Origin of the sequence: Bifidobacterium sp. H6bp9 (assembly GCF_032193695.1) — a bacterium.
GTDB lineage: Bacteria > Actinomycetota > Actinomycetes > Actinomycetales > Bifidobacteriaceae > Bombiscardovia > Bombiscardovia kimbladii.
The window spans coordinates 1-57671 of sequence record NZ_JASTZY010000001.1 but is presented as its reverse complement, the minus strand read 5'-3'; the positions used below and the strand labels follow the sequence as shown (position 1 = coordinate 57671).

The following is a 57671-nucleotide window of genomic DNA, read 5'->3' as shown; positions in this document are numbered from 1 at the left end:
AATCCCTATTTGTCCCAGCCCTATCAGGGCCCCCAGGCCGTGGCCATCATCTTCGACAAGCCCAGCACGCGCACCAGAACCAGCTTCTGCGTGGGTGTGGCCCAGCTGGGCGGCTATCCCATGGTCATCGACAGCTCTGGCTCACAGCTTGGCCGTGGCGAGCCCGTGGCGGACACCGCCAAGGTGCTGACGCGGATGACGTCCACCATAGTCTGGCGCACCTTTGGCCAGGATCGGGTGGAGACCATGGCCGCCCATGCCACCGTGCCTGTCATCAACGCGCTGACCGACTCCTTCCACCCCTGCCAGGTTCTGGCCGACTTCCTGACCCTGGCCCAGCACCGGGGCGGGGTCGATGCCCTGGCTGGCATGACCATCGCCTACCTGGGCGACGCAGCCAACAACATGGCCAACTCCTACCTGCTGGGCGGAGCAGTGGCCGGCATGAACGTGCGGATTGCCGGCCCCCACGGCTTCCTGCCCGATCCAAGCCTGGTGGATCAGGCCCGGACCCTGGCTGCTGAAAACGGCGGATCCATTCTGGTCACCACGGATCCGGTCCAGGCTGTGGAGGACGCCGACTGCGTCTTCACCGACACCTGGGTCTCCATGGGCGAGGAGGACCAGTACGCCATTCGCTCCCATCCCTTCCAGCCCTATCAGGTCAACGCCGCACTTATGGCCCATGCCCGCCCGGATGCCCTCTTCCAGCATTGCCTGCCCGCCTACAGGGGCCGGGAGGTGACGGCCGAGGTCATTGACGGCCCGCAGTCCGTGGTCTGGGACGAGGCGGAAAACCGATTGCACGCCCAGAAGGCCCTGATGACCTGGCTGGTGGCCCGCTCCCGGGGCGACGAATCCCTCCTGCAGGGGGTGTGCTGATGCGTCCGACGACCAAGGTGGCCCGGCTGGATGCCATCCGCCAGGCCCTGAACCGACATCGGGTCAACTCCCAGCAGCAGCTGTCGGCCCTGCTGGCTGAGCAGGGCATCGAAGTGACCCAAGCCACCCTGAGCCGGGACCTGGACGACCTGCACGCCACCAAGCTGCGGTACGCAGACGGCAGCATGGCCTACTGGATTCCCGCCACCACCGACCAGCAGGCCATGGAGGCCGCTGCCGCCGAGGGGCCTGAGGTCGAGGGGGAGAACAAGACCGATGCCTACCTGGCCAAGATTCTGACCGGGCTGATCACCTCGGTGGCCCGGGCCCGCAACCTGCTGGTGGTCAGAACCCCGGCCGGCGCCGCCCAATATGCAGCTTCCGCCCTGGACCGCCAGCCCATCAAGGGGATTCTGGGCACCATAGCCGGGGACGACACGATTCTGATCATCGCTGCCGACGATGAGGCGGCATCATCCCGGGCCGACTGGCTCATGACCATCGTCTCCGGCCAGGAGGATGCCAGGGCCCGATGAACGCAGAAGACAGCAATTCAGCATCTGCAAGTGTGAAATCACAAGGAAAGAGGATCGCCATGACCGAAAACAATCGCATCGTGCTGGCCTACTCAGGTGGCCTGGACACCTCAGTGTCCATTCCCTACCTCAAGGAGCGCACCGGCAAGGATGTGGTGGCCGTCTCCCTGGATGTGGGCCAGGGCGGGGAGCGTCTGCAGACCATCCGCCAGCGGGCCCTGGACTGCGGGGCCGTCGAGTCAGTCGTGGTGGATGCCCGGGACGAGTTCGCCCGGGATTACTGCATGCTGGCGCTCAAGGCCAATGCCATGTACGAGGGCGTCTACCCGCTGGTGTCGGCCATCTCCAGGCCGCTGATCACCAAGCATCTGGTCCAGGCGGCCCACCAGTACGGTGCCGACACCATAGCCCACGGCTGCACCGGCAAGGGCAACGACCAGGTCCGTTTCGAGGTCTCCATCATGTCCATCGACCCCTCGCTGAAGGCCATCAGCCCCATCCGTGACCTGGGATTGATGAGGGATGTGGAGATTGCCTACGCCAAGGAGCACCGCCTGCCCATCGAGCAGACCGAGGAGAGCCCCTATTCCATCGATCAGAATGTCTGGGGGCGCGCCATCGAGACCGGTTACCTGGAGGATCCCTGGAATGGGCCCACCAAGGACGTCTATTCCTACACCGACGATCCTGCTTTCCCGCCGGTCGAGGATGAGGTGACCATCGACTTCGAGCAGGGCATCCCTGTGCGCATCGACGGCAGGGCCGTCACCCCTCTGGAGGCCATCGAGGAGATGAACCGCCGGGCCGGAGCCCAGGGGATCGGACGTGTGGATCTGATCGAGGACAGGCTGGTGGGCATCAAGTCCCGCGAGCTCTATGAGGCTCCGGGGGCCGTGGCCATGATCACCGCCCACCAGGAGTTGGAGAATTGCTGCCTGGAGCGTGAACAGCACCGGATCAAGCGCGACATCGACAAGCGCTGGGGCGAGCTGGTCTACGACGCCCAGTGGTACTCGCCTGCCGTCCGCTCCCTGAACGCCTTCATCGAGGAGACCCAGCGCTATGTCTCCGGCCGCATCCGCATGGTCATGCACGGGGGACGGGCCGTGGTCACCGGCCGGCACTCCGACAGCTCCCTCTACGATTACAGCCTGGCCACCTACGAGTCCGGCGACAGCTTCGACCAGAACGCCTCCAACGGGTTCATCGCCATCTACGGCCTGGCCGACAAGGTGGCCGCCGCACGCGACATGCGCTTCGGCAACGGCATCGCACAGGACGGACAAGAGCAGTGAGCAGCGGCGACAAGTCCATGGCCCTCTGGGGCGGGCGCTTCAGCGGCGGGCCCTCGCCGGCGCTGGTCGAGCTCAGCCGGTCCACCCAGTTCGACTGGCGGTTGGCCGATGACGACCTGGCCGGTTCCCGGGCCCACGCCCGTGCCCTCAACCGTGCTGGTCTGCTGGACGATGATGAGCTGGCACGCATGGAGCAGGCCCTGGATGAGCTTCAAGACCAGGTGGATTCCGGCGCCTTCGCCCCTGAGCGTGGCGATGAGGACGAGGCCACGGCCCTGGAGCGTGGTCTGATCGACATAGCGGGGGACCAGCTGGGCGGCAAGTTGCGGGCCGGGCGCTCGCGCAACGATCAGATCGCCACCCTGATTCGGATCTGGCTGCGCCGCCACGCCCGGGTGCTGGCCAAGGATCTGCTGCGCACGGCTCAGGCTCTGATGGATCAGGCCCGGGCGGCGGGGAACACGGTCATGCCTGGCCGCACCCACATGCAGCACGCCCAGCCTGTCCTGCTGGCCCACCAGCTCATGGCCCATGTCTGGCCACTGATCCGTGACCTGGAACGCCTGAGGGACTGGGACCAGCGTGCCGATGCCAGTCCATACGGATCGGGCGCGCTCGCGGGCACCACCCTGGGTCTGGACCCCCTGCCAGTGGCCCAGGATCTGGGCTTTAGCCGGGTCTGCGCCAACTCCATCGACGGGACTGCCGCCAGGGATGTGGTGGCTGAGTTCGCCTTCGTCGCCGCCATGATCGGCGTGGACCTGTCCAGGCTGGCCGAAGAGATCATCATCTGGAACACCCAGGAGTTCGCCTTCGTCCGCCTGGACGACGGCTACTCGACCGGTTCATCCATCATGCCCCAGAAGAAGAATCCCGATGTGGCTGAGCTGGCTCGCGGCAAGGCCGGTCGACTGGTCGGGGATCTGGCAGGCCTATTGACCACCCTCAAGGGGCTGCCGACGGCCTATGCGCGCGACCTGCAGGAGGACAAGGAGGCGGTCTTCGACCAGGTGGACACCCTGGAGGTCCTGTTGCCCGCCTTTGCCGGCATGGTCGCCACCTTGACCTTCAACAAGGATCGCCTGGAGGAGCAGGCTCCCACAGGCTTCGCCCTGGCCACCGACCTGGCCGAGTGGCTGGTCAGGCAGGGGGTGCCCTTCCGACATGCCCATGAACTCTCCGGCGCCTGCGTCAAGCTGGCCGAGGGCCGTGGTTGCGAGCTGGCCGACCTGGAAGATGCCGATTTCGCCAGGGTCTTCGCTGACTGGGTGCCCGCCGATCGGGCTCCTGAGGTCCGCTCGGTCCTGACCGCCGGGGGAGCCGTGCGCGCTCGCCGGGGCCAGGGGGGCACCGCACCGGAGAGGGTCAAGGAGCAGATGGACCAGGCTGCACACGCGCTGGAGGAGCTGAAGGCCTTCGCCGACTCACAGTCTGACGGGCCTGCCTACCGTCCTCCCAGGTGAAGTTTCTGGTCTCCGCCGGACCGGTGGCCGCGTTAGAATGCCCAACGGCAATTCTTCAAGAGGAAGAGTAAACGGCGAAAGGCGGCGGCGATCATGAATCCGGTGGCACTGGTCCAGGCTTGGTGGGCCAAACAGCACATCACTCTGGCCAAGGAGCCGCCCGGTTCCCGCCAGGGGTTGTGCTCGCCTCCGGACCAAGGCCGCGACCTGGAGCCGCTGACCATGCTGGTGGTGGGCGACTCCATGGCGGTCGGCTGCGGGGTGAAGGACCAGAGCCAGGGTTTCGTCCCCGATATAGCCGCCTGCCTGGCCGCCCGGCTGGGGCGTCCGGTATCCTGGTCGACCAAGGGGCGGCTGGGGGCCACCATCCGCAGGGTGCGCTACCGGTTCCTGCCCGCCCTGCAGGACCATCCTGATCTGCTGGTTCTGTGTGCAGGATCCAACGACATCATGGCCAACCGCACCGATGAGCAGTGGCGGGATGACCTGGCTGCCAGCATCGAGCTGGCCCAAAACAAGGGCCGTCAGGTGCTGGTCCTCAGCTCCGGTCAGCTCTATCGGGATCCTGCCCTGGGCCGGGCGCTCAGGGCCGAGGTGGAGCGTCGGATAGCCCGCCAGACTCAGACCAGTCGTCAGGTCTGTCAAGATGCCTCGGTGCCCTTCGTGGATGCCACCCGCGACGACGTTGGCACCGATCGACCCGACTTCTGGGGCATTGACCACTTCCATCCGGGGGTCGAGGGTTACCGGCGCATGGCCGCCTGCGTGGTCGACCACATTCCCCAAGACCTGATCAATCAGTTGTCTGTGTCTGCGCGTTCCTGAATTTGATACGGTAGTCGCTCCGCCCTGGCCAAAGCAGTCGGGGGTCAATCGCCAATCCGCAGTGGTCGATTCACCGTGATTAATCTGGTCTCGTCCCCTGGGGATTCTGGTTTTGTGCGGCCTTGTCTGCGGCGTTCCGGGGCTCTGTCGTGTCGGTATCTGTTGCAAGAATAGTAGGGTTTAGCATACATTCATCCAAATATTCGATAGGGAGTAGCCTCTCATGTCGCAGGTCACCGATTTCAGGCAGGCGGGTTTCGACTCGCTTTTCGACGAACTCAAGTGGCGCGGTCTCATTGCCCAGTGCACGGACGAGTCCGAGCTCAGGAAGGTGCTGGCCGACCCTTCGGTGACCTATTATTGCGGATTCGACCCCACAGCTCCCTCGCTGCACGTGGGCAATCTGGTCCAGCTGCTCAACATGCGCCACCTGCAGGCGGCCGGTCTGCATCCCATCGCCGTTGTGGGCGGGGCCACCGGGCTTATCGGCGACCCTCGGCAGTCGGGGGAGCGCACCCTGAATCCCAAGCAGACCGTGGCTGAGTGGACCGAGCGCCTGCGTGGCCAGATCGGGCGCTTCCTGGATACCGAAGGTGAAAATCCAGTCCGGTTCGTCAATAATTATGAGTGGACCGGCTCTATGAGCACCATCGACTTCCTGCGCGATGTGGGCAAGAACTTCCGCATGGGCACCATGCTGGCCAAGGACACGGTGGCCCGCCGCCTGGACTCCGACGAGGGCATCTCCTTTACCGAGTTCAGCTACCAGGTGCTCCAGGGCAATGACTTTCTGGAGCTCTTCGACCGCTACGGATGCAGTCTGCAGCTGGGCGGCAGCGACCAGTGGGGGAACCTGACCAGCGGGCTGGACCTGATCCGCAAGGTGCGCAATGCCTCTGTCAACGTGATGACCAGCCCGTTGATCACCGACTCCCAGGGCAAGAAGTTCGGCAAGTCCGAGGGCAACGCGGTCTGGCTGGATCCCACCATGTTCAGCCCCTACCGCTTCTACCAGTTCTGGTTCAACCAGCCCGATGACCAGGTGGTCAAGCTGCTGAAGACCTTCACCTTCCTGCCCAAGGCCGAGATTGAGCGTCTGGAGGAGCGGACCGCCCAGGATCCGGGCGCCCGCGAGGCCCAGAAGGTTCTGGCCTGGCAGGTGACCTCCTATGTGCACGGCGAGCATGCCGCCCAGGGGGCCATCGATGCCTCGGGCGCCCTCTTCGGCCGCGGCAAGACCTTGGAGGAGCTGGACGAGGATGTGCTGGATTCCGCACTGGACGGCCTCAAGGTCGATGATGGTCAAGGCGGGCGAGCCCTGCCCGCGGCCAGCGAGGGCCAGCGTCTGGTAGAAGCCGGGGTTGCGGCCGGGCTCTTCCGTTCGGTCTCCGAGGCGCGCAAGACTGTGGCATCGGGCGGTTTCTACCTGAATAACCAGCGGGTCGAGGATCCGGATCAGGTTTTGGAGAACAAGGACTTTCTGCATGGGCGCTTCGCCCTGGTTCGCAGAGGAAAGAAGGCCCTGGGCGCACTTGAGCGTCGGGCCGGCAAGTAGGAACGCAGGAATTAAGGACACTGATGGCAGAAGAACACAATCATTCCCGGGGCGATCGCGGACGGGGCCGGGGCGGTTCGCGCCCAGGAGGCTTTCGGTCGGGCGGCCATCGCTCTTCGGGCTTCCACAAGGGCGGTTCGCGCTCGGGCGGATACCGCTCCGGAGGCTATCGTTCGGGAGGTCACCGCTCCGGCAACTTCCACAACCATGACGGCGAGGGCGGCGAAGAGCGTCGTTCCGAGGGCAGGAATGGACAGCGGCCTTTCCGCGGGCGCGGGCACGACCGGTTCGACCGCGACCATCGTGGATACAGGCATGACCGTCAGGATGGCCACGGCGGCTTCCGCAGGGATTCCGACCAGGATCGCCACGGCCGTCGACAGGATGGCGACCGTCCACGTCGTGATTTCCATGCCAATGGGCATGGCGGATACGGGCATCGTGATCATGACAACGACCGCGGTAGGTCGGGGTATGGCGATCGTCGTTCCGGTCGCGGCTACCAGCGGCATGACCGTGACCGTGATCGTGGTCAGGGCTTCCGCGGGGACCGCCGTCGGGGTGACGACCGGAGGTTTGATCGTCGGCAGAATGAGCGGTCCGGCGGGGATCGCCCGTGGAACAACCGCTCGCGGGATGACCGTCCACGTCAGGACCGTTCACATGGAGACCGTCCCTATGGCAACCGCTCCTACGGCGACCGTTCCCGTGATGACCATCGTCAAGGCGGCTATCGGGGCGACCGCTACCAGGGCCAGCGTGGCCGCGATGACCGTCGCCATGACGACCGCCGCGGGACCTATCAGCGTGACCGCCAGAATGGCTATGACCGCGGTCGCCGCAACTCAGACGGGACCATCTCCTATCCCTCGCAGAACCCCTATACGGATCGTCGGCCTGGCGAGCCCAAGATGCCCAAGGGCCTGGAATGGTCCATGCTCTCCAAGGATGACCGTCTGCGCCTGCGCGGGCTGAGCAAGGAGCATGCCGAGAACATCGGTTTGCACATCCTGGCCGCCTACGCGCTGGAGGAGACCGATCCCCAGGGGGCCCTTGCTCATGCCAAGTGGGCTGCCCGGCAGGCCTCGCGGATCGATCTCGCTCGTGAGACGCTGGCCCTGGTGGCCTATCGTCAGGGCGACTACAAGCTGGCCTTGAAGGAGTTCCGCACTGCCCACCGCATGAACGGATATTCTGATTACCTGCCCTTCATCGCCGACTGCGAGCGTGGTCTGGGTAATCCTCGTAAGGCCATTGAGGAGGCTACCTCCGAAGAAGGCAGCCAGCTGCAAGGCGAGTCCAAGGCGGAGATGTTCCTGGTCTATGCCGGAGCCTTGGGCGATCTGGGCCTGTGGGACAAGGCCATCGAGACCGTTCAGGCCCTGGCCAAGGCCCGTGGGCTCAGCGGCGACTACCGGATGCGTGCCGTGCAGGCCGAGCAGAACTTCCTCGAACAGGCTGGTCGCAGCCAGGAGGCTCTGGAGCTGGAACCTCTGCTGGATCGGCTGGAGGCGGAGTATGCCGACGAGGATGAGGACGAGGATGGTCAGAAGGACGGACAATCCGAGGAAATCCTGATCGACTACGACCTGGAGCACCTGGATTCGGCCATGATGGAGGATCTCTCCATCGACCCGGATGGCGGCGAGGAGGACTCGGATGAGGCTGAAGCTGAGACTGAGGCCGCCGAGTCTGATGTCACCGATGCATCCGATCAGGGTGCCGATGACAGCAAGGTTGAGGAATCCCCTGAATCAGCAGCTTCGGACGATTCAGCGGACTCAGCTGGCACAAGTGGCTCATCTAAGTCGACTGACTCATCTGATTCGGCTGATGCATCCGACGCAGTTGATTCAACTGGTTCGTCCGACTCAGCTTGTTCATCCGAAATACCGGTATCCGAAATGCCGGAATCCGGAATGCAGAAATCGTCAGACGCTGTGGAGCAATACGGGGAAGAGCCCTCTCGCCTTGATGGGCAAACTTCGGACGATGGCTCTCAAAGCGACCAGAGCAGTGACGAAACTGACACGGCTGTCGCCGATAAATCCGCTGCTGACAACGGCGACGCGGCTGTCCTGAATGCAGGATCCGAGGCAGACACTTTCGACCATGAAAACGAACAGACCAATGATGAGCAGGTCAAGGAGTCCGATACGTCTGATGAAAACAGGGCTGAATCGTGACCGTCTTCCTCAAAGGAACTGATGACGCTCCGGCAAAGACCTACCGTCTGGCCCTGCTGGACCTGGACGGGGTGGTCTACCGGGGCGCTGACCCTGTCGAGCATGCGGCCGAGGGCATCGACCGCGCTCAGACGCTCGGCATGCGCATGGCCTACACCACCAACAATGCATCCCGGTTTCCCCACGTAGTGGCCGATCAGCTGCGCGGGTTCGGTCTGACCCTGGACGATGGCCAGGTCATCACCTCGGCCGTTGTCGCCGCACGAATGCTGCGCCGACACCTGCAGGAGGGCGCTAGGGTGCTGGTCATCGGATCCGATCATCTACGTGATCAGATCCGCCTCAACAAAATGGTGCCGGTAGGCAAGGCTGCAGATAAGCCAGAGGCCGTCATTCAGGCCTGGTATCCCGAGCTGAGCTGGCAGGACCTGGCCCAGGCCTCCTTTGCCATCGAAGGCGGTGCACGCTACTTCACTACCAACAAGGATCAGACCCTGCCCCGCGAAGGTGGCATGGCGCCCGGGAATGGGGCCATGCTCCAAGCGGTGATTCTGGCTACTGGCAAGCAACCGGAGGACTCAGCCGGGAAGCCGGAATCGGCCATGTACGACGAGGCTCGGCAGCTCTTGGCCGGCGACCAGAAGATCTTGGACATTGACCAATGCCTGCCCGTGGGCGATCGTCTGGACACCGACATCGAGGCAGCCAACCGGGGCGGGTACGACTCCATGCTCGTCCTGACGGGTGTGGCCCGAACACCCGCCATTCTGACTGCGCCGGCCAAATGGCGGCCGACCTATCTGGCTGAAGACCTGCGTGGCCTCACTGCGCCGCAACCCCAGCCCAGTAAGGAGGCCGACCAGACCTGGCACTGCGGAGGCCAAACCGCAAAGGTGGATGACGACGGGCATGTCATTTTGCGTGCTCTTGAGGCAGGAGGCAATCCCCTTTCTGATTTGGATGCTGTGCGAGCCTGCGCCTGTGCGCTCTGGGAGTACCAGGATCGTGGTGGAGACATGGACGCGCTGGATCTGCCCGCCTTCGTCGTAGGGGCATAGCGGCCATGTCGGAAGAGGTCAAGCCCGGACAGCTGGGAGCGAGTGGACCATCCCAGGAATCCAATCACTACGGGCTACCTGAGCAGTCCGGCCAGAATGAGCAGTCTGTAGAGTCTGAGCCTTCTGGACGGTCCTCACAGGCAGATGATGAGGATACGACTGCGTCAGCTCCTGAGGAGCCCATGGACAAGCAAGCCATGGCCCCTCTTTTGAAGCGTTTCCCTGAATTAGCGGAATTGGATGATCTGGATGATGCCCAACAGGTTGAGCTGCTCGGCAAGGTGCTGACCGGGCTCCAGCAGGACCTGAACCGGGAGGGCAAGTGAACGATGAGGACACAGTCGTCAGCGCTGGGGACGGTCGTCGAAGGACTGTGGCCCACACCCGCGACCGGCTTGACCGTATCCTGCCTGCACAGGGGCTGACGGATTCGCGTGCCAGAGCCCAGGCGCTGATTCGTCAGGGCCGGGTTACGGTCAACGATCATCTGGCATCAAAGCCTGCTCAGAGCGTCCAGCCAGGCGATGTGATTCTTCTGGATCCGGGCGATGACTATGCCTCCCGGGGAGCGCTGAAGCTGGAGGGCGCCCTGACGACTTTTGCGGCGCAGGGGATGCCAGATCCGCGTGACAGGCTCTGCCTGGATATCGGGGCCTCCACGGGCGGTTTCACTGATGTTCTGCTCAGGCATGGTGCAAAGAGAGTTATCGCCCTCGATGTGGGCCACGGGCAGTTGCTTGAACGGATTGCCTCTGATCCTAGGGTGGTTGACATGAGCGGTGTCAACATACGCGAAGTCCAGCCGGGCGACCTGCCGTATCGTCCGGAATATGTGGTTTCGGATGTGTCTTTCATCTCGCTGACCTATGTCATTCCTGTCCTCCCCGCCTTGTTGGTGCCTGCTGCCAACTGTCTGCTGCTGGTCAAGCCCCAGTTCGAGGTCGGACGCAGCCTGCTGGGCCATCATGGCATTGTGACTGACGAGGACCGAAGGCAGGAAGCGTTGGAGCGGGTCTTGGCCTGTGCACGTGAGCATGGATTCGTTGTTCGTGCTACCATGCCATCGCCCATAACGGGAGCCCATGGCAATGTGGAATATCTGCTCTGGCTGTCTTGGCCGCAGTCGGTCTGAAGCCTGCGGTTTCCCGCTTCCCGCGCGACACACCAGACTGGACAGAATCCACAATTGCGATAATATAAATGAGTTGTCAAAAACGAGTTCCTCGTCAAGATGACATGCGCCAGTAGCCCAACGGATTAGAGCAGCTGACTACGGATCAGCAGGTTGCAGGTTCGAATCCTGTCTGGCGCACGAGCTAGTGATGGTTCTAAGGCTGATGGCCTTGGAGCCTTTTTGCTTTTAAAGACAGGCACATCGTATATGCAATGTCCGAGTTATACGCCATAAGATCTGTCTGAGAGTGTTTGTTAGGTATCAGGAAAGTAGGGCTTTAGTCGTTAGTAAGTGCCTGCTTTGCCCGAGAATCAAGAAGACGTCGATATGCCCTGTTTGAAGGCAGTCGTGAAGAAGAACAGTACTGTCAGCGCAGGTCGTATCCACTGGCTGCGCACGTAGTGCGGAGCCTAGAAAAGCCTCGGCTAAAATTGGTGGGCTGCCAATTTGAGAAGTGACTTGGACTGGTTATTCTCTAAGCAGGAGCCCGAGGACGGCCCGAGCGGGGACAAGCCCATCTTGTGACCTGCTCATGGACCGTATCGCCGCCCCCAAGGTTCCAGTGTGTAACGGCGTCGTCAGGGTATCGCTAAGGTTATGTATGCGTCAGGCGCGGCCAGGTACGCTCATACGCTGCTGCCTGCCCCATATCAGCATGAACCTCATCGCCTTGACCGGTAAGCGACTACGGATGAAGGTCGGCAGGCAGCTGTGGCGCATCGTTGTCACCCTGAACCGGGTGAAGACTGATGAGGACTTGAGGTAATAATTGGTCGCTTACAACGACTAGGAATGCAAAGGCACGAATGGCTTGAGAGGCAAAGCACATTTAACGACGAGATTGAGGCTGATATGCCCATCAACGATTCGTAAAAGCCAGAAAACTGTTGAATAAGAGCATCATGGAAGGCGCCATGGACACCTTTTTCTCCATGGTTGACCAGTGCGAGGACCTGATACTTACGATCAACAAACTACTTGAAGCTTGAAATAAACAACTACACCATGCTCCTCAATCACAACGGCTTAAGACTGGAACGACGATATGGCCGATCTGCTGGTGTGCCATCAGCAGACCTAAGACCCCCGAGAATCTTCCACTCATCCATTTTCACAATCAGACAAGTTTTGCAACAATCTTTAGAAACCACCCACCATGCCAAAATGTACGGGTGATCGGGATCATCAGTGACGGTGCAATGTACTTCTCGCAAACATTTGCTACTGATCTTCTCTCACAGCCATAAGTCTTATACCGTTATCAAATCTTATGGGGTATGGAAGTAACGTAGGTGTAGTCGTTTCATAAGGTCAGGAAGGAAATTATGGGGAGACTGCCGTATTTAGCTCAGCTCAAAGATGTTTATTCATTTGGAAGAACAACTACAGCTCGTTCGACATTGCCTATCCTGATAAGAAGAATTATCTTGCAGTCGAATCAAACAATCACTTTTATTAAAATGCCCGGAGAGGAAGATACGGACCTAGGTGGATACGATGGTCAAGTGCGTGCTGGGCAAGGAAACGCATTTGTTCCATCGGGGTACAGTGTGTGGGAATTCGGCACATCTCGTGGTATCAAAGCTAAAGCCAATTCTGACTATAACAAGCGTACAAAAAACCCATTAGGCATAAACCAATCCGAAACCACCTTCGTCTTTGTTACCTTGGGGAGATGGGCGGATGCGCAGGCTTGGGCTCGCGGGAAAAGCAAAGAGGGAAAATGGAAAGAAGTCCGTGTATATACGGCCGATGACATATTAACAGCGCTTGAGGAAACTCCAGCGGTATATTTGTGGTTTTCAGAAATGTGCGGGAAATCGGTTCATGGATTATCCAGTCTGGAAACTTGGTGGAATGACTACCGAAAACCGTGTGATAATCTACTTACTTCTGAGCTTGTCTTGTGTAATCGATCTAATGAAAGAAGTCTTCTTAAGAAGAAACTAAATGACAGCAAGCCGAATCAAATAATAATACGGTCTGTGACGATTGAAGATTGTCTTGCATTCGTGGCGGCGACTTTGCTTTCTGAGAAGCAAGGAATGCTGTCTAAAGCGGTGGTCGTTAGTGAGGCAAGCGCACTAGAGTATTTAAGACAAGTGTCAGAACGTCTAATTGTGCTTTTGTCAGATGCTGCTCTAGTAAGAGAAGCTCAACTACTTACCGGACACCATATAGTTATTGGTATAAATAAAGTGCAGCAAGTCGCACCAACAATCAATTTGCCTGACATCTCGTATGAAAAAGCCGTCAACTATTTCAAAACAAAAAGTATACCGGATGAAAAACAAGCGGAGTATGCGCGTGCGGCACATAAAAGCATACCATTGCTGCGTAATAAAATTGCTTTAACACCTCTTCCAGATGAGCTCTTACCGAATTCAAATTCTCCTCATGTAAATCAACTAGTTAGACGAGCATGGATGCTTGGGCGGTGGGATGGTGCAATAAAAGGAGACGCAGACGTTGTTGCCCGTTTTGTGATAGACCCCAGCGATGAAGAGTTAACTGCTGCGCTACTTAAAGACGCTAATAGTGCTAATCCCGTTTTTTCAATGTTTGGAAGTGTGCGTGCAGTTATTTCCCCCGTTGAGAGTGCTGAACGCTTTTTGCAAGCGATAACAAGATCCGATTTGGATGCCTTTCGAGAGGTAGTTTGTTCTGTACTGGAAGAAGCAAATCCTGCCCTTGTTCTTCCAGAAGATCAGCGATGGGGGGCGAAAATTTATGGAAAGGGGAGGAAAGAATCTGACGATCTTAGAAAGGGAATTAGTACTACACTTGCCTTGCTAGGTTCCTCGAGTGTGACTGTAAGCGATTTCCCTTCTCTGTCTTTTTCGGATTGGGCGGCCAAAGTTGTTTCAGATATTCTGCGTTTCGCAAATGATGATTGCACCGGGGACATATGGATTTCGATAAATGATGTTTTGTCGGAAATTGCTGAGGCAGCACCCGAAGAGTTTCTGGATGAATTGCAAAGAGCAATAAGTCCAAGCGGTGTATTCATGGATAAATTATTCCACGAATCATCTAATTGGTTGGCACCTACCAGCCCGCATGTACAAGTGCTTTGGGCTTTGGAACGTCTGGCAATGATTCCCGATTATTTTGGGAGAGCTATGTGGTTACTTGCGTTACTAGCTGATCGCGATCCAGGCGGGAAACTTGCTAATCGGCCGTTAAACTCTCTCGCTACTATTCTGCGTGTATGGTATCCTCAAACAGCTGCATTATCAGATGAAAGGCATTCGTTCGTTCAAAAAGTCTGCAGAAAACTACCTGAGGTTGGTAAATCACTAGTTATTGCTCTCATTCCTAGGGCAGGGGAAAGCACTTCAACAATTACCCCGTTTGAATTTAGACAATCTGCTTCACCAAGTAAGCCGACCGATAATCAAATCGTTGATGATATTAACGTATATCTTGACTGTGCTATTGACCTTGCTGAAAGTGATCCATCAATCTGGATCAAGATTATCTCTAAGTTGCCTTATTTGTCTCAAAAGAGCAGAAATACTGTTTTGAATAAGCTTAGTCTAGCTAAGTTGAAACCAACCGATACACGTGATGCGATATGGTTGGAGTTTTATAAACTTATCGGGGAATATCAGTCTTCAGCAAATGTGTCATCGTCTTTATCTCTCGAAGATATCAAATATTTCAAATCGGTCATGAAAGAGCTAGCACCAGTAGATCCTGTTGTTCAAGTAGCCCCGCTATTTACTTACGACTGGTTGGTTTACGTCTTGGACAATAATAATCAGTCGATTGATAGAAAGCATCTTCTAGGAAAAGCCAGAAATGATGCAATTAGTAATGTCTTTGAGGAAGGTGGTCTGGAGAGCGTATTGCGACTTGCCAAAAGAGTTGAATGCCCTTGGATCGTTGGAGATGCGTTTGCTTGCCTCGGCCTACAGATACACGACCATGCGATTGCAAGACTCTTAGAAAGCGAGTTTTCCAAAGTATGTTATTTTGCGAGTTCAGCTTTGTATAGGCTAACTAATGGTAAATTAAGCAATCTACTGGAGATAATGCATAGTGATAGTTTGTCCAACACGGTGAAAGCTCGCTTGCTCTTGCTCTCTGATGAATTCGATGAAGTATGGACATCTCTTGATAGTTATGATAAAGAAGTGGAGATGATATATTGGCTAGAGTTTCCAATTAATCACTTAGGAACCGATTTCATGTTAGCCAATGAAGCAGCAAAACAGCTTGCGAGTCATGGACGAATCGTGGACGCTCTCAAATTGCTTGCGTTATATTGTGATGCTAGTGCTGTTGAAGTTGATTCGGGCTTAGCGGCTGATCTTATGGAAAAGTTGCTGATATGCCATGATCGTGAAAGTGAGACATTATCTAGTTATGAAATAGAAGTGCTGATAAAACTCCTCCAAGATAGTGACAGTGTAGAACGTACTCGTCTTGAGAAACTTGAATGGGCCTATTTGCGAGCAATTAATGATGGACGTGTGTGCTTATTGTTACACCGAAAACTCGCTGATAACCCGCGCTATTTTGCTGACATAATCTCTCTCGTCTACCCAGAAACTGCTAATGTTGGAAAACAGCCGAATGTTCCGAAAGAACAGTCGGAAAATGCTTGGCTTCTGCTAAATACTTGGAGAACGATTCCAGGAGCGGTCAATGAGTCAAATGAGATCGTCGAAGAACAACTCAGAGCCTGGATTCAAGAAGCGCAAAAGATATTGTGTTCGCGTAACCTAATTAAACAAGGAAACTACTATATCGGGAAAGTACTGGCTCACGCTCCTGCTGATGATGACGGAACATGGCCATGTAAATCAGTATGTAATGTAATAGAAGACTTTCAGTCCACATTTTTAGATAAAGGTTTCAGTACTGAATTGTTCAATAAAAGAGAGGCATTTTTTCGTGGTTTAGAAGAAGGCGGGAAACAAGAGTACGAGCTTGAAGATGAACTCCAAAAATGTGCTGACAGAATTAACGTTCAATGGCCGAAGGTGGCTGCGCTGCTGACAAGACAAGCGAGAAAATATCACTCGATGGGATTAAATGAAGATGAGCAAGCTAAAAGGTATAAGGAGGGTATAGATTATTGAGTCCGGTGCTCTGGACTGCGGATAATGTGGTTTTGCATTTGGTGGTTAAGCAGTAAAACTGGTAATAGTCCTACTCCTTGGCGTTTTGAGTGGTAAATATACGGCCTGAAGGTTTTTATTTTGTTCTTGTTCGGTGTATTCCATACAAGTAATGTGCCTGTGCCTTTTGCCATTCAAAAGAGTAAAGAATAAATCGACTAGTGTGTAGAAGCGTATCAAGCAGCGGCCATACTGCCGCTTTTCACTATGCCTAGCTTGCATGCGGCATGTAGTACACGGTTAGGTAATTGAGGTGAGTGAAGGAGAGGCTGGATCATTGCGGGAGGCCAATAGGATCCAGAAATATTTGATACCCACACCTAGGTGTGGGTTAGAAAAGCTGTGATCTGATCTCACCAACTTTACTGGTCGAAGACCTTTTCTATCGCGTATTCCACATCTTTAGATGACTTAGAGTTGCGGAATAAGACAGTATGCAAACAAGGTGGGCAAAGACCAAATGAACAGCATTTGAAGTAATCACAAAGACATGCGGCAACGGCATGAGCCTGATTAATGACTCTAAACAAGTCGCCTTTACGATGCAGGGAGGGAAAGTTTTTTGATATTTCGGATACGCGGGCCGATCCATTGAATACGAATCTTGTTCCACAGTGGTTTTCATGTGGTTTGTCGTCATTGTTTAACCGGTTTTATGCCCTAGTCGAGTTGGGGCGTGCTGATTACCGTGATGAGAATCTTGAGGCAAATTTGCGAGTTTTACAGTATTAGATGACGTATTTCAAAAAAATACATCTATTCCGACTGCTTAGAAGAATGTAAGAGAAAACGACAGACAGTTAAAATCACTGTAAAAGATAAATCGAACCATCCCCGTCCATTTCAAAAAGATTCCAAAATAGTGTGCATAAGGTAATTGCTGTTTTAGACTAATTGAACATTATGTCGCTTTATCTGAAACCTGCTGTCTGACTGCGAACGCATTCTTGGGTAGATTTTTGATGGTGAAGGAACAAGTACTGGCTTTTCCTATTTATCTTCAATGAAGAATATGTCCCATCGCTGCCTAGTGTCCATGTACCGGCAAGTACTATCTTGCTATCTTGATTGTGAAAAATCGTGTCTTTGAATTGGCTATAGATTCTGTAGTCAGGTACTCTAATATTCAACTTATATGGATGTGTTGTTGCAGTTTTCAAAAATATCTTGTGCCCTTCATTCTCAAAAAACCATGGTTTTTTGACAGCTTCCACAAGCATCTGTCCGCTTGGGCCATTTGAATGCATGTCTTCGCTGCGCTCGTCAAATAGTATTTCACCAAACTTGGAATTGTTGAATTCCTCATTAGGAAGGTGTTGCTTGCAAAGTGTATAAAGCTCTCGCACAGTTGTTGGCTGTCTGCACGATATGTTGCTGGTTGCTTGTATACCAATGCGTCTATCTTCCGTTTGCCTTGATGGACGATAAGGAACTCTTGTTTCTATTTTTAATATAGCTTTTTTATAGTCGAACTCAGGTTCAACATACAGCTCAGCAATCGTAGCATCGCCTGAACTGTAAGGGCAGTATTCAATATGCCGGTGCAGTTTTCGATTTGCTGCAAAGTATCCATTTCTATTGCCATCTGTTTGGCATATGTAGAGATAGGCATCACAGCGCGGATTTGGGCAAAAGTATCGTATATTGTGATCCTCAACCAAGGCTTGCAGAACACTTATATACTGAGTCCTGTCTGAATCCAGATAGGCATGATCAACCATTTGATCTCCTTTAGCTGGTTGTAGCACTCTCTACACTGACGGCGTGTGGGGTCACTTCTAGCCAAACTTGCTCTTACAATTTTATCACCGTGCTGTCTACTGGTACTTGTGTTTAAAATGCAGGACTGTAATCAATAAAAGGCAACTGCGAATCTGTATATGCGTGGGATAGGTCCGAGCTGAGCTGGGTTTATATTTGAACTGTTATATGGTAGTTGCTGTCAAAGCCGATTGAGTAGCGACCCGTCCGTTTAGACCTTGGAAAAGTGGTAGATTCGGATTCCATTGTCGAGGACGTCAACAGACGCGATTGCGATCCACAACCTTTGTTTTTTGCACCAGTTTCTAACCCTACAGTAGAAGATATTTTGAGTTAGGCTACAGCTAAATTCGGTTTCTGCTACCCGTGAGTTAAGTGCGGTAACTTATAGGGTCTTAACTTGTGTATATGGAGCAGACGGCTGCGACGTGGTGAGATTCGTGCCGTTGGGTTCTTTCCTTCTTGTGAGGAAAGAACCCAACCTACATACATATCAAGAATGTCAAAGGTTAGTCTGTTTGAAGATCTCTCAACAGCGAATCGGTGTCGGTGATGGTGATGAGCGGTGTAAACAGGACCATCGTATCGAGTGCTAGCTTGTGGTTTTCCGGCGTGGATCCGGCGCATGCATCTGCTGCCAATCGAACGGCAATGCCTTGGTCTGCAGCCGCCAAGGCGGTCTGCAACACACAGGCATTGGTGGCGACACCGCACAGGGCTATCTTCTGGGATCCTTTTATTGCCGCCTGCAATTCCGGCCCCCACTTGTCGAAAGTGCTGAGCGAGACAATTGGATGCCCCTTGGCGAGCTCGGCGGTCTCTGGCGTGAGGTCATACATGGGATCGTCGGAGGGGACCTGAAATTCCGGCCATTCTTCATGTATTCCACCCATGCGCCTTTTGGCGGCTGCGGGGCAATGTATCTGGTGTAAGCAACGCGGTCGCCGTATGCCTGAGCGAGGCGGGTGTAGTTCTTGTCTGTCTGATAGTAGGCCCCGTCGGAGCAGGCCCAACGGGACCACTCATTGTGGGTGAATGCCTCCTGGCGGTCAATCACCACCAGCCATTCATCATTGTTGATCATGATAATTTCCTTTCCTGTTGTGGAGTATGGAGCGTATCCCTCTGCACCCCTTACGGTTTCAGTCGATGCTCTCCTGACGACGGATATCGCCCTTCTGAAAGAGCAGCGTTCCGAGAAATCCGACAGCCTGGGCTGTGATGACTCCCATGTTGGTTGCTGCCCAGGTCGGAAACAGGTAGATGATCCCTGTTCGTGTGATGAGTACATGGGTGGCAGAAGCAGGGAAGATGACCTGCGATTCTGTATTTTGTAAGTGCTGTACTTATCCTCGTGCAAGTGATGGTTATCTGGAACCGTGGGTGGTAGGTACGCCCACCGTCCAAAGTGTGCTTTGGATGCGCTATAACGGCGAAGTCTGTTTCTGTGTGCTTCCCACATGCTTACGTCATAAGTCGTGCCTCCATGGCGCTTGTGCTTTGAAGAGAAGCAATATGCAATCCTCTAAATTAGAAGCTTCAGGTCTTCATGTTTTACGGATTTGCCGGGGGGGGGTGATGGTGTTCGGGGAAATCCGCCAACGACATCTATTTCTTTTCTGAAAGGTCTAACCAAAGAACCAGATTCCGGCCACTCATCTGAGGTCTTGTCTGATGTGGACTCGAGGTGTTGGCAGGTAACCTCTTCCGTTTTTGTAAAGGACACTGAGCGGGGCATGGTCTTGGTTATAGCAAAGAAGACAGATGGATACCGGTGATTACTGCTGTAGAGAATGTGTCGCGGAAAGGGAACCATGAGCATGCTCATGAGCAGTCGTATGTTGGCCCAGACCAGCAGTGCCTAGCGCCACTAGCTGGTCTTCCGTCGGCGTTGTCTCTCGGCATATGCTCCTTTTTTTTTCATTGCAGTTCTTTCGTTCTTGTCTTGGCTTTGGTGTGGATAGTTCGAGCGGTGATGGACATGTTTCGGCGTCCGAGTCAGGCCCTTTATATCTGACGCTGTTCCCAGACCGGCCTGCTGGGCCCTCTCTAACGATGAGGTCGCCTGCAACGGCCACTGCCGTAAGCAGCAAAGCCGTGGTCCAATAGTCCACGCGCTTGATGTTCTGCATGAATGCGCATGGAGCTAGGAAGGAGAAAGACACGGTGAACATGATCGGGAATGAGACTGCTCTCCCGAGCATGCTAAGGATCAACTTCTTGTTTGCGGAGGTTCGTGAATCGCCGCGATTTCCGGTATCGTTCTGGTTTATCATTGCTTCCGTCTGACTGTCGGATCGTTGCACATCCACATCATGCGTGGCGCTGCAGCATGCTGTCGGCCCCTTTGGAATGTGTTTCAACATACCATGGAACATCAACGGTGAAAAGGGTTTGGCTTTGTAGTACTTGCGAATGGCTGATAGGGGAGTGAGACAGTAGTTCTGATGCATGTGCTTCCTAGCTTCTCGTATCTTCTTTGGCGGTGTTGCTTGGATACAGGACGGTTGGTTCGGAGCATGTCAAGTATCAGCCTATTTGCTGATACTGGTTGATGGTGACAGTGTGTGTCTTTTATATATATCCTCTGTCCTGCCGCTACACGCAGCATGGGTCGGCCGGGGCCGCTGTTCCAGCTGCCTGGCCTTCGCGATTACGGAAGTATCGATTGATGCGAGCCTAATTAACGCGGTTGCACTGCACGCGCCAAGCGATCGGTGTAACCCCGGTTTCCCTGGTGAAAGCCGCGCTGAATGAGCTGGGGCGCATGTATCCGACCTGCCGGCCAATCCAGGCAACGTCCTCCTCGGTGGACGAGAGAAAATGACGGGCCTGGTCCATTCTTTGCTCTCTGATGTACCTGGCCAGACTTGTGCCGGTCTCACGCTTGAATGCCAGGCATAGACGTGTGCGTCCCACATACAGGGATTGGGCTATCCGATCAATGGAGAGGTCGCCGCCCAAGTGGGATCGGATGTGGGCTTTGACCTGCTGGGCCAGGTCGCGGTCGTGTGACGGTTCGTGGCTCTGTACAAGGGCGGAGAAAGCCTGGGCCAGCATGGCCATGAGGAGGTCGATGTGTGCTTTTATGAGGAACTCCGTCTGGCCCGGCCTTCCTGGGGACAACTTTGACAGGGCGGTTGAAGCGGCCAGTGCAATATCGGATGGCCAGGGTTGGCAGAAGGCGTCAAAGAGTCCCTTGACCTGGCCGGGCCATTGGTTTTCCAGCTCCATGAAATAGTCGGGGAGGATGCAGATGCTCCGGGTCCGCGAGCGAGAGCCTGCCGGTATGCGGTTGGTGACCGATCCCGCCTGCTGGATTAGGGAGACCATATTGCCCTCCTGCTTTGTACATGGCTGCAACCCATAAGGAGCGGGGTTGGCTGCCGGGCTTTCATCCAGGGTCAGGCAGGCATAGTCGGTCATGGCGTACTCGTTAAAGTTCATTTCGCGCAGGAAGGTGATGTCGTGCCATATGACCAGGCAATGAGGACCTGCCGGATTGGCTTGGAATCTTCCCTGGCAGATATCGCCATCGACCTGCCCTTCCAATCCTCCCGATCGGTGATGGAGTTCCATGCCGAGTTGCTCCACCTGGGGGCGATACAGGGTCTGTATCTCGCGGGACTCGGAACGTATCGTGTGGTCTGTCATGGCTCACCTGCTTTCATCCTGCCGGCTTTCACAGCAATCTCGGCGGACTTTCGTTTTCGTTCGCACCTTTTACGGATTCATCCGTCGCTCTGTGACGGTCTTCCAGCCGTTGGCTTCTCAGATTACGTTCGATGGCAGCGAACGACAAGAGTTTTGGATGAACCTGGAGGAAAGAGATGACCACAGATCAGGCGGATTCGAGAAGCAAACCGGATCCTGTAGAAGGTAAAGCACAGGGCGGGGGAGATGCGCCTAATCGTGAGAGGTCGCATGGGCGTAGTTCCCTCAGGCGGCTGCTTGATTTCGCCGGCCCTCGTAAGGTGTTCTCCTATCTCGGCTGTGGTCTGTCCGCCCTCTCCACGATTGCTGGCCTTGGACCCTACATCTGCATATGGCTGGCAGTAAAAGACCTCCTCGCCGTAGCGCCGAAGTGGTCCCAGGCCACGGGAATCGCCATATACGGATGGGCTGGATTCGGGTTTGCGGCGGCTTCCGTCGTTCTGTACTGTGCAGGGCTGCTGATGACGCATCTGGCGGCTTTCCGGAGCGCATCCAACATGCGCAAAGCGGCCATAGGCCACCTGCTGAGCCTTCCCTTGGGGTATTTCGACCTCCATGCCTCCGGCGAGCTGCGTCGCACCATTGATGGCTCGGCGGGCGATACCGAGAATCTGCTCGCCCATATCCTCCCCGACGCGGCTGGATCCTTCGCCATGATTCTGGGCATGCCGGTACTGATGCTGGTTTTCGATTGGCGTATGGGCCTGGCCTGTCTCTTCCCCATTCTGATTGCCCTGGTCTGCATCCGTGCCATGATGAACGATCAGGGACAGTCCTTTATGACGGAATACCAGGATGCGCTGGTGCGGATGTCGAAGACCGGGACAGAATATGTCCGCGGTATTCCGGTCGTCAAGGTCTTCCAACAGACGGTGTACTCCTTCAAGGCGTTCCATGAGGCCATCGAGCATTACAGCCGAATAGCCAGGAACTATGCCATGCAAATCTGCCACCTGCCCCAGACCATTCAGATGACGGCCCTGAACGGGACCGTGATCTTCCTGATTCCTGTGGCCATCCTGCTGGCTTCGGGGCAGAGTGACTTCACCTCTTTTGTGGCCGATTTCGCCTTCTACGCCGTCTTCTCGGGCATGGTCCCCACGGCCATGACCCGTCTGCAGTTCTCCAGTGAGTCCTTCAGCAAGGCCGACGATGCCTTGGACAGGATTGCCGGCGTGCTCAGCAGTGATCCTCTGACGGTAGCTGACGAACCGGAACGCCCGAAGTCAGCAGATGCTTCCCTGGAACAGGCGTCATATACCTATCCAGGTGCTGATCTCCCGGCACTGGATCGGATTGACTTCAAGGTGCCGGAGGGTGGAATGGTCGCTCTGGTCGGTCCCTCGGGAGGCGGCAAATCGACCTGTGCCAGTCTGTTGCCACGTTTTTGGGATGTGGATTCGGGCAGGGTCGCTGTGGGTGGCATTGATGTCAGATCCATCGATCCACATGATCTGATGGGGCAGGTCGCCTTTGTCTTCCAGACCAACAGGCTCTTTTCGACCACCCTCCTGGAGAACGTTCGCGCAGCCAGACCGGACGCCGCTCCTGAGCAGGTTATGGAGGCATTGAGAGCGGCCCAATGCATGGACATCGTTGACAAGCTTCCCGAGGGGCTGGATACTATGCTCGGCTCAGGTGGAACCTACCTTTCCGGGGGAGAGGTCCAGCGTGTGGCCCTGGCCAGGGCAATCCTCAAGGAGTCTCCCATTGTGGTCCTGGATGAGGCGACTGCTTTTGCCGATCCCGAGAATGAATTCTTGATACAGAAGGCGCTGACCAAATTGACACGCGGCGAAGGGGGCCGACGGCGAACCGTTCTCATGATCGCCCACCGTCTATCGACTGTGGCTCATGTCGATCGAATCCTGGTATTGGATGGGGGCCACCTGGTGGAGCAGGGCACTCATCGCCAGCTTCTTGATGCGCAGGGTACCTATGCCCGTATCTGGTCTGATTATGAACGGGCGGTCTCCTGGAAGGTCGACAACTCTCCGAAGGCTGCCGCCGGAACGGGTCAAAATCCCGCAGGCCCCATTGCGGGTGAGAAGCACGTCGTTCCCGGTGTCGGGCCATTCGCTACGGACTCGTCTACCGGCGATTCCGACATCCAGAGGAAAGGAGGTGAGGCATAAGTGTTCGCCTCATTCAAGAAGAAGTACGCCCTGTCCGACCGAGGCATGAAGATCGTGGTTTTGGGAACGCTGTGGACCACACTGACCAATCTGATCATCATGGCGGGAACGGCCTCCCTTCTGCTGGTCATGAACGCTTTTGTTGAGCACCTGACGGCAGGGGCGCCTCTGCCGGAAGTCCTGCCCTATCTGGCCGGTCTCCTGGTCTTTGCGCTTATTCTCTTCGGCACCTCCTGGTTCCAGTACAGTTATTCCTACGGTGCGGTCTTCAGCCAGACCGGAACCCAGCGGATCGACCTGGCCGAGAGACTGCGCAAACTGCCTCTCTCATTTTTCGGGCGGCGTGACCTGGCTGATCTGACCGATACAATTCTGGGTGACGTGGCCACCATGGAACATGCCTACGCCCATGCGCTGAGCCAGCTCTATGGCGCAGTCGTTTCATCCGTCCTGATATTCCTGTCGCTTCTGCCCATCAATTGGGCACTTGATTTGGCTGCATTCTGGAGCGTGCCGGTGGCCTTCGCCATCATCTTTGCCACTCGACGATTCGTTGAAGCTTCGTCACGGCGTACGAGGCAAGCCCAGATTCGGGTCAGTGACGGCATTCAGGAGGCGCTTGACTGCGTTCGGGAGATTCACGCCACCAACCAGGAAGAGAGGTATCTGGAAAGGCTCTCCTCGACCATCGATGACACCGAAGCCACTACGGTCCGAACCGAGATGACCAATGGCCTTATATTGAACTCCGCCATGGTGGTTTTGAGGTTGGGTGTGGCAACGACCTTCCTGGTGGCTGCCGGATTGATCATCCAGGGCAGGATCGACTTCATGGTCATGTTCCTATTCCTCCTGATGGTCTCACGGATTTACTCGCCCTTTGATCAAGCGCTGATGCTGGTTTCGGAGCTCTTCCAATCCCAGGGCTCGGCCCGGCGGATTCGCTCCATCAACGAGGAACCTGTAGCCGAGGGGAGTACGGAATTTCATCCCGATGGGCACGATATCGTCTTCGACCACGTTGCCTTCTCCTATCCCGGCCTTGCTGGTAAGGCGGCAGGTGAGCCGGTTCTTGAAGATGTTGGTTTCACTGCCAAGGAGGGGGAGATTACGGCCCTGGTGGGCCCCTCGGGGTCCGGGAAATCGACCTGCGCTCGATTGGCGGCTCGCTTCTGGGATGCCGCTTCAGGTTCCATCACCGTGGGAGGGGTGGATGTGAGCCAAGTGGATCCGGAGGTTCTCCTGCGGGACTATGCCGTTGTTTTCCAGGACGTGATGCTCTTTGACGACACGGTCATGGGCAATATTCGGATGGGGCGGTGCGGTGCCAGTGACGAGGAGGTGTTGGCTGCGGCCAGGGCCGCCAACTGTGACCAGTTTGTATTGCGCCTGCCACAGGGGTACCAGACGATGATTGGTGAAAACGGCTCCAGACTTTCCGGAGGTGAACGGCAGCGAATCTCCATTGCCAGAGCCATTCTCAAGGACGCCCCGATCGTTTTGCTAGACGAGGCCACCGCCTCGCTGGATGTGGAGAACGAGACGCAGGTGCAGGAAGCCCTGTCACAATTGCTGGTGGGGAAGACCGTCATGGTCATAGCCCACCGGATGCGCACTGTCGAACAGGCCGACAAGATTGTCGTTCTTGACCATGGGCGTGTGGTCGAGCAGGGTTCTCCGCAGAAGCTTATGGCCGCAAATGGTGAGTTCGCACGGATGGTTCGCTTGCAGGGGGAGAGCGCAGAGTGGTCCTTGTAGAAAGAGCCTGGATCGGCTGCATGGAGGAGCCAGGAAATCAGGTTCGTTCTGCAGGAATCAAGGCTCATCAGCTCCTTGAGCATCGTGGGCAACATCAAAGCTGTCCCTGCTCCAGGCAGGGACGCCAGGCAAGGGGCATTCGGGAAGATTCGGCCAGGTGGTGGACTCTCTGGGCATTGGGTCTATACTTGGCAAAACCGCTTAAATGCTCCGGTGGGAGAAAAGCAGAAACAGTTTTCGCGCGGGCCGTCATTATGAATTCCGAGGCTGTTCTTGCTGATGAGCCCGCAGCCGCTCTCGATTCAGCGAACAGGTCGAGGATCATCGCTCTGCTCCTTGGCCTGAACTGCGATTCGGAATCCACAATCGTCAGCGTTACGCACGACGCCTCACTGAATGACCAACATGATCGAATCATCAAACTGCACCGAAAGGCCTAGAACATGGGTTTCTGGATTATGGTATTCGCGGCTTTGCTTGGCTTGGCGCTGATTGTTCGGGGATTCGTATTGGGCAAGAAGGACAAGCGCTGGTTCGTGCTGTGCATATTGGGCGCAGCAAGCCTGGCGTTAGCCGTTTGGCTTGCTATATGAGCACCCGGTGAAACAATGCCGGCCGCCAACATCGGGTGAGGATGAGTACAGATCGCTGTCGGGTGGGACTGAGTGTGCCCGGTATGCGGCTGGACGTACTGCGCATGGGGGAAACCTGATAGGTTCAAGCAACTTGTAGTTCTGCTTGGGGTGCTTCGTGGGAGGGATCGATTCTTCCCAGTATAAAAAGAGTCTGACATGGCCTCTTCCATCTGTAGAAGTCGGATAACGGTTCTCGTTGCGGCAAAAGCAACGCCCAGCAACCTGCGAGACACATTGTTTCCGCTCGGGGAACTCCGGCATTTGAGATTCAGGCATTTGAGCAAATCGCTTGCTGAAGCCATGGATGAGGAAACCAGGTTCTGGGAGATAGTGTTTTGTTTTGCTAGAGAGGCTGCGGGGGGGGGGCTGCAGATGTCTTATTAGGGGAACCGCAGAGATTCCGTATTGCCGATGGCTGATCGAATTAATAAGTGAGTTTTTCTTCTTTCTATGAATGTGTGGCAGATACTGGTGGTTCGCTCGATTTGTCAATGCGTTGAGTTACCTTTCCCTCTTTAGATTTGTGGACAGGTACTTGAACATTAGGTCATAACTGCTAGTGGCTCTGATGCTGATATATTTCAATCACCGTTGGTGGTAGTCTTTTCGAAGAGTGTCTGGCAGGTTTGGCCGCTCAATGCAATGAAACTTTAACGAACCGCTGTACCTACCATAAAGGGTGGCACCAATGAATGCTGCTATAGAACTTGGCAATCTAGTTAAAGAGTATGAAACGCCGGCAGGGGTTATCAAGGCGCTGGATCACCTTGATCTAATTGTCCCTGAAGGGGGCATCTTTGGTCTGTTGGGCCCTAACGGTGCTGGAAAATCAACAACGCTCGAAATAGCTGTCGGCTTGAGAAAACCGACTTCCGGATCTGTCAGCATATTTGGCAGGAATCCGCAGACTGATTCGCAGTGGATTCATCAGCGGGTGAGTATTCAACCCCAGGAGTCCACTATCTTTCCCCAGGAAAGAGTGGGCGAGATACTGTCATTTTGGGCCAGTCTTTATGATCACCCGCGCGATGTGGATCAAGTCGCAAAATGGATGGGTTTGGACGAATTGCTGCTCCGCAAAGTAGCGAAATTATCAGGTGGACAAAAACAGCGCCTGAATGTCGGTTTATCCATCATCGGGCGGACGAAATTAGCCATACTTGACGAACCTTCCACTGGTCTTGATGTAATGGCTCGAGACGACCTTTGGAAGGTGCTTAGGTTTCTGGCTGATGAAGGTACGACGATTGTCTTATCGACACATGATCTAGATGAAGCGCGAGTTCTGTGCCATGAAGTAGCGGTGATAGATCATGGTCGGTCTGTAGCCCAAGGCAGCCCGGAGGAACTCATCAGGAAGCATGCCAAGGGGACGTTAATATCCTGCCAAGTAACGCCAGATGGAATATCGGACCTTGTGAGCGTGCTTCGAACTTTTGGCGAACCGGAAGTCGTTGATAAGACAACCATCTCAATACGTGCCGACGATACGGATCCTGTTATTGCTGTGCTGTCGAGCAATCCTGCGGTTTCCCAATTACGTATGAACGAACCAAGCCTTTATGATGCCTTCGTGAAATTGACCGGGCATGATTTTGAATAATTGATGATACTCATTTTTGTTAGGACTCCAGATGATAGAAAAAAGGCACCTTCGCCCCTTGTTGGCGCTGCAGACTCGTGAACTAATTAGGAACACTTCGTACTTTATTTTTGTCATAATTTTCCCTTTTGCCATGGCGGGAATATTCCTTCTCATGTCCGAGATGATGAAAGGACAGGCTGATGCTCCGGACTTCAGCCCATTCGTTATGCCCATGGCGCTCTTTCTGGCAGTGACCGGTACAGCTTTGACCATGACCGCAGGTCCTTTGGCAGAGGTCAGGCAATCAGGTGCTCTCCGGGTACTTTCAACAACACCGATTCGAAAAGCAGACTATTTGATGACGTATCTGGCTGTAAGGCTCATTATGGCGACCGTGCAGATCCTTGTCATAGTAGGCGCTTCGGTATTGCTGAATCTGCTTCCGTTTAGGGATGTAGGTCGAGTTTTTGTCGTGTCCATATTGGGCCTGGTCATGTTCCTTGCCTTGGGATATTTAATGGGTGGCTGGCTTTCGTCACCGCAGTTGGCAACCAACTTGGGAGCTCTCGTGCAACTGTTGGCGTTGTTTTTGAGTGGCCTGGCCATACCCTTCGCCATCCTTCCGGATTGGTTGACGAATGTTATCAGATGGATTCCGTCGACTCTCTTTGGAGATCTCATTTTCTGGGCATCAAAAAACCCTCTGCAGCAAACGGGCGCTACGCTTTCAACCTCCATCGTGCTTGCTGTTACTGCAGTACTTGTATTTTTGGCGGTTCGTGGTTTCAAATGGGATGTGGAGTGAGTTTGGAACCCGAAGTGTCATTGATTAAACATATTTGAAAGTTGAAATATTCAAGCAAGTTGTAAGTAATTCGTGCCACCAGCCATAGGACGGTTGGAGGGCCAAACTCGGTTTTTCTCTTGGTTGTTTGTCCATGTCTGGGACTGCAACACCATACTCTGTTGGTCTGATTCAGCCCGTCCATGCTACCCTCAGCTCCTGCGGTTATTTCTCCTGATATGAATCTGGTCTTGCCGTCAGCCGGGCGGCGGGGCAGCTATCATGAGAGCCGGAACAGGATCGAGCGGGTCCTTCGGATCGGGGCCCGATGAAGGAATGCGTACATGGCGGATATGGTTGACAATCACAATGACGACGAAGGCCCGGACCTGGGCAGGACCTACCACAGCGGTCCGGTCATTATGCGCGGGCCCATGATTCCCGAGGCGGACGCCAATGCTGGTTTGCTCTCATCGGGCGGTGATACGGACTGGCTGCATATGGACCCCTGGCGGGTGCTGCGCATCCAGGCTGAGTTCGTCGACGGGTTCGGCGCGCTGGCGGAGTTGGGACCGGCTGCTGCAATCTTTGGATCAGCCCGGACCGGCCGTGATGATCCTAACTACGCTGCTGCGCGCAAGATGGGCGGCGACCTGGCCGAGGCCGGCATGGCGGTCATCACCGGGGGAGGGCCTGGCATCATGGAGGCGGCCAACAAGGGCGCTGCTGAGGTCGGCGGCAAGTCCGTCGGTCTGGGCATCGAATTGCCCATGGAGCAGGGGTTGAACCGCTGGGTGAATCTGGGCATCACCTTCCGCTACTTCTTCGTACGCAAGATGATGTTCATGAAATACTCCTCGGGCATCATCGTCTGCCCTGGCGGGTTCGGCACCCTGGACGAGATGTTCGAGGTGCTGACCCTGGTCCAAACCCATAAGGCGCCCAGCATGCCCATAGTCCTCTTCGACAGGGCCTACTGGCAGGGTCTCTTCGATTGGATCTCAGACACGGTGAGGCAGCGGGGCATGATCTCTGATCTGGACCCCGATCTGGTCATCCGCACTGATGATCCCGATGAGGCTGTCCAGACTATCCTGCGTCAACGTGCCTGAAAATTAGGCGAGCGGCGGTCAGCGGGCGCGGGTGGCCATGATCATGCCCGTGCCGATGGGCAGCAGGCAGGATTCCCAGGCGTTGTCTTTGCTCATGGCCTCCATGATGGTGCGCAAGGTGGTCGTTTTGGCGGATCTATTGGCCGGGTTGAGCACGCCGCCCTTGTCCGGTTCCTTCAGCAGATCGAAGGCATCCGTGAAGATCAGCTGTCCCCGGTCCTTGAGCAGGCGCGGGGCCTGGTCCATAACCTGCTGGTAGTTGTCCCCATTGCCTGAGACGACGATAAGGTCGTAGTCGCTGGGGTTGAGCCTTGGGAAGTAGGTTCGGGCAGCCGCGTTGACCGCCCGCAGCCTCATGCCTGGATGGACTTTCTCCATGCCCGCGAAAATTTTCTTGACCAGCGAGGTGCCTTGGGCCGTGGAGTCGACGGCGGTGAACTGGCCGTGGCCGTGCAGGCCCGTCATCAGGCGCAGGGCTTCGACCACGGAGCCGTTGCCGACCAGGATGATGGAAGCCGGAGCGTTCCGGCCAGCCAAAAACTGCAGGAAGGCGCCTTGAGACCGGGAACATTGGGCGAATCCGGCCTCCGAAGCCTTGTCTCGCAAGGTCTGCAACTTGTCGGATTCGACGTTCAGAGCGCTTGCCTCGGCGAATTCCCATCCTCTGGCGATGTTGTTGTACGAGGTTTTGTCCATGCTAACCATGGTAACGACTAGAGGGCACAAGCCTGTCGCCGGCTCTTGCTGACCTGTGTGCGCAGGAGTCTGACTACTCCTTGACGGCTTCGACCAGCTTCCACATCTCTTCGCCCACGTCGATCCCTCTGGGGCAGGGTCGGGTGCAGGCCCGTATGGACTGGCATGCCTGGATTCCGTCCACCTGGTCGATGGCCTCAAGTCGTTCCTGGCGATGGCTGTCGCGCGAATCGTTGATGAATCGAGCTGCTGCGATCATGGCTGCCGGGCCGGCAAAGGCCTCACCGCCCGCATAAATAGGGCAGGCGCCCTGGCATAGCCCGCAGGCGATGCAGGTGCTGAGCAGTTCATACCGGGCCAGCTCTTCCGGGGTTTGCCGGTATTCCGACGATGGCTTTGTGTCGGCCGCCTTTGCCTGGGCCGTTTGGTTGCTATCAGCCGAGGAATCATCATGGAGCAGATACGGCTTGAAGCGTTGAATCTGCTCAAACATGGCATCGGTGTCCACTATCAGGTCCCTGAGCGGGGTGAAGCCGGGAAGCGGCCGGATCTCCACTGCTGAAGATTCTGCAATGTTTGAAGTTTTTGTAAGGTGCGTGGCATCTATAAGGCCTGTAGTTTCTGAAAGTTCTGCAGGGCCTGCTGTGCCTACAGGATCCGTAGCCGAGAAGTCTGAGGCCGTTGAGTCTGAGACCGAATCCGGATGCGATGCCGACGGGGGTATGGCCGTTTTGGGTGTCGCTGTGCCGGTGCGACGGAAGGCTTGAGACGGTTGGACCTGCGGAGTTCCATTAACTACACCGGGTGAGGCGTAGGCGTTCGGCATGGTCTTGGATGCAGACAGGCAGTCGGCGATGGTAGCTGTGCAGAGCAGATCCGGGCGGCCGTTGATGAGCACGGCATCCGACCCACACATGCCATGGCCACAGGAGTACCGGAAGTTCAGTGTGGGATCCACCTCCCGCTTGATCTGCAGAAGGGCATCCAGAACGGTGCGCTGTGGTGCGATTCGAATCGTGTACTCCTGCGTCCAACGACGTCCGCGGGCCCGTCGGCTGCCTGTTGTGGCGAAAGGATTGCTATTGGCGAATGGGTTGGTTCGTGCCGGACGCTCTGATTGAGGTCGTGGGGTAAACCGGGCTATTCGGAAGGTCACCGGGCGGGGATCGCGGTCCGATGCGGATGCCTTGGATCCGTCTGATTCCGTGGACTGTGATGTCACGGTTGCTCCTGTCCTTGTTCGGGAAACGGCCCGATGCCCACTGATATGCGCGGACTCCATCCTAATCCCTGCCTGACCTGGATAGGTGTCGAGCGGTTGCCTGTCTGAACAGATTGGGCTCAGAGTCCATCATCAGAGCCCATCAGTAGTTGCGGCCCTTGGGAGGCATGTCGACGATATGAACGGGCTGCCAGGAGACGTTTTCCTTGGCATCGATCATGGTGTGAGCCAGGTAGTGTTCGTCATCGCGCTGCGGATAATCGCTCCGGTACAGGGCGCCGCGGGACTCCTGACGCTGCAGGCTGGCGTTCAGGACGGCCCGGGCCAAGGTCAGCAGGTTTCCCACCTCCATGATGGCGGTCACCTCCTGGTTGAGCACTGCTGTCCCACTGTGCGCACGCAGCTGTTTGGCATCAGCATCCAGGTGATCCAGGCCGCGCAAACCCCTTTCGATGCTGCTCTGATCGCATCGGACGGCAACGGTCTCCTCCATCAGCCGTCCCAGTCGGCCCATCAGTGCGTAAGGGTTGTTCAGGCTGGCCTCGTCACCGGTATCGGGTTCTTCGCCTTGGTTGTCGGCCAATGCTGGTTCCGAGGGCTCGGCGTTGCTTGCGCCAGCCAGCAACTCGTCCATGAAGGCCTGACGCTTCTGCAGGGCTTGTGCCAGCGGAGACGTGTCGGTCATGTCGTTTGGCTTGTCGGCATTGGACATGGCGGCGGCGATGGTCTGTCCGGTTCTGGTGCCGAAGAGGCAGGCGTCCAGCAGGGAGTTGCCGCCCAGTCGGTTGGCCCCGTGAACGCTGACACAGGAGCACTCCCCGGCGGCGAACAGTCCGTCGACGACTCGACGGCGGCCATCCTGCCAGCGATAAACACGGCCGCGATCCGTGATGGGGATGCCTCCCATGGTGTAGTGGGCGGTGGGTTTGACCGGAACCATATCCACAGTGGGATCCAGGTGGGCGTAGCGATGGATGGTCTCGGTGACCTGGGGGAGCAGGGCGGTCATGCGCTGGCCGTCAATGCCGGTCATGTCCAGCCAGACGCAATCATGAGGCCCGTCCGGGTCCGATGGATCGGCCACCCCGCGACCTGCATCAATTTCGGCCATGATGGAACGGCTGACCACATCCCTGGCGGCCAGGTCGCCGTGTCCCGGCGCGTAGTCCTGCATGAAAGCCTTGCCCTGACTGTTCCTGAGCACGCCGCCTTCTGCGCGGGAGGCTTCTGAAAGAAGAATGCCGGTGTGGCCCAGGCCGGTGGGATGGAATTGGATGAACTCCACATCCTCCAGCTGCAGGCCGGCCTGCAGGGTGAGCGCCATGCCGTCACCGGTCAAATCCCAGGAGTTGGAGGTCGTATGGAAGAGTCGGCCGGCTCCGCCCGTGCACAGGACGATATTGTCGGCTTGGATGGCCTGCAGTTTGCCGGCGTGGGTGTCCAGGACGATCAGTCCTCGGGCATGGCCGCCGGATTTCTCATCAGTGGGCGGGTCAACGACCAGATCAGTCACATACCATTCCTCGGCGAACTCGACTCCCAGGTGCAGGCACTGCTGCCAAAGGGCGTGAAGGATCTGGTGGCCGATGCGATCTGCTGCATAGGCGGCTCTCCGGACTGGGTGGCCGCCATAATCAGCGGTATGGCCGCCGAACTTCCGCTGGGCGATGTGTCCGTCTTCAGTCCTTGAGAAGGCCACTCCGTCATGCTCCAGCTGGATGACGATGCTCGGGGCCTGCTCGGCCAGAATCCGCACGGCATCCTGGTCAGCCAGCCAGTCGCTGCCCTTGATGGTGTCGTAGTAGTGCCAATGCCAGTCGTCTTTTTCCTGGTTGCCCAGACTGGCCGCGATGCCGCCCTCTGCTGAGCCGGTGTGGGATCGCAGGGGCTGCAGCTTGGAGACGACCAGTACCTTTGGCGACGAGCCGTTCCTGTTTCCGTCGCTCTCCAGAGCCCTGTACAGTCCCAGGGCGGTTGACAACCCGGCCGCTCCGGCTCCGACGATGACGGCATCATAGCGGCTTCTGACCTTCTGCGGATTCATACCATTGATACTGTCACAACCCGTTGATTGTGGTGGCCCTTCCAGTCCATGTCTGCTTACGAGGGCAGAATGGGTCTTATGACCGAACTTTCCTTCTCCCAGCAGGTGTATCAGGTCGTCAGGCGGATCCCTCGCGGCAAGGTAGCCACCTACGGTCAGGTCGCCTCCCTGACTGGCCATCCGCGCAACGCCAGGTTCGTGGGTTATGCGCTTCATGACAATCCTGAACCTGGGGTGATTCCCTGTCATCGCGTGGTCTTCCGCGATGGTTCTCTGGCCCCGGGATTCGCTTTTGGCGGGCCTGAACGCCAGCGTCAGCTGCTGGAGGATGAAGGCGTTCATTTTGTTCCTCCCCGCAGCGATGAATCGGCTGGTGCGGACGGCTGGGTGGTGGATTTGGATCGCTGTCGCTGGAAGGCCTGATTCTTCTGGACTTCAGCTACCACGCATCCGCCCTTCAGGTTGATCAGACCACGAATCTCCAGGGAACCCAGCAGCTGCATCAGATGCCTGACTGAGAGTTCATGTCCCCGATTGGCCAGCTCAGTGCGAAGCTGTCCCATCATGGGCGGACCGCCCCTGAGCTGGCAGGTACGGATAGCCGCCAGCACGGTTGCCTCCTCCTTGGTTAGACGATCGTCGTTGGCTTTTTCGTGTTCGTGGGCCATGCCTGGATTTGATGGCGGGGTTGAAGGATGCTCTTTGTGCTGAGAGTGGATCGAAAGCCTGCCTTTATTAGTGCCGGATTGTTTGAGCGTGATCGGGAGCGGCTGATTGCCGTGAGTGGTTTGAATAGGATGATCACAGTCAAGCGGCGGTACGTGCTGCGTGGGCTGCATACTTCCTTGATGCTCATGATCTTCGGTGGTTTTGACTGAACCGTCGGTCCCTTGTCGAACAGGCTCGTCAGGGTGGATAGGTCCATGGGCGGGATGGCAGATGTCTTGGATGTCGGATGCCGACAGGAGCAACTCCGCCTTGCCCTCATGGATGAGCCGGTTGCAGCCGGTGTTTTCCGGCTGGTCGATTCTGCCGGGGGCAGCCAGCACGCGACGGCCCAATTCCACACCCCAGTTGGCGGTGTTCAGGGCGCCGGATCGGTGACGGGCCTGTGCCACCACGATGTCGGAGGCCAGGGCGGCGATGATCCGGTTGCGCAGCAGGAACCGACGCGCCTCAGGGATGGTGCCAGGCGGCAGCTCGCTGATCAGCGCGCCGCCATCTGCCTCGATGTTTTCGAACAGACGGCTGTTGCGTTTGGGACCTATATGCAGCAGGCCTCCAGCAAAAACGGCGACCGTGCGTCCGCCGCCAGCGGCCAAGGCTCCCCAGTGGGCGGCGGCATCCGTACCCATGGCCCCGCCGGAGACGACCAGGTGGCCTTGGCCGGCAGCCTGTCTGGCTATTTGATGGGCGATGGACCGGCCATACTCGTCACAGGCTCTGGATCCGACAACGGCCAAGGGGTGGTCACAGCAGATCAGTGCTTCAGGATTGCCTCGTCCCCACAGGCAGAGGGGAGGGGCCCAGTCGGAGCGGCGTGCCAGGTCGTCAACCTGACCTGGCCAGCAGGGGTCGCCTGGGGTCATCACCCAGAATTGGCCTCCACCAGTCATCATGGTCCGCACCTGGTCGGTGTCCATGGCCAGCAGGGGCGTCAGACGTCTTCGCCAGGAGCTGCTGATCTTGTGGAACCGGGTGAGATCCTCAGGGCTCGTTTGCCGTCCCCACCGAGCCGTCCCCTTAAGAAAGCGTTCGTCCAGTTTGGAGCGTGCTGCTTCGTGAGGGTCCTTGCCATCCGACTGGTTCGGCGCTCCCAGCTCGATCAGGTTTCGGCACAGGTCGGCTGCCTGGTCCGAGCCCAGCAGGCAGGCGATCATGAAGGCATCGGGGCCATCTGCCGCCAAGGTCAGCACAGCTCTGGCAAGCCAGTCGCTCTCGACCATGGTCATCGGTCGCGGTCGGCCGGCAGGCATGGTCTTTATCAAGGGTTTGGACATCTCAGACGGCCCTTGTCCTGAGCAGGATGCCGGTGGTCACGTCGTCCGCACCCGGGCTGGTCCGCCCGTCCAGGTCTGCCAGAGTCCAAGCCAGGCGCATGGTCCTGTCGGCACCTCGCAGACTGATCCGTTGCCTGCGCAGAGCCTGATCCACGACCGAACGGGCCTTGGCTGATGTATTCCGGCGCAGCCATTCGCCGCTGATCTGGGCGTTGCAGGTCCAGCCTTCCTTGTGGAAACGCTCTTTTGCTGTCTGACGGGCGCGGGTCACACGCTGGCGGATCCGGGCGCTGTGCTGGCGTGGACGGTGGTCGCCGAATCCCGGATCGGTCACCGGGGGGACTGTGGTCTGGATGTCGATGCGGTCCATGATGGGTCCTGACAGCCTGTTCCAGTAGCGGAGGCGCTCGCGGGGCGTGCAGGTGCAGCGCTCACCAGTGCCGTATCCGTACCCGCAGGGGCAGGGATTGGCAGCCATGACCAGTTGGAAACGAGCCGGGAAGGTGGTGCTGCCCTTGGCGCGGGACAGGAAGATTCGCCCGATCTCCAGGGGCTCGCGCAGGGATTGGATCACCCTTGGGGAGAATTCCGGGGCTTCATCCATGAAGAGGACGCCGCGGTGGGCACGGGTGATGGCTCCAGGGGTGGCCAGTCCGGAACCGCCACCAACCATGGCCGCCATGGAGATCGTATGATGAGGAGCCTCGAAGGGCGGCACATCGGAGATCCCATACTGGCTCAGCGTGCCGCACAAAGATCGGATGGAGGCCACCTCCAGTTGTTGAACAGCATCCAGGGCGGGCATGATGCTGGGAAGCCGTGCAGCCAGCATGCTTTTGCCGGCTCCTGGAGGACCGACCATGAGCATGTGGTGACCGCCGGCTGCAGCCACCATCATGGCCCACTTGGTCTCCTCCTGGCCGATCACATCAGCCATGTCCGGCTTGGGCGGAGACGGGTCGGCATTGGCGGGTGAGTTGTCTTCATGGCCTGAGTTCCTGGGGTGCACACTCGCTATGGCGGTCGACTTGTCAGAGTCCCGGCGAGTGTCTGCTTCGGGGACGACAATCCTGCTTTGCCCACCCAAGGCCTGGATGAGCTGGCCCAGGTGGCGCAGTCCCACGACCTCGATATCGGGAACCAGACGGGCCTCATCAAGGTTGTCTGCAGGGACGAAAGCATGCGTGATTCCCTGAGCTCTGGCCTGAGTGAGAATGGGGAGCAGACCGTTGATGGGCAGAATAGTGCCGTCCAGGTTGAGTTCGCCCAGGATGACGGTATGGTCCAGGCCCTCCGCCGGCAGCGCTCCGCCGGCTTCCAGAACACTGGTCGCGATGGCCAGATCGTGTGAGGAGCCATGCTTGGGTTTTGAAGCAGGGGACATGTTGACGGTGACCCTGGTCTGCGGCCACCGGAATCCGCAGGCCGAGCAGGCGGATTTGACCCGTTCCCGCGACTCCGACAAGGAGGCATCCGGCAGACCGATGATGGAGAAGTAGGGCAGCCCTGGGGAGATGAAGGACTGCACGTGGATGAGAAAGGCCTTGAGGCCTATAAGTCCCACGGATTCGGCGGATCCGAGACGCATCAGAAGGCCTCCCTGGTGTGTCTGAGGAAGACCGATCCCGGATTCCAGCCGCCCCTGCCCGAACGGTTGGATCCCCTGACGGCCTCGGCGGATGCCTGACAGGAAGCCGGGGGATGGGAGCCCTCGGAATGCATGCTTCTGCCAGGGTCGGACTTGACTGACAGGCTGATGACATCAAAACGGGTGCCGCGATGCCGTGCGTTGGGATCTCGGTCGTGGCTGATCAGCCATTGGACAGCTGCTCGACGCAGATGGGTCTGTTTGCGCGGGCCGACTGCCTGTTCCGGGGACCCGAACCGACCGGTGCGTCTGGTCTTGACCTCTACGAAGACCAGAGTCGCCTCAGGATCCAGGGCGATAATGTCCAGCTCGCCGAATCTGCTTCTCCAATTCCGGGCCAGGATTCTCCAGTTTCGTTGTCTCAGCCACTGGCAGGCGTAGTCTTCGCCCAAACGTCCGAGCTCTCGGCTGCTTACGCCTTTGGCTCTGATCTGTCGCTCAACATCTGCCAGCTCCATGTCGCAAGATTCATGGCTGCTCGTAGCTGATGCGGTATTTCCATGTTGCATTATTTTCGCGTTGCTGGCCGAGCCTATGGAATCAGGCAGAGCGCTTATGGGCTGTGTGACCGATGGGTCTGCGAACATAGCGTCGGCATCGGTTCTGTCGTCCTTGTCGTTGAAGACTGTGCGGAGATTGGTTGGTCTAGTCAGTGCTTGTGTATCCATGTTTCTAGGAGACCACTGGAAGGAAGGCGGCGACTAGTAGAACCGGGCATGTGGTCGAATGAACCTGCGCACGCACGAAAGTGGATGAACGAGTGGATTGACCATGCAGACGCTGTACCTATTGCGCTTATCTCTGCATCAGGCAGAGGCGGCAGAGGCAAAAGAAGAAAAGCATTGAAAGAGAGTTGAAAACAGAGAAGGGGGAAAGTGAAAACCAAGGAAACAGAAACCATGGAAGCGGAGACTGGCAGCCCAAGAGAAGGAGATCAAGAGAGATGCGGGGCAACAGGCCAATAAAGGAGTCGGCTAACACGACAAGAAGAGCCTGTGATGGTCTTCGTTGCCGCCATGCACCCGGATGAGGGAAGCAGGGATTCAAGGAGACCAGGAGGTGCAACCGATGGTTTCTCGAGAAGCACCATCCGGTCTCCTATTCCTCAATTGCCTTATGGTCTATATGGCTGATTGGTCAGGTAGTGATTGGATTTCTGATCGACAAAGATGCTTGGTTTGAAGCGAGCTAGGTGGATGTGACGCAACCCCCGGGAAACCACGTCACCATCCATCTAGCGCCTAGTGGGCTGGTTAAGGGGGATCAGGCCGCGGTGACCACATTCATGTCGGCACGGGTGATGGCCTGGTCGAAGTCCTTGGTGCCCTTGAAGACCTCCTGGGTCCAGGGGTTGATGTGCTGACGGCGCGCACGGACCAGGATGTAGCCCAGTGCGAGCACGTTGGCGGCCAGGGAGAGGATGGAGACCGTCAGGTTGACCCCGGCCTTGTTGACCGACTGGGTTGAGAAGACCGAGTAGTCTTGGAACATGGGCAGTACCTGAGCGAACATGCACCAGATGGCCAGGGTGTTGGCCCGGTTCTGGATCCAGCCTCCTTTGTTCCAGAGGAAGTTGGCGAAGGTGGGTGCCAGGAGGAGGGCCAGGCCGCAGTACCAGGCATGGTTGGGCAGGCAGTTGTAGGTGTAGCAGAAGTTCCACAAGTCATAGGAGATGATGAAGACCCAGGTCATGTCGGGCCAGAGCATGTCGCGACGGTCCTTGGAGGCATAGATGCCGAAGATTCCGGTCATGCAGAAGATGTTGATCAGGCCCGCCACCCCATTGAAGATGTTGTGCCAACCGCCCATCAAGGTGATGCCCTCAGTGGACACCCAGGTTCCGCCCCATCCGCGCAAGGCGGATTCGAAGTCGGAGACCACAGCGATCAGGATGTTGATGGCGACGATGATGAAAGGGAAGCACTTGAACCAGTGGGACTTGCCGATCTTGCCCCATCCGTACTTGAGGGCCATGAAGCCGATGCATCCGGCGGTGGCGGCATAGAGCTTGGCATAGTGGAACCAGCTGGTCATATGGACGTAGGTCGGGTTATGCAGCGCCCAATCGGCCCCGAAGGCCGCCGATACGTAGATGGTCAGGAAGTATGCGGTCAGAGCAGCGGGAATGGCCAGGAAGCAGATGATGCCTCCTGTCTTGCTCCGCCTGGCGACCTCGTTGAGACCGATCAGGCATGCGAAGACAAGAATCCAGCCCAACCATTGGTAGGGGGCGTTGGCTCCGTAGACTTGGAACAACATGACGATGTCCTTTCTTCTTTTCTCTGTCAGGTGTTCATTGGTTTGGTTCTTGGCAGCGGATGTCGGGAAGGACGCCGTCGCCTTACAGGTAGGGCTCCAAGTGGAGCGTTTGGGCGGCCATGTGGATGAAAGTTTCGTCGCTGGTGTCCGGCTGCACCCTAAGGAGGGTGATGAACCCGGAAATCAGGACGATCAGCATTTCGCGCACATGGTCGATGGGCAATTGATCCTGGTGGTGCCTGGCGAAGTCCTGAACTGCTGTTTGGCAGAAGTAGTCGGCTATGGCTTTGGAGACCTGGTCCACGAATCGCGTGTAGAGCCCTCCGTTGCCGGAGTGAATCATCTGTTGTCGGAGCGGGCTGTTGTCGGCGATGATCGACCGGGCCACATGTACGACGGTCTCCAGTGCTCCCTTGACGTCGCCGGGTGTCCGCACCCTGTTCCATTCCTCCATCCGGGCCAGGACCTGGTTGACGGACTTGTCCACCATGGCTTGGGCCAGCGTCTCCTTGTCGGGGAAGTAGTGGTAGAAGAGGGATCTGGTCATTCCCACCTGCTTGGCGATGTCCTTGATGGTGATGTGGGAGAATCCCTTATTCCTGCAGATATCGATCACAGCCTGGACGATTTCGTCGCTTTTTCTGGACCTCTTGTGCGAGCGTCGCGGTGCGAAAGCTGACGCGTCTTCTGTAGCTGATGCCTGCATGGTTACTTCCCGTCCTTCCGGAGTTTGCCGACCCAGGAACTGAACTTTGACACTATGTCAACATTGACGACTCAAGTATAAAACCAACTTTGACAAAGTGTCAATTTCGTCTAGGCGCCTATCTGTAGGCAGCTACCATGTTTAACCTCATGTGGAGAGGAAGGGGATATGAGAAGACCCCGAAGCGGAGAATGCTCCGGGGTCCCATAGAGGCCTGTGGTCAGTTAATCTGTGATGCTATGACCTGAGGTACGGGTGACCGCCTTACCGAACCAATCCGGTCATCTGTCCCAGATCCAGCTCGAAGCTGACACCGCGCTGCTGATAGTCGGGCTGATTGCGTGTGTGCTGCATGGCTGAGCGGACGAATTCGCCGGCGATCCGGGCGGCATCGGCCAGGCCTCGTCCTGCAAAGAGCGCCCCGCAGAGGCTGGATGCAAAGGCGTCGCCGGTTCCGTGGATCATGAAGGGCAGCTTGTCGTGGACCAGCTCGGTGCGCTCGCTGACTCCGCCATGATCTGCCGAGGCCACGAAGTTGCGCAGCTTGCCGTCCTTCCGGTCGATGCCCTTGATGATGACGTTTTTCGCGCCCATGTCCAGCAGGCGGCCCAGACGCTGACCGACCTGGGCATCGTCAAGGTTTTGGCCTTCATAGTCGATGCCGGTCAGCAGGCTGACCTCGGTCAAGTTGGGCATGAGCAGGTCGGCCCCATCGACCAGATTGGTCACGGCCCGGCACATTTCCTCGGTGTAGGTGGGGTACATGGATCCGCCGTCGCCCATGACCGGGTCGACCAGCCGCAGGGCCTTGGGGTATTCCCGATACATGCGCTGAATGATGTCGACCTGCTCGGCGCTGCCCAGGAACCCGCTGTAGATCCCGTCCAGTTCGACGCCCTCCTTCTGCCAGGCATCCAGGTATCCCGGCAGCATCTCGGTGGTGTCATGGAAGGTGTAGTCCTTGAACATGGTATGCGCGCTGAACAGGGCTGTGGGCACCGGGCAAACGTCGCATCCGGCTGCCGAAAGGATGGGGATGGCGGCCGTCAGCGAGCACTTGCCATACCCGCACATGTCATGCACAGCGGCGACTCGGGGAATGTACTTGCTGTCGCGCTGGTAGAGCCTGTTCTGATCGTCCGTCTGTCCGGCCATCTTTGAACTCCTTCATGCCTGCTGAGGCTGTTCGCAGCGGAGCCTTCTCCGTCGCTTACTCGACTCTACAGCGGAGGGGTTAAACGGGCACCGCCGCGTGTGCAATGGCGAGATGAAAAAGGCCAGTTTTCAACCTTTTGGAAGCTGTTATAAAAAAGGACGATACCGAAAAGTCCCTTCTGGCTTGAACAGGTGGGCTTGTGCCGCTTATGGTCACATTCAAGAACATGGACGAGGACGCACGTCACCAACAGATAGGAATCGACATGACCGACCAGAACCCGCACAAGTACCATTTCGAGACGCTTCAGCTCCACGTGGGCCAGGAGCAGGCCGACCCCGCCACTGATTCCCGGGCCGTGCCCATCTACGCCACCACCAGCTACGTCTTCCACGACTTCGACCACGCCGAGGCCCGGTTTGCGCTGAAGGACCCGGGCAACATCTACGGCCGGCTGACCAACTCCACCCAGGGGGTCTTCGAGGACAGGATCGCCGCCCTGGAGAACGGCACCGCAGGCTTGGCCGTGGCCTCGGGAGCGGCAGCCGTGGAGTATGCCTTCCGGAACATCACCCAGACCGGGGACCATATTGTGTCCTCCAAGAACATCTACGGCGGCACCTTCAACCTCCTCAAGCACACCCTGCCCCGCGATGGTGTAGAGACCACCTTTGTGGACCCTTCGGACCCGTCCAACTTCGAATCGGCCATCCAGGAGAACACCAAGCTGGTCTTCTTCGAGACCTTCGGCAACCCCAACGCCGACCTGCCCGACTTCGAGGCCATCTCCAAGATCGCCCATGACCACAACCTGCCGGTGATCGTCGACAACACCTTCGCCACTCCTTACCTCTTCCGCCCGCTGGAGCACGGGGCTGACATCGTCGTGGAATCGGCCACCAAGTTCATCGGCGGCCATGGCACCACCCTGGGCGGGGTCGTCGTGGAAGGCGGCAAGTTCGACTGGGCGGCAGTGCCCGGCAAGTTCCCCACCCTGACCGAGCCTGACCCCAGCTACCACGGCCTGCGCTTCTACCAGGATCTGGGCGCTGCGGCCTTCGTCACCCGCATTCGCGCCATCCTCCTGCGCGACACCGGCGCCGTCATCTCGCCCTTTGCGGCCTTCCTCCTCCTGCAGGGGACCGAGACACTCTCGCTGAGGGTTGAGCGCCACGTCGAGAACGCCTTGAAGGTGGTGGATTACCTGCAGACCGTGCCGGAGGTGGAGTCGGTCAGCCACCCGGCCATCGAGGGCCGTCCCGACCACGAGCTCTACAAGCGCTACTTCCCCAACGGCGCTGGCTCCATCTTCACCTTCGATCTGAAGGGCGGCAAGGATGCGGCCAGGGTCTTCATCAACAACCTGCATCTCTTCTCCCTTCTGGCCAACGTGGCTGATGTGAAGTCGCTGGCCATCCACCCGGCATCGACCACCCACTCCCAGGAGACGCCGGAGGAGCTGGAGGATCAGGCCATCCATCCCGGTACCATCAGGCTCTCCATCGGCACAGAGAACATCGAGGACATTCTGGACGACCTCAAGGGTGCCTTCCAGTCATTGAAGGAGTCCGGACTGGCCAAGTAGCCGGCAATCACACTTCCTTCCTGGTCCCGTATACGCGTGATACATGACCGAGAAGGCGAAGAAGCAGAAGGTGCCTGTCGAAACCTCATTACGTTTCGATGGGCGCCTTTGCATATGCCTCCCCTTCCTTCTCCAGTGGCAGACAGCACCTGACCAGTGAGGCGGCAATATTGCGGTAGGTAAGATGGAGGCATGAAACATGGAGCAAAGACGAGGGCGTCTTCCGATCCGTCGTCCGGTGCGGGGAAACCGAGGCAAATAGCTCAGGTGGCCATCAAGGCCAAGGGACTGACCAAGGACTATGGCAGTGGGGAGAACCTGGTCCATGCCCTGCGGGGCGTTGATGTCGAATTCGAACAGGGCAGGTTCACGGTCATCATGGGTCCCTCCGGGTCGGGCAAGTCCACCCTCATGCATACCTTGGCCGGCTTGGACACCGTTACCTCCGGACACGTCTACCTGAACGGGACCGATGCCGCCGGTGTGAAGGGCAGGCGGGCCCGTCGTCAAGGAGGGCGGAGGGGAGTGGTGGACCTGACCAAGCTCAACGACAATCAGCTGACACTCTTGAGGCGCCAGAGTCTGGGCTTCATCTTCCAGAGTTTCAACCTCCTGCCCATGTTTACGGCCAAGCAGAACATCCTCATGCCTCTGATCCTGGATGGGGCCAAGCCAGACACAGCCTGGTTGGATGTTCTGGCCAAGACCCTGGGCCTGGAGGATAGGCTGAGCCACCGGCCCAGCGAGCTTTCGGGTGGTCAGCAGCAGCGTGTGGCCATCGCCAGGGCCCTCATCACCAAGCCTTCCATTGTCTTTGCAGACGAACCCACCGGAAACCTGGACACGGCCTCTTCGACCGAGGTGCTCAGCTTCCTTCGGGATTCGGTCCGCGAGCTGGGGCAGACCATCATCATGGTCACTCATGATGTCTTTGCGGCCTCATTTGCCGACCGGGCTTTGGTATTTGCGGATGGGCGGATCGTGGCAGACCAGGACAGACCAACTGTGGATTCCATGAACTCCCTGCTCTCCGAGGAAGTCATGGCCTCCGCAGCTACAGCTGGCTCAGCTGCTCATCGCTGAGGGGAATGCTCATGTGGTTCGTCGCCAGAAAAATGATGCGGCATGACCTGGGCATGATGGTTCCCGCGGGCATCGCCATTGTCGTCGGGACACTGTTTATTGCCATGACCTTCCTTTTCGGCAACACCATGGACGTTTCCATGCGGCGGATGGTCTCATCCGATGCTGCACAGGCCAACTACGCCATCATCCCCGCGGAGGGCAGCCATCCCGATCAGAAGAGAGTGAAGGACTTCAAAACCGAGGAGCTGGCAAAAGTCCCAGGAGTTCACGCAGTCAGATCAGACACCCAGCTCATGGCGGATGTCCGCGCCGGCAAAATCAAGAGCGAGGGTGTGATCGCCATTCCTATGGCGGATTCATCGCTGATGCCGGTCGGTCTTGCCAAGGGATACTGGCCCAGTGCCGACGACCAAGTGGTCCTACCCGGGCCGACTGTGTCCAGGCTCAGGCTCTCCCTGGGCGACAAGGTGAATCTGAACCTGTCGCCTAACATGCTGTATATTTCCGAGGACCATGGGTCGAAAAATCAGGCCAGTGCCGACCAGGTGGCGGGCAGGTTCATATCGAAGCCCCTGACCTTGTCGGGCGTCAGTTCGAACCGGGGCAACGAAGGCGGCGAGTTTGGCGAGTCGGGCGGTGCAATCGTGCTGACCCCCAAGACCATAGATGCCTTTATGGCTACAGCAGGCCTTGGCAACATGGGTAATCTGTATGCCCAAAATGCATACTTGAATGTTGCCGGGCAGGGCAGCGACCTCGATGGGACTCTGGCCTCTCTGCGCAAGCTCATGCCTTCGGGCTATTCCCTTGAGGACCGTCACACTATGGAGGACCGGCTGGTCAAGACCGCACTCGGCGGTTCCCAAAACCCCGTGACCACCTTCCTTCTGGTATTCGGCACGCTGGCCATGTTCGTGGCTGCCACCGTTATAGCCAACACTTTCCAGGTCATGGTCGCTCGGCAACGTCGCTACCTGGCCCTCCTGAGGATGATTGGCGCCAATAAGAGCCAGGTCAGGGCCAGCGTCCTGATGCGTTCCATTATCCTGGGCGCTGTAGCCTCCCTGATCGGGGTCGGCGCCGCCATCGGCATCATGGCCATTCTGGGTGTAGCCAAAGCTCATACGAGTTCCCTCTACTTCCAATTGAAGCTGACTCCGGCAGTCTTCCTGGTGCCTCTTGTTTTCGGCATCGTCGTTACGGTTTTGGCCTCCCTGGGCTCCTCATGGGCCGCCACCAGGGTCAGTCCTTTGGAGGCGCTGAGGCCTGCCGATCTTCTGGAGAACAAGCGGACGAGCAGGATGCGTCTGTTTGTCAGCGTGGTCATGATTCTGTTGGGCATCACCATGACGGTCTGGTCTCTATGGCAGGTCAGGCTCAGTGTCACGGCAGACAAGGCCAGCAAGGCATCCGGAGATGGGCCGAACATTGTTGCCGCGATGGCTGTCATCGGCATTGTTCTTGCCTTCCTAGGTATCCTTTTCAGTGCCAATCGTTGGATTCCTTTCATGCTCAAGGGAGTCGGGTCCCTGGTTTCGCGGATCGGGCCCTCGTCCACAATCGCCGTGGCTAACATTGCGCGGAATCATTCCCGTGTGGCGGCAACAGGTACCGCTCTTCTGATCGGCGTAACGCTGGTTGCCACCCTGACTACAGGCGCCGCCAGCGCCAAGCAGACCATGGCCGACATGATGGATGAGCACTACTCGGTCGATCTGCAGATCAGCGCCGATGGCCTGGATGCCAAGGCTCTGAACGCCATTCGACGGATCGACGGGGTCGCACAGGCCGAACTGGTGCCCCAGTATGCTGCCATGGTCAAATCAGGCGGCGAGAATGGTGCGGGGATGACTATTTTCGCCCTGGATTCAAACAAGATCGATCGCCTCCTGAATGCCAAGGTCGGCAAGGATCTTTCCGGACAGGATGCCCTTCTGCTTCCAGAAAGCCGCATGGACAAACAGAAGGATTTTCATGACGGAGGGAATCTGGGGCTCAATATTCTCAACCCGATTCAAGGCGACGCTCATGGGGGATCCGCATCGGTGGCTCAAAGACTTTTCGTGACCAGTGTCTATGCGCCCTTCCAGGGGATTGATGCCAGTAATTTCTATGGTCTGACTGACTCATCCTCGCTCAATGGCGTTCAGCCTCAGACCGTGCAGATCTGGGCCAAGGTCGATGGTTCACCAACAGTCTCAGCATTCATTGACAAGGTGAAAGACGCGCTTTCTGGTTATTCGGCTGTTTCCGTCAAGGGTGGTCTGGCTGAAAAACAGCAGTGGGATCGGACCATCGACAGCCTGTTCATGATCATCCTGGCTCTCTTGGCGGTTGCAGTGGCCATCGCCCTGATTGGCGTGGCCAACACGCTTTCCCTCTCGGTGCTGGAACGCCGGCGAGAGTCCGCCACCCTGCGGGCCATCGGGATGACCCGCAAGCAGATCAGACGGTCCCTGGCTGTGGAATCAGGGCTGATAGCCATGGGGTCGTCCTTGTCTGGCATGGTCCTGGGCCTGCTCTTCGGCTGGGTTGCAGCCTATGAGATCTTCTCCTCGTTGGGGACTGTGGCTTTCCCCATTCCCTGGTCCACTGGTCTGGTGATTCTGCTGGTGGCGCTCGTAGCCGCGATCTTGGCAAGCGTTCTGCCTGCAAGACGCGTCAACCGGACTCCGCCGGTCGTGGCTCTTGCAGAGGAATGACGGCAAGCCAACCTTCATTCTGGCATGCCTTGGTCGGCGCCGGGAATGAATGACTCATTCTGCCAGGTGATGTTTTCCTTGACCCTGCTTGGGTGTTCCTGTAGTCAATCACGGGAATCTAGGCAACTGTTTCAATCCCTTGGTCCTATGGTTGCATGTCTTGTGACTCGTGTCTTTTGTGTTGAGCAAGATGCTTGACATGATTTGCTTCATCTCCGCAAATGTCCATTCCCGCAGCCCCGCGTTGAGTTGGATGGTGTCAGCCTAACAGGAGGACTTCTTCAGCGCACTCATCCGTAAGGATGATTATCTTCATCGCTCCCAGGGAGCATATCGCGGCAGCTAATAGCCGCATAGGGTCGGAAGCTGACGGGAGAAAGGTTTCCTCGCGGATAAGGAGCACCATGCAGAACAAAGCGGATACTTCGTCTTCACAAGGGTTGATCGACAGAGCAGGTCCAGGCATCGTGGGTCAGCCGGCCGTCAGCGCCAGGCAGCTGACCAAGGATTATGGGCAAGGATCTAACGCCGTCCATGCCCTGCGCGGAATTGACGTGAATTTCGAGCGTGGCCGGTTCACCGCCATCATGGGTCCTTCAGGTTCGGGCAAGTCAACGCTCATGCACGTTCTGGCTGGTCTGGATACTGTCACCTCAGGCCATGTCTATATGGCCGCTGATCTTCTGCATTCGAAGAGCGGAGATCGTCACCATCCATCGATTGATCAGGCCGGCCGAGTCGACCTGACACGAATGGACGACCGTCAGCTGACCCTTATCAGGAGACGGCATCTGGGATTCATCTTCCAGAGCTTCAACCTATTGCCTATGTTCACTGCCAAACAGAACATCCTCATGCCGCTGGTACTGGACGATGTTCGGCCCGACACCTCATGGATGGAGCAGCTGGTAGAGACTCTGGGATTGTCGGAGAGGTTGGACCATCGGCCCAGCGAGCTCTCGGGTGGCCAGCAGCAGCGTGTGGCCATTGCCAGGGCCCTCATCACCAAGCCTTCAATCGTCTTTGCGGACGAGCCTACGGGAAACCTGGACACGGTTTCCTCGACCGAGGTGCTCAGCTTCCTTCGGGATTCGGTCCGCGAGCTGGGGCAGACCGTCATCATGGTCACTCATGATGCCTATGCCGCATCCTATGCCGACCGTGCGCTGGTCTTTGCAGACGGACAGATCGTTGCGGACCGACAGGATCCGACGGTGAAGGCCATGAATGACCTTCTGTCTGAACAAGTGTCGGCTGGCACTGCTGGCGATTCCCAGGTACGGGACTAGGGGGTGCACTGTGTGGCGGATAACCCGTACGATGATGAAGCGCGATGCACGTATGATGATGCCGGCTGGCCTGGCCATCGTGATCGGCGCCCTCTTTATGTGTCTGACGCTCCTTTTTGGCAACGTGGCGAATGCCTCCATGCGTCGTGAGATTAGCCTGGATGCCGGTCGAGCCAACTATGCTGTGACCTCCAGAAAGGATCAGGACAAGCCAATCCTGTTCGACAAGTTTGACAGCAAAGGACTGTCGAAATTGCAGGGGGTTCGTGGTCTGCGCCCTGATGTCAGCCTCATGATGGATATGGAAGCAAACGGTCAGTCCAGCAAGGGGATTCTTGCCATTGCGGGTGCCAGGCAGGAACTCATGCCTGTTGATCTGGACCGGGGGCAATGGCCGGATTCAGATGATCAGGTTGTGTTGCCGCATTCCGTTTCCGACAGGCTCCGTGTGGGTCTGGGCGATAAGGTGCGCCTTCATCTGTCCCCGATGATGCTGCCAGGTAGTGATAGCGATAGTGCTCAGGATTCTTCGAGTACAGAACGCCTTGTCGATCAGGGCACTGTGGACTTGACCGTCTCAGGCATCAGCGCGAGCCGTGGCGGACAGTACGACGACTTCGGCGGAGCTGTGGTGCTGACGGGTTCTCGGATTGATCGCCTGCTGACTATGGCGGGAATGGTTGGACCTGAGTCTCCCTCTGTGGAAAACATCTATCTGCTGGTTGACGGCCAAGGCAAGGAACTCCAAAACACTCTGCAAAACATCAGTCGATACGTTCCCGATGGATACCGGGTGGAGGACCGTGGTGCCATGGAGGACAGACTGCTCAGTGAGCAGACGGGCAATGGTGTGGACTTCATGACCGTCTTCCTCATGACTTTCGGTGTGCTGGCCATGGTGGTTGCTGCCTTGGTGATTGCCAACACCTTCCAGATCATGGTGGCCCGACAGCGCAGGTATCTGGCCCTGCTGAGGATTATTGGTGCTGATCGACGGCAAATCAGGGTAAGTGTGCTGCAACAGGCTTTGCTCCTTGGCGTCATATCGTCCTTTATTGGCATCCTGCTGGCCATGGGATTGATGGGCCTTGCCGGTTGCTTTGGTTTGCATTCGGGCACAATGAAGCTTGAACTCTTGCTTACCCCTGCTGCCCTCCTGGTTCCGTTTGCGCTCGGTGTTTTGGCAACCTTGGTGGCTGCCTTTGGGTCTACTCGTACGGCTATCAGGGTCAGACCGCTTGAAGCCCTGCAGCCAGTGGATCATCAGGACCCAGGCAGCAGGAAGCGGGCCGGTTTACGAATCAGTATCCTGCTGGCTGCCGTTGGTCTGGCATTGGTGATCTGGTCCTCTTGGCGCGTCACCGAGCTAGTCAGGACAAACTCTGGCAATACAGTCCAGGCCAGTAATCAGCAGGAACTCTTGCTAGGTCTCGCGGTATTGGGTGTTTTGCTGATTTTTCTGGGTGCGTTGATAGGGGCTCGTCGATGGATTCCGGCTCTGCTGCGTTGCCTGGGTAGACTTGTGTCCAAGATTGGACCATCTTGCAGGGTCGGAGTGGCGAATATCGCTCGAAATCCCTCACGAGTCGCTGCCACAGGTGTTGCTCTGCTGATTGGCGTAACTCTGGTCTCCACTTTGGCTACGGGTGCGGTAACCGCTAAACGTACTTTGTTCAAGGATATTGATCAGCGTTATTCCGTGGATATTGAAATATCTGGTCAGGGGCTGAACAAGAGAAATGTGCGGGCCATTGAGCGTGTCGAAGGTGTTGCAGATGCAGAGCTGGTGCAGCGATTTAATGCTAAGGTCGAGTCAGGAGGCCCCTCACAAGCTTCCATGACTGTCTATGCCTTGGATGCTTCACGGATCAGGCGAGTGCTTCATGCCGATCTGGGTCCAGGTATGCAAAGGTCGGATGCGCTACTGGTGTCGACCAGAACGATTTCCAAGCATTCCGGTTACCGGGATGGAAGTCAGCTGAAGTTGTCGATAGCTGATCCTCAGGCGGACGACGAACGTGAAAAGGAGGCAGATGCAAGAAGAACATTGACCGGGGTCTTCGCCGGATTCGGAGGGCTGGATAACAGTGGCGTCTATGCAATCACGGACTCCCGGAATGTCGCTGGGATTGACACCAAGACGCATGAAATCTGGATTAGGACGCAGGGAGATCGCGATGCTGCACTGCTCTTGGATGACATACGTCAGGCTGTAGGAGAGCATGACGACATGGCTATGAGCGGAGGGCTGACGCAAAAGAGGCGATGGGGCGAAACAATCGATACCTTGTTGGCGATCATGGTGGCACTGCTGGGCGTTGCTGTGATTATCGCACTGATAGGGGTTTCCAACACTTTGATGATGTCGGTGCTGGAACGCCGTCGTGAGACTGCCACGCTCAGGGCAATCGGCATGAGCAGCGTCCAGGTTCGTCGATCCTTGGGAGTCGAGGCCTGCATGATAGCCCTGGGAGCCAGTCTGGCTGGAATCGTTCTAGGAACGCTCTTCGGATGGATAGGAGCCTACCAGGTCTTTGTGCCCTTAGGATCCGTGACCTTCACCGTGCCATGGTCGACTTTTGCGCTGATACTGCCAGTGGCCTTGCTGGCTGCGGTGGCAGCCAGTGTGCTGCCAGCCAGGGAGGCAGTCAAGGTTTCACCCATTGAGGCTCTTAGTGACGATTGATGCTGCATGACGTCCAGGTTCATACCAGATGGTTTTCGTAAGCGAAGACCACCGCCTGGACGCGGTCCCGGGCATTGATCTTCTTGAGAATGTGAGTGACATGGGTTTTCACCGTGGGCAGTGAGATCCCCAGATTGTCGGCTATCTCCTGGTTGCTCAGACCTTGGGCTATGTGAATCAGGACCTGCAGCTCGCGATCAGTGAGCAGGTCCACTTCGGGATCGCGGTAGGTCGATCCCGATGGCATGGACCCGGCCGCAGGCACGTCATGGGCCATGTGTTCGATCAGGCGTTTTGTAGCCGAAGGAGCGATGATCGCATTGCCCCGGTGAACTGTACGGATGGAGGACAGGAGGGTTTCAGGCTCGGTATCCTTGAGCAGAAATCCTGATGCACCGGCTTTTATGGCAGCCATGACGTATTCGTCAAGATCAAAGGTGGTCAGCACAATGACCCTGGGCTCCGGACGGTCGGGTGACAAAGCAGTGATCAGGCGGGTGGCTGTCAAACCATCCATGCCGCGCATGCGGACATCCATGAGGATCACGTCAGGACGCAGGCGTGAGGCCAGATCCACTGCTTGCTCGCCGTCCGCGCCTTGGCCAACCACGGTCATGTCATCCTGGGAGCCGATGACCATGGCAAAACCGGCTCGGACCAGATCCTGGTCGTCCACGACGGCAACGCTGATGGGTTCGGTCCGTTCCATGAGAGCCTGCTTCTTTCCGCTAGATGATGGCCAGCGCCACCATCCGATTTTATCTGAGTTGAGTGTTGCTGGGAATTATGACTGGGAATTACGACCGGTTTCAATTTCTAATCAATGTAATCGCTGCCTGGTTGATTGTTGACTGAGTAAATGTTGACTGAAATGTTGACTGAACAACTGTCGTCGGAGCGACTGTTAAATAGTGGAGTGGCGCTCGTCAGCTATCGTTGCCTGTAGTGGGCTAATCTTCGGGTGTATGACTTATAGAGTGCTCATTTTTCTGTATGTTCGTCTTAGGAGGTGCTCCTCATCAGGAACGCCTATGTCAGGAGTTCGATTGCTCTGATTGGTCCGATTGGGCATGCTCTGGCTCCTTATCCTGTTGTGATTGTTGCGAATGGTTGTCGAGCTGATCATCGAGATCTACTGGCAGGGGTTTGGCTGGATGAAGAGCCGGCAAAGGTATGGTCTTGTGTGTGGGTTCGACCATCTGGTTCCTGCATGAATCGAGGCTCGTGTCTTGGGAATCGGCGGTGTCAATGTTTGAACGCAAATCGGTTCTGGAACTGTGACGCAGGATAGTGAGCAGTTGTCGCATGCGAGCTAGGGCCTGGCGTCCTTGAGTTGCAATGTCGCCGAAGGCTTGCGCTACCTGCTCTGGGGAAGGGTTCACCCCCTTGACTTGATAATGGTTCAACTCGGAGATGGCTTTGGTAGTGGATGCAATGACTGTATTCAGGGTTGCAGCCACTTCTACCTGCATGGTAGAGCCAATGAGTTCGCGCTCTTGATTGGCTGCCAGAGCCTGGCTTTCCTGCAGGGTCTGGTTTAGCGCGCGCTCGCGTTCCTGCTGGAGAAGCAGGACCGAACCACGAGTGCGTCGGCGTGAGGCAATCAGAATGGTCAGCAGGCAGATCAAGGCCGGTGTGGCCATCACTATAAAAAGCGCTAAATGGGATGCAGAAAAAGAGGCTTCTGCCGGTCCTTCTGTCATGTAAGACAGAATGGCGGGACGCCCTTGGTTATTGGCTGCACATCTGACAGCCCACAAAACCATATCCGTGATGACCGCGAACGGAACCCAGCGCCTGGTGGAGTTTTTACCGTAAACCATTGCTGAATAGACGGCAATTGGGGACAAGACTGCAGCTTCCGGCAGCCAGGGCGAGAAGAGCAGTAGCAGGGCGGCGACAGCAGCCACTATGGCGGCGCAAATGCCTGGACGGACCCTGCGCACAATCAGAGGCAAAGCGATAGCTAGTGTGGCAATGATTCTTGCTGGCCGGCCTGGATCATATTGGGGAGTGACAGGTGCTATGGCAAGAGCTGGGCCTGGATTTTCTACCAATACGACTCCGATTACCAGACCCAGGTCGGCCGTCAATGGATGGCGTTGGAACCAAACGAAGAGCGTGGAGACAATAGAACGCAAGGACCATTGCATTTGTCGGTTGGCATGTATTCCTGCTTCAGGGTCGGGTTTTGGCGCAGAAGCAAAAGGAATCCGCGCCTGGAGGTGGTAACCGCCTTCTGGCTTGGGATCAGCTTGAAGGCTGCCTCCCAGGGAAGTCAGTCGTTCGCGCATTCCCAAAAGGCCGAAACCTGAATGCTCAGGTCGGTCCATCTGCGGCGGAGAATCTGAATTGGTAGTGGCATGATTGAGCGGGTGGTCGTCAATGGTGAGGCACAGACCGTCTGTGAGCCACTGTTCTTCAATCAGCACATTCGAAGCAGGAGCGGCATGCTTGCGAACATTGGTCAAGGCTTCTTGAAGGACCCGATAAGCTGTTATGGCGCGGCTTCGATCCAACTTTTCTGGGTGGGGTCGGCCTTCGAGGCGTAGGTTGAATTGAGATTCTGGCTGAGCAAGTTGGGCGGCATCTATCAAGTTTGTCCATGATCCGTAGCTGGTCGGCGGATTGTCTGAAGAGGTGGCGACCGAGGGCCAAATACACGCATCGTCGGCCGTATCAACGTTGGCCTTGGCAGTATTAGCAGCTGAAGTCTCTTTGCTTGTGTGAAGATAGTCGCTGGCTTGACTTGGCTGAGTGCGATCCGTACCGGCTGGATCCGGATCATGAGCGTTCGCGGATTGACGAGGGGAATTCGTTTGGGCAGTTGCTTGAGATTGGTCAAGGATATGGATGTCGGCAGGATCCGTTGGTGGTGGGGAAGACGGGAGCTGGCCGGAAGGAGAATCCGATGTTTTTTGGCTGGTTGCGGCCGCTGGGTTGGTCGGTGATTTGAGTTTGCCGAAGAGAGAGCTCAGCTCGCGTAGGGCTCGACGGCTCTCTTGATCGATGGTGCGCATGGTCTTGAGGGCAAGGCTCGTATTGGCAGTGGCTGCGTATCTGCCGGCATCGGCCTGCACGATGACGATGGACAGTGTGTGGGCGACGACATCGTGCATGTCACGCGCTATGCGGGCCCGCTCAGCACTGGCGGACAGGGCGGCGCTCTGTTCTGCCTGCAGGGCCAGGGCGTGATTGCGTTGACGAGCCTCGTCAAGGGCATCTCGCCTGGTCCGCGTCCAGTAGGCTGTGACGATGGCTACGAGCAGTAAAAGCCCTTCGATCAGAAAATTCGATAGGAAGGTGGTCGCCAGTTCTCTGAATGAGATCGGCCACATTGAGGTGCGATCCGGCTGTGCTCTGCCCGGAGGCAGAAACCCCAAATCGACCAATGTGAAGATAAGGCAGGATAAGGGCGTCATGACCCAGGCCAAGGTCAGGTAGAGTCGACGCAAGGATGGGCGTCCATAGAGCAGACATGAATAGACCATAACCAGGCAGACTGCATCGGCGGGCATGATGGCTGGCCCCAACAAAAGCTGAGCCAGAGCCACAGCAGCGAAGAGCCAGGCTGCCAGGTCGGGGAATCGACGACGGATAACGACAGGAGCTATGAGCAGGACCGTCCACATCAGGATTAGGTTTTCCTGCAAGGGGATCAGGGCCCCATCTTTGAGATTGGCGGTGGAGCTACTCGATAGAAGCAACAGAAGGATGGCGAAGAGAGCGTCAGTCAGCAGCATTCGATTATTGGACCTGGTGATTGGTCGCTGCGCTGTTCGACTGACTGTGCTCATGGAATCAACACTATTCGGGGGCGGAGGGAGGTGCCATCAGTCCGAAGGATGATGTGGTCAAATGTGGGCCCAGGCTGTCCGAAAGTGGATAAGTCGGAGCAGCCGCGATCGGGAGTGGATGCTGAATGGCGAGTCGGAGGATGGCGAGTTGGAAGATAGTGAGCCGGAAGATGGCGGCTTTGCAGATGGCGATTGCCGTTTATCGGTCTGGCCGCTTTGGCTTTGGAGGCCTAGTACCGTTCCTTGCCGTGGTGCTGTACATGCATTCTTACGTACATGCATTCTTACATGGAATGGCTTTCTGCATAGCATGCACGGCCGAGACGTATGCGTACCCCAATGCACGTCCCAACCCTTGGAGGGCTTTAACTGGCAACAAGCTCGGATTCCGTGCTTGGATTCAGCAGGCAGTAAGAGCAGATCGCAGACTTGCGCTCAGTCGGCAATGGGTATGGGTTCCATATGGATTCCACATTTGTGCTCAACCGGCAACCGGCAACCGGCAATTGGCAACCGGCAACAAGTATGCACCCCCATATTCATCCATTCAGCCTGTATTCCACAGATACCAGTCAGGCCGACGAATCGTCGTGCATTCCGCAACGGTTCGTCGGCCTGGCAACGCAGGGGAGGGCACCCAGCCTCAGGAGAAACGCAGCCGAATCTGCTCGGCCGTGCCGTAGGAGGCCTGCGCCCCCTGCCCGGTGGCAGCGTAGGCGGAGACATAGGAGGCCAGCTGGGCGGCCTGCACCAGGGTCATGTCGGAGGCCAGGCCGGCCAGCACGGTGCCCATGAAGGCGTCCCCGCAGCCGGTGGTGTCCACGGCGTCCACATGCACGGCGTGAATCCGGTAGGTCCGGCCCTGGTCCAGCACCATGGACCCCTCGCCGCCCAGGGTGACGATGGCCCGGTGGAAGCCGAAGTCCTGCATGGTCTGGTTGATCCGGTCCCAGTCGGCCCCCAGCCAGTCGCCGTCCTCGGGCTCGTCGATGCCCAGCAGTTGGGCCATCTCATGCTCGTTGACCAGGATCAGGTCGGAGTTGGCGATCAGGTCGGCGGGCAGGTCGGCGCGGAAGGGGGAGTCGTTGAGCAGCACGGTCATGCCGGCCTCGTGACCCATGCGCGCGACCTCGGTGACCGTCTCGATGGGGCTCTCCAGGCACAGGCCCAGCACCTTGGCCGAGGTCAGGGCCTGGCGGGAGCGGTGGGCGTAGTCCACATCCACCTTGCCATTGGAGCCGGGGGAGTAGACGATGGTGTTCTCGCCGCGCGCATCCACGGTGATGACTGTAGTTCCGCTGGCTCCCGGCACGGTCATCACATGGGAGACGTCCACCCCGGCGTTGCCCAGCTGCCCCAGCAGGAAGTCGGCGTTGGAGTCGGATCCCACGGCCCCGAAGAGCCGGACCTGGGCGCCGATGCGGGCCGCGGTCGCCGCCTGGTTGGCCGACTTGCCCCCGGGCAGCACCTGCAGGGGACCGCCGTTGATGGTCTCGCCGGGCTTGGGCAGCCGGTCGGTGTTGACGGTGTAGTCCGCATTCATGGACCCGACCACCGAGATGGATCCCGTGATGGCATCCAGTCCCTTGAGCACCTGGTCGGGTGCCGCCGCCATATCTTGAATCATGTTTCTCCGTTCCTTGATGAGCTTGTCCGCCTTGATGATCACGCTGTGACAGGTTCAGGGATCCTGGCCGGTGTGCGCGGGCGGGCGACCCACCGAAGCGCAGTGGCGGTAGCTGGTCTGCAGCCGGACCGACCGCACGGGCGAGCCCGCCATCAGAGCCAGGAGCATGTCCACGCAGCGGGTCCCCATGGTGTCGATCTGCTGGGAGATGGTCGACACTGCCGGGGTCAGGATGCGGAAGACGGGCAGGTCGTCGAAGGTGACCATGGACAGGTCCTCGCCGATGCCGATTCCTCGGGACTGGGCCGTTTTGATGGCGCGTATGGCATCCAGGGAGGATCCGAAGAGCACGCCGGTGATGCCCTGCCGGGCCCAGAGGTCGATCATGTCGGGGTCGAAGGTGCCGGGCTCTACCTGGTCGGCCAGGGGGTCGTCCATGCCCTCGATGCCTGCCAGCAGGTTCCGGTAGACGTTCAGGCGTTCGCGGAAGGTGGCCGATTCCTTGAGGGGCCCGGGCACCAGGGTGATGCGCCGGTGGCCCTGGGCGTGCAGATCCTCAAGGGCCTGCCTCAGGCCGGGCTCGGGGTCGGCGTCCACGCAGGGGATGGCCCGCCCGTCGCGTCCGGCGGCACCCTCGGCGGCACGGTCCACGCAGACCAGGGGCAGTCCGCGTCTGGTCAGCTCCTCCAGGGTGTGCGAGGAACGCGGCCCGGGCACGATGATGGCTCCGTCGATGTGCTGGCCCAGCAGGTTGCGCACCTGGGCCCGGTCCTCGCCGGGGTCGCCCTGGGTGGAGGTGCAGATCAGGGTCTGGAAGCCGTGGTTGAGCAGCTGGCCCTGGATCAGATAGGCCAGATCCGCGAAGTAGGAGTTGCGGATGTCGGGGATGAGCAGGCCGATGGTGCGCGAGTGGGCGGAGTGCATGGACCGGGCCCGGGAGTCCGGCACATAGTGCAGGTCGTGGATGACCTGGTTGATGCGCTGTCGTGTGGCGGGGGAGATGCGCCCGGAGTCGTTGAGGGCTCGGGAGACCGTCGATACGGAGACTCCGGCCCGTTGGGCCACATCCCTGATCGTCGCGTACGCCATCATGGCCTTTCGTCGAAGTGGTCGGCCGCCGGACCGGACTGCCGACCTTGGCGGTTGCCTGACCGCCGCCATGGGCAGGCGAACGGTTCTGACAGCCTTCAGTTATATCAGTGCGGTAACGATACCGCAACTTTCACAGCATGGCCCGTCGAGGCTTGGCTTTGAATGAAGTTGAACGAGGCTGAATGTTCGGGGATGAAGCTGCTGTTTGCGCGATTATGCTGGGATAGGGAGATGAACAGCGGCCGGGCCGACTAGAGGCTGTTGAGCCTCCTGGCCGGCCTGGCCGTGTTTCCCTCTCTCCCAGGTAGGGGCGGGGGCGTGCATGCCTGCCCTCGGCTTCCGCCTGCGGAAGTGTGGTGGGGGCGCGGGAGGGAAGTGTCGGCTCTCTTGGGGTTGAGCCTTGATTGACACGTTTCCTCCCTGCTCCCCCTAGGTGGGCCGGGGGCGGGGGGATTGATACGCCGCCCGGCCGCTCTTACTCGTGCGAAG

Annotated in this window: 39 protein-coding genes and 1 tRNA gene (1 of these 40 running past the window's edge); 24 read left to right on the top strand and 16 right to left on the bottom strand. The window is 57.5% G+C overall.

Annotated features, from left to right (window positions below; all coding sequences use genetic code 11):
• The 12 genes from argF to QRX40_RS00145 form a co-directional block, all read left to right on the top strand.
• On the top strand, positions 1-882 hold the 3' portion of the coding sequence (argF, locus tag QRX40_RS00200) for an ornithine carbamoyltransferase (RefSeq protein WP_313835478.1). Its footprint begins 93 nt before the window's first position; only the last 882 of its 975 coding nucleotides appear in the window; its start codon lies beyond the left edge, outside the window; the stop codon is at positions 880-882.
• On the top strand, positions 882-1418 hold the full coding sequence (locus QRX40_RS00195) for an arginine repressor (protein ID WP_198200161.1): 537 nt from the start codon (positions 882-884) through the stop codon (positions 1416-1418). The genes argF and QRX40_RS00195 overlap by 1 nt, the downstream gene beginning before the upstream one ends.
• Before the next feature lie 59 nt (positions 1419-1477).
• The gene (locus QRX40_RS00190) at positions 1478-2713 is read left to right on the top strand and encodes an argininosuccinate synthase (RefSeq protein ID WP_313835476.1); all 1236 of its coding nucleotides are present in this window, start codon (positions 1478-1480) and stop codon (positions 2711-2713) included.
• Between the two features lie 17 nt (positions 2714-2730).
• Positions 2731-4176 carry an argininosuccinate lyase gene (argH, locus tag QRX40_RS00185; RefSeq protein WP_313836332.1) on the top strand — a complete coding sequence of 482 codons (1446 nt, stop codon included), beginning with the start codon at positions 2731-2733 and terminating at the stop codon, positions 4174-4176.
• A gap of 93 nt (positions 4177-4269) precedes the next feature.
• Positions 4270-5001, top strand: coding sequence for an SGNH/GDSL hydrolase family protein (locus QRX40_RS00180; RefSeq protein ID WP_313835474.1), 732 nt, complete (start codon positions 4270-4272; stop codon positions 4999-5001).
• A gap of 223 nt (positions 5002-5224) precedes the next feature.
• Positions 5225-6556 (top strand): tyrosine--tRNA ligase, encoded by a 1332-nt coding sequence (gene tyrS / locus QRX40_RS00175; protein WP_144085797.1) that lies wholly within the window; start codon positions 5225-5227, stop codon positions 6554-6556.
• A 23-nt stretch (positions 6557-6579) separates the two neighbouring features.
• Positions 6580-8742 carry a helicase gene (locus QRX40_RS00170; RefSeq protein WP_313835469.1) on the top strand — a complete coding sequence of 721 codons (2163 nt, stop codon included), beginning with the start codon at positions 6580-6582 and terminating at the stop codon, positions 8740-8742.
• The gene (locus QRX40_RS00165; RefSeq protein WP_313835467.1) at positions 8739-9800 is read left to right on the top strand and encodes an HAD-IIA family hydrolase; all 1062 of its coding nucleotides are present in this window, start codon (positions 8739-8741) and stop codon (positions 9798-9800) included. Before QRX40_RS00170 ends, QRX40_RS00165 begins: the two co-directional genes overlap by 4 nt.
• A 5-nt stretch (positions 9801-9805) precedes the next feature.
• Positions 9806-10126, top strand: coding sequence for a hypothetical protein (locus QRX40_RS00160; RefSeq protein WP_313835466.1), 321 nt, complete (start codon positions 9806-9808; stop codon positions 10124-10126).
• A 47-nt stretch (positions 10127-10173) separates the two neighbouring features.
• Positions 10174-10932 (top strand): TlyA family RNA methyltransferase, encoded by a 759-nt coding sequence (locus QRX40_RS00155; RefSeq protein WP_313836330.1) that lies wholly within the window; start codon positions 10174-10176, stop codon positions 10930-10932.
• A 106-nt stretch (positions 10933-11038) separates the two neighbouring features.
• Positions 11039-11112 (top strand) — tRNA-Arg (locus QRX40_RS00150).
• A gap of 1187 nt (positions 11113-12299) precedes the next feature.
• Positions 12300-16064, top strand: coding sequence for a hypothetical protein (locus QRX40_RS00145; RefSeq protein WP_313835465.1), 3765 nt, complete (start codon positions 12300-12302; stop codon positions 16062-16064).
• Positions 16065-17014: 950 nt separating this feature from the next.
• On the opposite strand, the gene QRX40_RS00140 is transcribed toward QRX40_RS00145, so the two are convergent.
• From QRX40_RS00140 to QRX40_RS00130, 3 genes are all read right to left on the bottom strand, one after another.
• Entirely contained in the window at positions 17015-17824 is an 810-nt protein-coding gene (locus QRX40_RS00140; protein WP_313835463.1) for a hypothetical protein, read from the bottom strand.
• Between the two features lie 549 nt (positions 17825-18373).
• A complete protein-coding gene (locus QRX40_RS00135) occupies positions 18374-18757 on the bottom strand; it encodes an isochorismatase family protein (RefSeq protein ID WP_313835461.1) in 384 nt (127 codons plus the stop codon).
• 1786 nt (positions 18758-20543) lie between these two features.
• Positions 20544-21518, bottom strand: coding sequence for an AraC family transcriptional regulator (locus QRX40_RS00130; RefSeq protein ID WP_313835459.1), 975 nt, complete (start codon positions 21516-21518; stop codon positions 20544-20546).
• Between the two features lie 176 nt (positions 21519-21694).
• On the opposite strand from QRX40_RS00130, the gene QRX40_RS00125 reads away from it, so the two are divergent.
• The 6 genes from QRX40_RS00125 (at position 21695) to QRX40_RS00100 (ending at position 29587) form a co-directional block, all read left to right on the top strand.
• Complete coding sequence (locus tag QRX40_RS00125) at positions 21695-23713, top strand: ABC transporter ATP-binding protein (RefSeq protein WP_313835458.1); 2019 nt, start codon at positions 21695-21697, stop codon at positions 23711-23713.
• Complete coding sequence (locus tag QRX40_RS00120) at positions 23714-25471, top strand: ABC transporter ATP-binding protein (RefSeq protein WP_313835456.1); 1758 nt, start codon at positions 23714-23716, stop codon at positions 25469-25471.
• Positions 25472-25914: 443 nt separating this feature from the next.
• Positions 25915-26064, top strand: coding sequence for a hypothetical protein (locus QRX40_RS00115; protein WP_015022038.1), 150 nt, complete (start codon positions 25915-25917; stop codon positions 26062-26064).
• 730 nt (positions 26065-26794) lie between these two features.
• A complete protein-coding gene (locus QRX40_RS00110; RefSeq protein ID WP_313835454.1) occupies positions 26795-27709 on the top strand; it encodes an ABC transporter ATP-binding protein in 915 nt (304 codons plus the stop codon).
• Positions 27710-27740: 31 nt separating this feature from the next.
• Entirely contained in the window at positions 27741-28496 is a 756-nt protein-coding gene (locus tag QRX40_RS00105) for an ABC transporter permease (protein WP_313835453.1), read from the top strand.
• A 323-nt stretch (positions 28497-28819) separates the two neighbouring features.
• Positions 28820-29587 carry a TIGR00730 family Rossman fold protein gene (locus QRX40_RS00100; protein WP_313835452.1) on the top strand — a complete coding sequence of 256 codons (768 nt, stop codon included), beginning with the start codon at positions 28820-28822 and terminating at the stop codon, positions 29585-29587.
• Positions 29588-29605: 18 nt separating this feature from the next.
• Here QRX40_RS00100 and QRX40_RS00095 read toward each other — a convergent pair whose 3' ends face one another.
• The 3 genes from QRX40_RS00095 to QRX40_RS00085 all read right to left on the bottom strand — a co-directional run bounded on the left by QRX40_RS00095 (position 29606) and on the right by QRX40_RS00085 (position 33549).
• Positions 29606-30283 carry a methyltransferase gene (locus tag QRX40_RS00095; protein ID WP_313835451.1) on the bottom strand — a complete coding sequence of 226 codons (678 nt, stop codon included), beginning with the start codon at positions 30281-30283 and terminating at the stop codon, positions 29606-29608.
• A 73-nt stretch (positions 30284-30356) separates the two neighbouring features.
• Positions 30357-31298, bottom strand: a complete 942-nt coding sequence (locus tag QRX40_RS00090; protein WP_396166224.1) for a succinate dehydrogenase/fumarate reductase iron-sulfur subunit — start codon at positions 31296-31298, stop codon at positions 30357-30359.
• A gap of 349 nt (positions 31299-31647) precedes the next feature.
• Positions 31648-33549 (bottom strand): FAD-dependent oxidoreductase, encoded by a 1902-nt coding sequence (locus QRX40_RS00085; RefSeq protein ID WP_313835450.1) that lies wholly within the window; start codon positions 33547-33549, stop codon positions 31648-31650.
• Positions 33550-33627: 78 nt separating this feature from the next.
• Between QRX40_RS00085 and QRX40_RS00080 the strand changes: the two genes are divergently transcribed.
• Positions 33628-33972, top strand: coding sequence for an MGMT family protein (locus tag QRX40_RS00080; protein WP_082067705.1), 345 nt, complete (start codon positions 33628-33630; stop codon positions 33970-33972).
• On the opposite strand, the gene QRX40_RS00075 is transcribed toward QRX40_RS00080, so the two are convergent.
• From QRX40_RS00075 to QRX40_RS00050, 6 genes are all read right to left on the bottom strand, one after another.
• A complete protein-coding gene (locus QRX40_RS00075) occupies positions 33888-35549 on the bottom strand; it encodes a DNA-processing protein DprA (RefSeq protein WP_313835449.1) in 1662 nt (553 codons plus the stop codon). The genes QRX40_RS00080 and QRX40_RS00075 overlap by 85 nt on opposite strands.
• Position 35550: 1 nt before the next feature.
• A complete protein-coding gene (locus tag QRX40_RS00070; protein WP_313835448.1) occupies positions 35551-37137 on the bottom strand; it encodes a YifB family Mg chelatase-like AAA ATPase in 1587 nt (528 codons plus the stop codon).
• Positions 37137-37655 (bottom strand): YraN family protein, encoded by a 519-nt coding sequence (locus QRX40_RS00065; protein WP_313835447.1) that lies wholly within the window; start codon positions 37653-37655, stop codon positions 37137-37139. Before QRX40_RS00065 ends, QRX40_RS00070 begins: the two co-directional genes overlap by 1 nt.
• Positions 37656-38460: 805 nt before the next feature.
• A complete protein-coding gene (locus tag QRX40_RS00060; RefSeq protein WP_313835446.1) occupies positions 38461-39456 on the bottom strand; it encodes a DUF5692 family protein in 996 nt (331 codons plus the stop codon).
• Between the two features lie 82 nt (positions 39457-39538).
• Complete coding sequence (locus tag QRX40_RS00055; RefSeq protein ID WP_313835445.1) at positions 39539-40162, bottom strand: TetR/AcrR family transcriptional regulator; 624 nt, start codon at positions 40160-40162, stop codon at positions 39539-39541.
• Positions 40163-40426: 264 nt separating this feature from the next.
• Complete coding sequence (locus QRX40_RS00050; protein ID WP_313835444.1) at positions 40427-41317, bottom strand: pyridoxamine kinase; 891 nt, start codon at positions 41315-41317, stop codon at positions 40427-40429.
• A 266-nt stretch (positions 41318-41583) separates the two neighbouring features.
• Here QRX40_RS00050 and QRX40_RS00045 point away from each other — a divergent pair, with 266 nt between their 5' ends.
• The 5 genes from QRX40_RS00045 (at position 41584) to QRX40_RS00025 (ending at position 50666) form a co-directional block, all read left to right on the top strand.
• The gene (locus tag QRX40_RS00045) at positions 41584-42903 is read left to right on the top strand and encodes an O-acetylhomoserine aminocarboxypropyltransferase/cysteine synthase family protein (RefSeq protein WP_313836328.1); all 1320 of its coding nucleotides are present in this window, start codon (positions 41584-41586) and stop codon (positions 42901-42903) included.
• A gap of 192 nt (positions 42904-43095) precedes the next feature.
• Positions 43096-43986 (top strand): ABC transporter ATP-binding protein, encoded by an 891-nt coding sequence (locus tag QRX40_RS00040; protein WP_313835443.1) that lies wholly within the window; start codon positions 43096-43098, stop codon positions 43984-43986.
• Positions 43987-43997: 11 nt separating this feature from the next.
• Positions 43998-46691 carry an FtsX-like permease family protein gene (locus QRX40_RS00035; protein WP_313835442.1) on the top strand — a complete coding sequence of 898 codons (2694 nt, stop codon included), beginning with the start codon at positions 43998-44000 and terminating at the stop codon, positions 46689-46691.
• A gap of 404 nt (positions 46692-47095) precedes the next feature.
• Positions 47096-47980: an ABC transporter ATP-binding protein gene (locus QRX40_RS00030; RefSeq protein WP_232356190.1), complete on the top strand. Its 885-nt coding sequence runs from the start codon at positions 47096-47098 to the stop codon at positions 47978-47980.
• 31 nt (positions 47981-48011) lie between these two features.
• Positions 48012-50666, top strand: coding sequence for an ABC transporter permease (locus QRX40_RS00025; protein ID WP_313835441.1), 2655 nt, complete (start codon positions 48012-48014; stop codon positions 50664-50666).
• A 19-nt stretch (positions 50667-50685) separates the two neighbouring features.
• On the opposite strand, the gene QRX40_RS00020 is transcribed toward QRX40_RS00025, so the two are convergent.
• The 4 genes from QRX40_RS00020 to QRX40_RS00005 form a co-directional block, all read right to left on the bottom strand.
• Complete coding sequence (locus tag QRX40_RS00020) at positions 50686-51375, bottom strand: response regulator transcription factor (protein WP_313835440.1); 690 nt, start codon at positions 51373-51375, stop codon at positions 50686-50688.
• Between the two features lie 325 nt (positions 51376-51700).
• Positions 51701-54409 carry a histidine kinase gene (locus QRX40_RS00015; protein WP_313835438.1) on the bottom strand — a complete coding sequence of 903 codons (2709 nt, stop codon included), beginning with the start codon at positions 54407-54409 and terminating at the stop codon, positions 51701-51703.
• A 697-nt stretch (positions 54410-55106) separates the two neighbouring features.
• Positions 55107-56090, bottom strand: a complete 984-nt coding sequence (locus QRX40_RS00010; RefSeq protein ID WP_396184044.1) for a ribokinase — start codon at positions 56088-56090, stop codon at positions 55107-55109.
• Positions 56091-56144: 54 nt separating this feature from the next.
• Positions 56145-57179 carry a LacI family DNA-binding transcriptional regulator gene (locus QRX40_RS00005; protein WP_313835437.1) on the bottom strand — a complete coding sequence of 345 codons (1035 nt, stop codon included), beginning with the start codon at positions 57177-57179 and terminating at the stop codon, positions 56145-56147.
• Positions 57180-57671: the final 492 nt, after the last annotated feature.

What these genes read in the sequence shown, in the direction of transcription:
- QRX40_RS00195 (WP_198200161.1), top strand. Translation starts at nt 882, where the DNA reads ATGCGTCCGACGACCAAGGTGGCCCGGCTGGATGCCATCCGCCAGGCC.
- QRX40_RS00190 (WP_313835476.1), top strand. Translation starts at nt 1,478, where the DNA reads ATGACCGAAAACAATCGCATCGTGCTGGCCTACTCAGGTGGCCTGGAC.
- argH (WP_313836332.1), top strand. Translation starts at nt 2,731, where the DNA reads ATGGCCCTCTGGGGCGGGCGCTTCAGCGGCGGGCCCTCGCCGGCGCTG.
- QRX40_RS00180 (WP_313835474.1), top strand. Translation starts at nt 4,270, where the DNA reads ATGAATCCGGTGGCACTGGTCCAGGCTTGGTGGGCCAAACAGCACATC.
- tyrS (WP_144085797.1), top strand. Translation starts at nt 5,225, where the DNA reads ATGTCGCAGGTCACCGATTTCAGGCAGGCGGGTTTCGACTCGCTTTTC.
- QRX40_RS00170 (WP_313835469.1), top strand. Translation starts at nt 6,580, where the DNA reads ATGGCAGAAGAACACAATCATTCCCGGGGCGATCGCGGACGGGGCCGG.
- QRX40_RS00160 (WP_313835466.1), top strand. Translation starts at nt 9,806, where the DNA reads ATGTCGGAAGAGGTCAAGCCCGGACAGCTGGGAGCGAGTGGACCATCC.
- QRX40_RS00145 (WP_313835465.1), top strand. Translation starts at nt 12,300, where the DNA reads ATGGGGAGACTGCCGTATTTAGCTCAGCTCAAAGATGTTTATTCATTT.
- QRX40_RS00140 (WP_313835463.1), bottom strand. Translation starts at nt 17,824, where the DNA reads ATGGTTGATCATGCCTATCTGGATTCAGACAGGACTCAGTATATAAGT.
- QRX40_RS00135 (WP_313835461.1), bottom strand. Translation starts at nt 18,757, where the DNA reads ATGGGTGGAATACATGAAGAATGGCCGGAATTTCAGGTCCCCTCCGAC.
- QRX40_RS00130 (WP_313835459.1), bottom strand. Translation starts at nt 21,518, where the DNA reads ATGACAGACCACACGATACGTTCCGAGTCCCGCGAGATACAGACCCTG.
- QRX40_RS00125 (WP_313835458.1), top strand. Translation starts at nt 21,695, where the DNA reads ATGACCACAGATCAGGCGGATTCGAGAAGCAAACCGGATCCTGTAGAA.
- QRX40_RS00115 (WP_015022038.1), top strand. Translation starts at nt 25,915, where the DNA reads ATGGGTTTCTGGATTATGGTATTCGCGGCTTTGCTTGGCTTGGCGCTG.
- QRX40_RS00110 (WP_313835454.1), top strand. Translation starts at nt 26,795, where the DNA reads ATGAATGCTGCTATAGAACTTGGCAATCTAGTTAAAGAGTATGAAACG.
- QRX40_RS00105 (WP_313835453.1), top strand. Translation starts at nt 27,741, where the DNA reads ATGATAGAAAAAAGGCACCTTCGCCCCTTGTTGGCGCTGCAGACTCGT.
- QRX40_RS00100 (WP_313835452.1), top strand. Translation starts at nt 28,820, where the DNA reads ATGGCGGATATGGTTGACAATCACAATGACGACGAAGGCCCGGACCTG.
- QRX40_RS00095 (WP_313835451.1), bottom strand. Translation starts at nt 30,283, where the DNA reads ATGGACAAAACCTCGTACAACAACATCGCCAGAGGATGGGAATTCGCC.
- QRX40_RS00085 (WP_313835450.1), bottom strand. Translation starts at nt 33,549, where the DNA reads ATGAATCCGCAGAAGGTCAGAAGCCGCTATGATGCCGTCATCGTCGGA.
- QRX40_RS00080 (WP_082067705.1), top strand. Translation starts at nt 33,628, where the DNA reads ATGACCGAACTTTCCTTCTCCCAGCAGGTGTATCAGGTCGTCAGGCGG.
- QRX40_RS00075 (WP_313835449.1), bottom strand. Translation starts at nt 35,549, where the DNA reads ATGTCCAAACCCTTGATAAAGACCATGCCTGCCGGCCGACCGCGACCG.
- QRX40_RS00070 (WP_313835448.1), bottom strand. Translation starts at nt 37,137, where the DNA reads ATGCGTCTCGGATCCGCCGAATCCGTGGGACTTATAGGCCTCAAGGCC.
- QRX40_RS00065 (WP_313835447.1), bottom strand. Translation starts at nt 37,655, where the DNA reads ATGGAGCTGGCAGATGTTGAGCGACAGATCAGAGCCAAAGGCGTAAGC.
- QRX40_RS00060 (WP_313835446.1), bottom strand. Translation starts at nt 39,456, where the DNA reads ATGTTGTTCCAAGTCTACGGAGCCAACGCCCCCTACCAATGGTTGGGC.
- QRX40_RS00055 (WP_313835445.1), bottom strand. Translation starts at nt 40,162, where the DNA reads ATGCAGGCATCAGCTACAGAAGACGCGTCAGCTTTCGCACCGCGACGC.
- QRX40_RS00050 (WP_313835444.1), bottom strand. Translation starts at nt 41,317, where the DNA reads ATGGCCGGACAGACGGACGATCAGAACAGGCTCTACCAGCGCGACAGC.
- QRX40_RS00045 (WP_313836328.1), top strand. Translation starts at nt 41,584, where the DNA reads ATGACCGACCAGAACCCGCACAAGTACCATTTCGAGACGCTTCAGCTC.
- QRX40_RS00040 (WP_313835443.1), top strand. Translation starts at nt 43,096, where the DNA reads ATGAAACATGGAGCAAAGACGAGGGCGTCTTCCGATCCGTCGTCCGGT.
- QRX40_RS00035 (WP_313835442.1), top strand. Translation starts at nt 43,998, where the DNA reads ATGTGGTTCGTCGCCAGAAAAATGATGCGGCATGACCTGGGCATGATG.
- QRX40_RS00030 (WP_232356190.1), top strand. Translation starts at nt 47,096, where the DNA reads ATGCAGAACAAAGCGGATACTTCGTCTTCACAAGGGTTGATCGACAGA.
- QRX40_RS00025 (WP_313835441.1), top strand. Translation starts at nt 48,012, where the DNA reads ATGATGAAGCGCGATGCACGTATGATGATGCCGGCTGGCCTGGCCATC.
- QRX40_RS00020 (WP_313835440.1), bottom strand. Translation starts at nt 51,375, where the DNA reads ATGGAACGGACCGAACCCATCAGCGTTGCCGTCGTGGACGACCAGGAT.
- QRX40_RS00015 (WP_313835438.1), bottom strand. Translation starts at nt 54,409, where the DNA reads ATGCTGCTGACTGACGCTCTCTTCGCCATCCTTCTGTTGCTTCTATCG.
- QRX40_RS00010 (WP_396184044.1), bottom strand. Translation starts at nt 56,090, where the DNA reads ATGATTCAAGATATGGCGGCGGCACCCGACCAGGTGCTCAAGGGACTG.
- QRX40_RS00005 (WP_313835437.1), bottom strand. Translation starts at nt 57,179, where the DNA reads ATGGCGTACGCGACGATCAGGGATGTGGCCCAACGGGCCGGAGTCTCC.